Source organism: Pseudomonas sp. SH10-3B (genome assembly GCF_019891415.1).
GTDB lineage: Bacteria > Pseudomonadota > Gammaproteobacteria > Pseudomonadales > Pseudomonadaceae > Aquipseudomonas.
The window spans coordinates 1-48154 of sequence record NZ_JAFLXD010000049.1; the positions used below are offsets into that span (position 1 = coordinate 1).

Consider the following 48154-nt stretch of genomic DNA (forward strand, 5'->3'; position numbering starts at 1 on the left):
CTCGAATAAGATTTACGCATAACCAAACACCTCAGATTTGGGCGCTATCATAGCGCCCGATTGAAGTGTCCAAAATCATTAGGCCAGTTCACTTTTGCTCGTTATCTCAGCTGCCTATCTTATAAGGGGGTCTTCGGTTTTGTGGTAAACCCATTCACCCAGTCGCTATTCATCGGACTTATAGGACTAGCCCCCATCATTATTTGCATATTGTCGAGTTCCCATTGGCGCATGACTTCTACGAATTTCTGCGTGTACTCGCGAGCAGGGCAAGCGATGTTTGCCCACGGGTCGACAATCCATGCATCGGCCCACTCAGCGCCCGAGAAGTTGATAGTTCCTAGCGGCCTTACAGTAGGGCCGCCGACTACTGTAAATGCGTGATCCACTGACGCCCTCCATTGGTAAGCTCGGCCACCGCTTTTTTTAATGATGTCCTTCGACAGCAGGGCCATTTCTGAACAATTGCCAGCTCCGCTCTTCAAAATCAGGTTCGCGTGATTCAGGGCGCTCGTTGGGACGGTTTCACGTAACCATGCGATGGTTGTATACGCAGCGTCTGATCGTGCAATGTCTCCTGCTGAGCGAATCTGGTTAGATGGCCCAAGTCCGGTGGCCGTCATGGCATGGTTCACGCTGTCTTTTGCTCGGCGTGCGTAGAATTCGTTTTGCTGCCCTTGCGTCCAAGTGGCGAACCCGTCGGGTAGGGCCAACTGGGAAACTCGATTCGGCCGCAAAGCAATATTCGCTTCTCCGATCGCGTTGCTTCGTTGCAACTGATAGACAACCTCGCGCTGTTGTTCCTCGGTAAATGCTTTGCACGTTGCTTCTAGTGCATCGACATCCTCTTTCAGGTAGCCAGCGCGCTCCAGCTCTTTAAAAGCGGTGTTGAGCTTGGGCAAGGAAATGAGGTTGGCGTCAAGCGGCATTTTGGAGGCGCCCTGGCGAATGCTGAGTTTGCTCCGGTACTTCTGGACCAGTGGCAGCTCGTTAAGCGTACATTTATTGAAGGTCAGTGCGGTGGTGGGGGGGGGTACTCAGTTTGGCGTAGTAAAACTCGGCGGTATCAGCCTCTATTACCAAGACATTGTCGGCGCCGTCTTTGGCGATTACCCCTCGAAGTTCCCGTTTGTCATTGCAGGCATCGCTGATTGCGTCGAGCTTGACCACATGGGTTTCTTGCGCCAGCGATTCACCGCCTTCCGCGTGGAAAAAACCGAAGTTTGGATCATCTTTGAGGGTAGCGCTGATCTGCGATTTGTAGACGATGGGCTTGCCCTGAGGCTCCGGGATAAGTTCTTCGCCCATTTCGCCGTCAACTATTTTGTACCGACGACGCTCGAAGATGACAAATTGATCCCTGCTCAGAAGGTTCGGTTCCGAGGGAAACAGGCGCTGGTGTTCAAGTGCCTGGAGTTCCTGCCTCAACTCTCCGGGAACTTGCTCGATTATTCTGGAAAAGCACGTGTCGTTAGCCCCGCGCTTGACCCGTGTCGCCCCAATAGGCGGCGCATGGCAAATCGCCTCGAACCCCTCCAGGGGCTTGTAGTGGTCGGCGGACTCCAGGTCAGTCAGCACGCCCGGGTTGCGCGCGTCATAACGATACACCTTGCCCTCATTGACCAGATCAAAGCCATGGGTGCGAGGCAGGGTGTAGGCGTCGGCGGCCAAGGGTCGTGGTGTTACCAGCGCTTGAGTGCCGTCCGAAAACGTTTCTTGCCTCACTGCACATGAGGTGTCAGAGATGAAACCCTCCAGTGCCGGGCCATAAGCCGCTCCTGTCTTAGTGTCGTAGGCGTACCAATTACCGTCCTGATGCACCGCGGTGAGTTTGACCTGTGGCGTGCTGCCGGAGTGAATGATCGCACCATCGGCCCTGTCGGCTGCCGTGACAAGTTCTCCACTCGCCTTTTCTCCAACAGGACTGCCCTGCATGCGACTGACCGCACTGAGCGATTTCGAGCTGCTGGCGGCGGTGATGTCCTTGAGTTCAATGTCCGTGCCTTCTTCAGCCCCCACCTTCTCGATAAACTTTTCCGAGAGTTTAGCGGCCGCCCACTTCGCACCGGACTTAGCCACGGTAAAGAGTTTGCCGGCACCCTCCGTGGTAACGTAAATCGCAATATCAATGGCCAGATCCCTAGCGGCCTCCACGTATTTGCCTTCGGTAATATCTACAACGCTGTCGACTCCCGGCAGTGCGCCTAGAACGTTCAGGAGGAAGTTATCCGATTTCGAGCCATCCTCCAGGTTGTTCTCTCCGCGATGGATAGCATCAAGGTCGGGTTTGCGCAGGTATACCGAGTCAACCAGTATCTGCGACAGCGTGTCGAATCTAGCGCTGTCGTAGGGGGGGCGGAGGTCTGCGCTGCGCTCAGGAAGATCGACCCTTTCCCACATGGCTTTTTCAGGGGGATCGGAGGGAACCATGAGCAGATATTGGCTGCCTTCCTTCAAGACAACATCGGATTTGACGCCCGGTTTCGGTTCTGCACCCGTTTTGAAGGCTTCAGCATCGATGGCCAGGTTGACCTTCTGACCGAGCTCGATCGATGGGGCAATATCAGGAATACGGACGATATGCCCTGAGGCCGGGTAAACCGCGAAATTTCGGCTTACCCCTTGGTATAACGAATTCAACACGACGCCATTACCGGCGCCTTCCACTTTCAGGTACTCCACCGTGCCGAAGTTGAGGCTATTGCGTTCTTCCAACGGCAGCTTGCTGAACATGTCCTTGAGCTGGGTGATGGTGTGGCGCCGACGCAGGAGGAAGTCTTCTTCGAATTGCTTGTCGAATTCCGCAGTGATGTCAGGCAGATTGTGAGCTTGCGCAGACACCGCGTTGATGTCCAGCCCCCGCCGCCTCAGATCAAAATGTTCGGACAGGCGCCCCGCCTCATAGGCTTCTACGATGCTTGTCTGGATGTCGGAAAATATCCCCGCGCGAGTTGTCATGATGTCCCGGCTCTCGAAGTCGATGGCCGAACCATATTGTTTTCTCAGCGCGTCAAGGGCCATTGGCCTTCTGTTTGGCGGCTCAAAGGTACGCAGGTAGCGTTTGGCTTCAGAAACTTCGCCAAGTTGTTTGTCCAGCTTCTGCTGGCTGCTGAGGAGCTGTTCGAGGGTGTATGGGGCCTCTTCATTTCTGACGATGTGGTTGTTCATGACAGCCCAATCCAACACCGGGTTCATCTGGGCGACAGACTGCAGTTGGGCTTCACGGTCGTTGATGGGGCCGATGCGATGAAGATCCATGACCTGCTGGAAGGTCATGTCCGCAGCCGCCCCGGGAGCGTTCAGTTCGATTCGATTGACGGCGGTGGTAAAGCTCACCCATTCGGTCGAGCCCATGGTTATGGTCGATGGCACATCGTTAACCAGCAGATGGGGCGCAGCGCCCGTCATCAACAGGCGCGCGGCCACTGGCGCAAGGTTTGCCTGGATTTTTCGATTATCGATCAAGTGTTTATTGAGTCGCTCACGAATCTTGTCCGTGCCCAATCCCCAGTTATCCGACTGCATCAAGTCAAAGCCCGCCAGGCTAGTTCGGGAGGTCCCGGCTGCTGGGTCAAGCTCCAGCACCATGGCGGACAATAGCCATTGTTTAAGGCTGGTGACGGTTGCGGCGCCTTTCATCTCGGTTTGCAGGTGGGTGGCGAGTTCAAGGGCGCCATCGCTGGAGAGCAACTGGTCCACCGCTTGGAACGGGCTGCTGGTGTTGAGGTTGGGGACTTGAGCGCTCAGGTAGCTGAGGAGATCGGTGTGGGAACCAATGGCGTTTTTAACGAACGCGCTCATTTTGTCGCGTTGGGCGGGGCTCAGGGGCAGGTCGGTGGAGAGAAACCCCCAGTTGTTCCCCAGGGCCGGCGCCTGCGGTATCGGTGTTTGCAAGGCGCGTAACAGGTTATCGACCTGCGCTGCCGACTTCGCCTCGTACCAACCCTGATCCGCGAGGAATTTCTGCACGGTCGTCACGCCTTTAGGGCGGTGTGAGGAGCCCTGATCGACAATGAAGCGGGTGGTGTCGTCGTTGTCGATATTGCCGTGTTTGAGCTGACTGATCAGTGCATAGCGATCATTGCTATCCGCCAATGCGATTTTTTGCTGATTCAGCCAATTCACCATTCGTTGCGGGTCGTCGGGGCTCGCTGGGAACTTCTTCAGGCTGTCCAGCAACGTCATGCTACGTTCGAATACGCGGCTGCGCGGGTCTGTAGGGAGGCTATAAAAACGGCCCACCCATTCCAACGGCGCGTTGCTGCTGCTGGCGTGAGACAGCGTGATCGGCTTTCCAGGTGTCGCGAATACCGAGGCGGCGGTCAGTACCGGCGCCAGCACGTCGAAATGCTCGGGGTACTTTTTCGCAAAGTCAGCGGCAGTAAAACGCTGGTCAACACCGTTGACTTTGCCGATCAAGGCCTCGTCCCTGGAGTCAAAGCGCAGGGAAGTCAGATCAACGTTGTTTTTCTCGGCCCACTCGGTGAAGCCACGGGCCTTGATGGCTTTGTCCAGGTAACTGCGCCGTTGGCCGAACAGGCTGTTAGCCGGAATCGGCCCGACCATCTTTGTCGAGGCTTGGGTGGGGTTGTTTTCCAGCTCGCGCATTGCGTTGAGCGTAGTGGCGGCCAGTGCGCTTTCGGCGCTTGCCAAGGCGTCTTGCGGGGATATTGCACTGCCCGCTGTTGCGCTGGAGCGGGGCTCGACAGCCGCGGCCAGGGTTTCAAGTTTAGAGAGGGGCGCGGGCGCGTCGGCACGCTGTTGCCTGATGGCGTATTGGCGCTCACGTACACCTTTAGAGAGGTTGTCGCCCGTGCTGGGGTCAATGAGTGCCTTGAAACCATTGTTACGGGTCATCTCGGTACTTCGATCAAGCAGCAATACCAGCTCGCGTTGACGCCAGTCGCCTTGTTGACCGTTTTGCTGGGGAGGGATCTCTTCGTTGTAAAACCTCATGACCTCAGACAGCGATGCAGAGGGTGGGGAGGGGTATCGAACAGCGAGATCCGATCCAGCGGCCATCTGCTGGACGGCATCTTTTATCGCTACCCAGGCATCACTCCATCCCGAAAGATCGTTCACGCTAAAGCGCGCGTCGTTGCCGTTCGCCTTAGCCGTCAGCTCACCGGTGACGGGGTGGATAGCGATGCTGCCGGGCTCAACGGTGTTCTCTTGTACAAAGGTTGTAAAGGCACTGCCGGCCAGCGCATCCAGGAGGTTTTTGCGTACCTGGTTGAAGGTCGAATACTCCGGAATCTCTTTGAGCATTGGCGGGAATTCTTCGCCTTCGACTCGGGCTTGAGGGGCGAGTCTCATCACGGCCTGGCTGCATTGTTGCGCCAGGGTTCGATCGGCGTCCTGGACCTTTCGTGCCGCAGTTGAAGAGGTGAACCTATCAAGGCGTTGCGTCAACTGATCCGGCGGTAAACTCATAAGCCGCTGACTGGCTTCGCTTTGTCGCTGTTTGACCGGGGCGTAAACGTTCGCGTAGTGCGGGTCGGTGCTGCTGAGGGCGTGGAAGGTACCCTCGCGCAGCAGTTGTCCGATGCTGAACAGCGTGTCGTCGCTTCGTATACCGCCCAGTTGCAGGCCGTAGAACGAGGCGATGTTGTCAGCCGATGCGTGTTCGCGGTCGTGGAAAGTAATAACACCTTGCTTACCGTCGAGGACTTTTCTGGCGGCGCTGATGACCCCGGCCGATGCGGCTGCCCAGTCTGTGTCCCGATGCAGCGAGAGGTCGACCGGCACGTTGTTGCGCATTTCGGTCAGTTGTCCCCTGGAGTCGATCATCAATCCGCGAACATCGATCTTCCTGGCCTCGGCAAACGATTTAAAGGGTTCCGAGTGCAGCGCGTCGGCAAGTTCGGTCCAGGCCTGGCCGAAGGTTGAGTCCGCCGGCACAGCAACCTGGTCTTGCACAGCAATGGGCCGATTGGTTTCGGCTGCGAGCCGCTGTCGCATCAAACTATTGGCCACACCTATGGCCAACTGCCGGTCACCACTGTCGATCAAGGCATCGGTGAATTGGCGAACCGCCGCATTGCGCGTAGCGGAGGCCGGTTCAGAGGCTTGCAGATCTCGGCGTAAGCGCAACGGGGCAGGACGAGTGTTCGGAGTGTGGGATGCCGAACTGTCGAGTATTTCCTGAATAAATTGAGCGTAGGTTTTTTGCGAGTCAATGGCGCTTGGCTGGTTCAGGAGTTGTTCCACCTGATTGCGCAGCGCGGTGTCCGTCAGCGGCTCATGGCTGCTTTCAATCAACTGGCCGGTGCGCTCGGCTACGCTGGGTTGCTCCTTTGTCACGGCGAACCTGAGCAATTGCTCGATACGTTTGCCGGCTGGCGCCGGTTCATCACTCGATTGCGCGGACGCGGGGAACGTTTGAATATCCTTGAGGCGTTTATGAAAAAACTCGATGACTTGAGAGGTTACTGAACCTATGGGGGGCGTGGACCGATTCAGCGCGCTTGGAGTAGTGGTGCTGACAGTGTGTGACGGAGTAAAGCTGATCATGGGACTGCCCTTTTACCTACGTATTTATAAGTACGGCCTCTCAACTGATACAGAGAGGTACTTCAATACGTGGCCAAGGGGCTGATGGGCGTTCCTACGCCGAGGGGTGAGTAGGTTGCAGGATTTGTAAGCCGGTGTGCAGATTGGTCAGGGCAGGTTTTTTTCGGTGGACTGATGCTTTTTCACGGATAAGAAAGTGCTTAGAAGCGTTCGCGTGAAGCCTGGGGGATAGCGCCGTGATTCAGCCACAGCGCTTTCCCTGGCCTTGCGGTCTATCCGCCCGTATACCCATGGGAATAGGGGACCTTCGGTTTCTTGATAAGTTGTTCCATCCATTTTGCGTCCAGCGGGTTAATAGGATTGCCCCCATACACAATCTTCAGATTTTCGCGGCTCCATAGGGACATGACTTCGCTCAATTTCTGTGTGTACAGGTGGGCTGGGCAGGCGATATCTGCCCACGGATCGACAATCCAGGCGTCCCTCCAAGCGGCTTCGGAAAAGTCTGGCGTGCCTAGGGGAAGTGTGGAAGGACCTCCGACGACGGTGAACGAATGGGCGGACGAAGCCCCCCATTCGTAAGCCCTGCCGCCGCTTTTTTTAATTATGTCCTTGGACAGCAAGGCCATTTCTCCACAGTTGCCAGCGCCGGCTTTCAAGATCAGGTTCGGGCGGTTCACGGCATGTTCCGGCACGGTTTTGCGTAACCATTCATTGGTCATGTTTGCGGCATCTGCGCGTGCCTTGTCCGCTGTTGAACGGATGATATTGGCGGGTCCCAGCCCGGTTGCCTTCATGGCCCGATTCACGCTGTTTTTCGCTTGGACGGCATAGAACTCGTTTTTCCGTTCTGGCGTCCAACTGTTGAAGCCGTCGGGTTCGGTCAACTTGGACACTTGGTTCGGCCGCAACGCGATATTCGGTTTGCTTATCGCCTTGGTCTGCTGCAGCTGATAGATCACTTCGCGCTGTTGTTCGTGAGTAAAGTCTTTGCACGACGCTTTTAATGTATCGATGTCCTCTTTCAGGAAACCGGACCGCGCCAGCTCTTTGAAGGCTGAATCCAATTTGGGCAAGGCAATGAAGTTGGCATCAAACGGCATCTCAGTGACACCTTGCCGTGTACTGAATGCGTTGCGGTAACCCTCGACCAGAGAAAAGTCGCGGGGTGTGCATTTGTTGAAAGTCAGTTCGCCGGTGGGGGTGCCACTCAGTTTGGTGTAGTAGAACTCTGCGGTATCAGCCTCTACCACCAGGTAGTTGGTTTTACCGTCGGCTGCCTTCACCACCACCCCTCGAAGTTCACGTTTGTCATTACAGCCATCGCTGATTTTGTTGAGCTTGACCACACGGGTTTCGCTGGCCAGGGAACCACTCGCTTGTGCGCCGGAAAAGCCAAAATTGGGATCGTGTTTCAGGCTGCCAGTGATCTGCGATTTGTAGGCGATGGGCGTGTTCTGAGGCATCGGGACCAGTTGGGGACCCATGTCGCCATCGACCATTTTGTATCGACGGCGCTCGAAAATGACAAATTGATCCCGCCTCAACAGACCTGGCGCCGAGGGGAACAGCCGCTGGTGCTCAAGCGCCTGAAGTTCCTGGCGCGACGTGTCGGTAACGACCTCTATTTCTTTGGAAAAACATGTGTTACTGACTCCGCGCCTGACCCTGTCCTGTGCAACGGTAGGGGCTGGACAGGTCGCTTCAAAACCCTCCAGCGGCTTGTAGTGATCGGCTGATTCCAGATCACTCAGCACGCCAGGGTTGCGGGTGTCGTAACGGTAAACCTTGCCCTCATTGACCACATCAAAGCCATGGCGACGTGGCAGGGTGTAGGCGTCGGCGGCCAGTGGCTTTTCCGTGACCAGCGCTTGAGTGCCGTCTGAAAAGGTTTCTCGCCTTACAGCTGACGACGTATCAGAGATGAAGCCATCCAGGGCCGGCCCGTAAGCGGTCATTGTCTTGGCGTCGTAGGCGTACCATTCCCCCGCTTGACGCACCGCAGTGAGCCTGATCTGTTGCGCGCTGCCGGGTTGAATAAGCGCGCCATCGGCCCTGTCGGCCGCCATGTTCCATTCACCGTCCGCCTGTTCCACCAGAGTGCTGCCCTGCAGACGGCTGACTGCGTCGGACGACTTCGCAGTACTGGCGGCAGTCACGTCTGTAACCGCCATTGAGGCGACGGCTGCTTCGGCCGCGGATTGAACGATATTTTCTCCAAGCCTGACGGCTGCACGTTCGAAGGCACCCACCGCGACTGACCACACCTTTCCTAATGCACCGGGAAAGACAATGCTCAGCGCATCAAATAAGAGGTCCCGGCCCGCCTCGGCGTAGTTGCCTTCGTAAAGGTCTTCGACGCTGCTGACAACGGGGACCATGCGCGCCAGGACGTTGAGCCGTTCAAGAAAGGTGGGGCCTTTTGTTTCCAAGGGGTTGTAGCCATGGTTGATCGCCTTGTACTCGTCTTTGCGCAGGAAGTGCGAGTCGACGCTGGTTGTGGCAATTTTCTCCAGTTGCTCATTAAAGAACGCGGGCGCCGAGTTTGAGCGGGTGTCGCCGAATGTGGCCAGACCATCATTTATGAGCTTCCCATTTACCAGCGTGACCGGTGTGATGCGGTCGACGATCACGTTTGAGGTGATTGCGTCTCGTGGCGCCGCCGCTGAACTGAAGGCGGTGAAGTCCAACGGCAATGCATGGGGGCCTTCATCGGCGCCGTCATAAATCTTGCCGAAAGCCTTGTTTGTGCCGCCCAGGGGCATGGGGTTGGGTAAGTTCGAGAGTATTTTTACAGTGCCGGCATCGGGAAAGAGGGCGACATCGGTGATGCTTGCGTCTTGCCCGGTCGCACGAATCAGCAGGCCGTGGCTGCCTTTTTTACCGGTTTTGGCGCTGAGGTTTTGCCATGTGCTGGTGTCTGACTCCCGAACGCTGTAGTACTCAATCTTGCCGTTGGCCAGATGGTTGCGGACCTCTGCCGGGAGTCTGCACAGCAAGTCTTTGATGATCACAATCGAGTGAGCGCGACGAGGGACGAAGTCGCTTTCGATCGCCGCGTCGTACTGCGCATTGACGTCGGGCAATTGGCTCGCCTGATCATGCAGTTGCTGGATAGGGATACGCGTATCCCTGGCTTCCCAGGCAGGAGTATCCGCGCCACTTGTCAAACGATCGATCAGGTTTGTTGGCCTGTACGTATCCCCCAATTGTCCGGCTTCATAGGCTTCGACCACGCTCGCCATGGTGCCGTACAACTGATCGCTTTCTCTCCATAGACTTTGTTGTTCATAGGGCACCCCCTCACCAAATTTCTGTTTGAGGTTCTCAAGTGCCAGGGCGCGTCGGGTGGGTACAGGAAATTCGTTGATGTAGCGTTTGGCATCTGCCACGGCAGCGGTTTGCTCACCCAATGCCTTGACACACGCTTGCAGCAGCTCCGGCGTGTATTGGTCATTGGCAGTCCTGCTGATGACGCCATTGATGATCCCCCAATCAATCAGAGGGTTCATTTGCGCCCTGAGCAATTGCAGCTGTTCTTGGGGGGAGAGAGGCTTGATCTTGTGGAAGTCCATCACCTGCTTGAAGTTCATGTACCGCGTGGCCCCGGGCGCTGTTTGTTCGATCCGGTCTACGGCGGTATGAAACATTGCCCACTGGGGTGTGCCCTGAATAATGGACGGTGGCAGATCTTTGACCAGAAACTGCGGCGCAGCACCTGACATCAGCAAATGGGCCGCAATCATTGCCTGTTGAGACGGCACGTCGCTGGCGTTGGGCTGATCAAAGTGGCGTGCAAACTGTTGGCGTATTTCATGTGCCGGTCGCCCCCAGTTTTGCACCTGCATGAAGTCATAACCCGCGACACGATTGCGTTGCGTGCCGGCTGAGGGATCAAGTTCCAGTACCAGAGCGGTCAACAGCCACTGTTTGAGGCTGGTCGTAGTGAATGCACCCTTCATCTCGACTTGCAGATTCGTGGCCAGTTCCAGCGCGCCGTCACTGGAGAGCAGTTGGTCCAGCGCTTGTGCAGGGTCACTGCTGAGGCGGGGGACTTGGGCACTCAGGTAGTCGAAGAGGTTGGGATGGTTGCCGATGGAGCGTTTCACGAACCCACTAACGGCTTCGCGCTGGACCGTGCTCAGGGGGAGATCCGTGGCAAGAAAACCCCAATTATTGCCCAGTGCCGGCGCCTGCGGCGTAGGTGTCTGCAGAGCCTGTAACAGGTTATCGACCTGCGCCGCCGACTTCGCCTCGAACCACCCCTGATCCGCGAGGAATTTCTGTACCGTGGTCATGCCCTTAGGCTGATGGGATGAATCCTGATCGACCATGAAGCGGGTGGTGTCGTCGTTTGAGATATTGCCGTGTTTGAGCTGATCAATGAGTGCATGCCGATCATTGCTGTCGCCCACTTCACTTGTTTGCCGGTTCAGCCATCTGACGATTTGTTCTGGATGCCTGGGGCTGTTCAGAAAGCTCTTCGTACGACCCAGTTGCACCGAGCTGGCGTCGAATGAGGCGGTACTTGGGTTCGAGTTGATGCCATAAAAATTGCACACCCATTCCAATGGCGCGCTGTTATTGGCGTGAGCCAGCAGTATCGGGGTGTCCCGTGCGAATGTCTGGGCGGCGGTCACCACCGGCGTGAAGACATCCAAATAGTCGGGGTATGTTTTCGCAAAGTGGTCGACTGTAAAACGTTGGTCAACGCCGTTGACCTTGCCTATCAGCGCGCTGTCTTTAGGGTCGAATCGCAGAGAGGTCAGTTCAACGTTATGGGCTCCAGCCCATTGCGTAAAACCTCGTCCGTTGATGGCTTTGTTCAGGTAACTGTGCCATCGACCGAACAGGCTTTCAGTTGGAATCGATTCGATCATTTTCGACGAGGCTTGACCCATGCTCGTTTTCAAATCATGCATTGCCCGGTGCGTGGCGACAGCCAGCGCGCTGTCGGCAGTTGCCAGCGCTTCTTCCGCTGATATTACGCTGGCCGCTGTCGCGCTCGGATCGGCTTCTACCGCTGCCGCGAGCGTTTCAAGGTTTGAAAGAGGGGCGGGCATTTCGGCAAGCTGTCGCGTGACGGCGTACTGTCGTTCCCTTACAGCAATGGATTGGGCGTCGCGCGTGCGGGTGTCAGTGAGCGCTTGGAAACCGTTGTTATGGGTCATCGCGATGCTTCGATCCAGAAGCGAGATCAGCCCGGGTTGTTGGCCGTTGGGTTGGCGAGGAATCTCTTCGTTGTAAAAGCTCATGACCTCGTGCAGCGATGCAGAGGGTGACGACGGGTATCGAACAGCGAGATCTGCCCCAGCGGCCATCTGCTGGATGGCCTCTTTTATCTCTGTCCAGACATCACCCCATCCCGAAACATCGTTCACGCTAAAAGAGCGGTTGTTGCCATTCACCTTGCCCGTGAGCTCACCGGTGCCGGGGTGGATACGAACGCTGCCGGGCTCAAGGTTGTTCTCTTGTGCAAAGGCGTTAAAGGCGCTGCCGGCCAGCGCAGCCAGAAGGTTTTTGCGCACCTGGTAGAAGGTCGAATACTCAGGAATCGCGTTGAGCACCAGCGGGGGCTCGTCGCTTTGGGCTCGGGCTTGAGGTGCGAGTCGCATCAGGGCCTGGCTGCACTGCTGCGCCAGGGCTCGATCGGCTTCCTGGACCTTTTGCTCCACGGTTGACGGTGTGAACTGCTCAAGACGCTGCTTCAACTGATCAGGCGGCAAATCCATGATCCGTTGGCGGGCTTCTCCTTGTCGCTGTTTGACTGGAGCGTAAACGGTGGTGTAGTTCGGATCGGGCGTGCTGAAAGCGTGGAAGTTGCCTTCGCTTAGCAGTTGTCCGACGGCAAGCAGTGTGTGGTCGCTTTCGATTTGACCCAGTTGCAAACCGTAGAAAGCCGCGATGTTGTAGGCCGACGCCAGATGGCGTCCGTGGACATCAACGGCCAGCGAGGTGTTCCCGGCGACTTTTTTGACCGCGGCCAACACCGCCCCTGACGCGGCTGCCCAGTCCGCGTCGTTACCCAGGATGAAGTCGGCAGGAGGCTCCTTGCTTGTCTCGATCAGGCGGCCCTCGGGGGTAATTGTCAGTTGGGAGATATCGAGCTTCCGGGCCTCGGCAAACGATTTGAACGGTTCCGAGTGCAGGGCGTCAGCCAGTTCCGTCCAGGCCAGGCCGAAGGTTGAGTCGGCCGGGACGGTAACCCTGTCCTCGGCATCGCTGGGGTGATCTTTCTCGACGGCAAGCCGTTGGCGCATCAAGCTATTGGCGACACCTAACGCCAATTGCCGGTCCCCCCTGTCAACCAAGGCTTCGGCGAACTGGCGAATGGTTGCAGCGCGTGGGGTGGATGTCGATGAAATATCACGCAGCTTTCGGCTCAGGCGCGTCGGGGCAAGGTGAGTGTTTGGGGCGCTGGGCGATGCGCCATCCTGTATTTCCTGAGTAAGCTGGGCAATGCCTTGAGGTGTCGCTGAGTTTGCAGGTTTTGTGGGCGGATTCAGTTCGTTTTGAGTGAAGGCGTTTGGCGTGTGCGAGGGTCGAACATTGATCATGGAGCTACCTTATGCCGGCGTATAAATGAGTACCTCCTGTTGCTCACAGAGAGAGGCACTTCGCTAAGTGGCCTAGGGCTTGTTCTACGTTCCTGTTGGCGTGCGGGGGGGGCGACACACTTTGTAAGCACCTGTTTGAATGCCGTGTCAGGCCAGGTTCTGTTCGGTCAGCCGCTGCACCGCCAGGCGCCGGTAGTGGGAAGGCGTCATGCCCTTGAGCTGCTGAAAGCGTCGATTGAAGTTGGAAATGTTATTGAAGCCTGACTCGAAGCACACATCCGTCACGGCCTTATCGCCATCGGCCAGCAGCTCGCATGACTTGCTGATGCGCAGGCGATTGACGAATTCGATAAATGTGCGGCCGGTGGCCTGCTTGAACACCCGGGAAAAATACGTCGGCTTCATCCCCAGGTATTCGGCCACTTCTTCCAGGGGCAACTCCCGCGCGTAGTGGGCGAAGATGTAATCCACCGCGCGGTTGGTGCGATCGATGCTGTGTTCATCGGCCAGTTGCGGCGTGGTCACGCCGGAGAGCAGTTGGTAGTCCTCACACGCGCTCAATACTTCCAGCAGGATGAAAAAGTGCCCCAGGCGCGCAATGCCCCGGGCGTCCTCGATGCGTTGCATCAGGGTCATCGCCTGGGCGATGGTTTTCTTGCAGCGAAACTCGATGCCGTACTGCGCGCGCTCCAGTAACGGTGCAAGCATCTTCAGTTCGGTGAAAATGTGGCTGCCCTGCTCGAACAGCTCATCGGTAAAGTTCACCAGCATGTCGCGCTTGGGCACCACCTCGTCTTCCTCGACCTGGCTGATCCAGTTGTGGGGCAGGTTGGGGCCGGTGAGGAACAGGCTTTCCGGGTAGAAATTGCCGATGTAATCGCCAATGAACACCTTGCCGGAACTGGCGACGATAAGGTGCAGCTCGTATTCCTTGTGGAAATGCCAGCGCACCAGCGGGCAGGGGAAACCATGCTGGCGATAGATGATGGACAGACCGTTGTGATCGTCCATCAGCTCGTAGGAAGGGTCGGTGATACGCGTTGCTCGGGTCATGCTGCCGTCGCTTTATTGTGGGTGCTGCTGGGGATAATGCCCCCTCGCGCACGACCTCGCCAGCACCACGGTTTACACAGTACGGTTTTTTGCCTCGATCCATTGGGACATGTATTGCGTACTTTTATGCGCATGGTGGCGCAGCATGCTGCCGGTGAAGTTGTCACGGCGGTGGGCGGCGAGCTGGCTGCGACAGCGTTCCAGGCACGCTACCAGCGCAGGCCCATGGATGCCTTGGTCATAACGGCGCGCCAGGAGCTGGCGGCCGTGCTTCTGGGCTTGGGTCCAACGCTCGCGGTCCTGGTACAAGCTCACGGCGGCGGCGGCCAGGGCGGCGGCGCTCTGTGCGATCACGCCGGGCCATGGCTGTTCATCGCCCATGGCCTCGGCGCCCACCGGCGTGGTGATATTAGGAGTGCCGCAGAGCATCGCATCGGCCAGCTTGCCCTTGATGCCGGCGCCAAAGCGCAAGGGCGCCAGGCAGATACGCGCAGCGCTCATCACTTGCAGGGCATCCTCAGCCCAGTTCATCACATGAAAACCCTGCGCCGGGTTGTGCAGGGCGGTGGCCTTGGGTGGGGTGTAGGCGCCATAGATATGCAGTTGGGCGCCCGGCAATTGCTGGCGAATCAACGGCCAGAGGCTGTTCTTCATCCACAGCACGGCGTCCCAGTTCGGCGCATGGCGGAAGTTGCCGATGCTGAGGAAGTGCGCACGCTCTTCAAACGGGGCAAAGGCCTCGGTTGGCGGCGTCATCATCAACGGGCACCCGTGGAGCAGGGCGGCAGGCACCTTGAACTGTTCGGTGAGCAGGCGGATTTCCACCTCGGAGATCATCAAACTGATGTCGCAGCGGTAAATCGCGGCGATTTCGCGCTTGGCCAAGTCAGTGTCGGCCATCAGTTGGAATTCTTCCTCCAGGGCCGGGGCGAACAGTGCGGTGAAGTCATCGCTGTCCGGATGGGCCTTGAGATGCTCCTTGAGGCGCTGGTGACGGGCGTCGCGCAGGCTCTGCAGGTCGGAGGTTTCCAGCACGCGCAGGGCGTCGGGGCAGCATTTCTCCACGCGCCAGCCAAACTGTTCTTCCATCATGAAACGGTCGAACAACACGATATCGGGGGCCAATTCGCGGATAAAATCGTCAAAGCTGCTGTTATTGAGCTCAATCGCACATTCGGCGATGCCCAGTGCAAGCAAGTCGGCTTTGTGCTCGCCGAGGGTTGCGGGGCTGCTGAAGGTTATTTCCCAACCTTGTGTAAGGAATGCTTCCAAAATCTGCATCATGTGCCCGCCCGCGGCCGAGGAACGGGGCTCCGGCCAGACGTAACCAATGACCAGGACTTTGGTGGCGGGCTGATTCATCGGCAACGGTTTCCTTGAGGGGCAGGCGCAAAGCGCGCAATTAAACCACAACCGGGTGGCATGACAATTTGTGTCTGGCGGTAGGTAGCCACGGTACTTTGTGGTTAACTTCGGCCTCTCGAATTCGTTTAACCAAAACCCAGCATAAGGATTCTATTCATGGCTCAAGTCACCCTTCGTGGTAACCCTGTCCAGGTTGAAGGCGAATTGCCGCAAGTCGGCTCCAAAGCTGCAGACTTCACCCTGACCGCCGGCGATCTGTCGGACGCGACCCTGGCCACCTTCGCCGGCAAGCGCAAAGTACTGAACATCTTCCCAAGCGTTGACACCCCGACCTGCGCGACTTCGGTACGCAAGTTCAACGCCCAGGCCAACGAGCTGAACAACACTGTGGTGCTGTGCATTTCTTCGGACCTGCCGTTTGCCCAGGCGCGTTTCTGCGGTTCTGAAGGCCTGGAAAACGTGAAGAGCCTGTCGGACTTCCGCAGCGCCGCGTTCTCTCAGGACTACGGCGTGGACATCGTTGACGGCCCGCTGCGCAGCCTGACCGCACGCGCTGTCGTGGTACTGGACGAAAACGACACTGTGTTGCACAGCGAACTGGTTTCGGAAATCGGCCAAGAGCCGAACTACGAAGCCGCACTGGCTGTTTTGAAGTAACTGTTTAGGCGCATTACTGTCGTTTTGCAGTAACGCGTTTGCTACATGATTGCGGCCTGGCCTAGTCCAGGCCGTTTTCTTTTTCGGCTCAGACGTTTAGCGAAATAGCCAACGGACTAGGCCGCAGAAGTTAAAAGTTGTAAGCCCAAGGTAAATAGCCGGTAAAGGCGCTTTTCTTAACGCGCTCCAGTGCTTATCTTTCAGCCTCCCGAAGAAGAAGCTCTCGCGCCCAATGGTTGATCACTCCATGCAATCCTCCCCCCGCAACTCCCGCCGCTGGCTGTTCGGCCTGCTCGTGCTGCTGGTTATCGCCGGTCTGTGCTGGAAATTCTGGCCAAGCGGCGCCGCCCACAAAGACGCACCGGCCGGGCACACCGGTAAAACCGGCATGGCGCGCCCGGGCTTCGGCGGTTCCACCGGCCCGGTGCCGGTACGTGTGGCGCCGGCGGTGCTGGGGGAGTTCCCGGTGTACTACAAAGCCTTGGGCACGGTGACTGCGCTCAACACCATCAATGTGCGCAGCCGGGTGGGCGGCGAGCTGGTGAAGATCGCCTTTGAAGAGGGGCAGATGGTCAAGGCCGGCGACCTGCTGGCCGAGATCGACCCGCGCAGCTACCAGAACGCCTTGCTCCAGGCCCAGGGTACGCTGATGCAGAACCAGGCCCAGTTGAAAAACGCCCAGGTCGACGTGCAGCGTTATCGCGACCTGTACGCCCAGGACAGTATCGCCAAGCAGACCCTGGACACGGCCGAAGCGCTGGTCCTGCAATACCAGGGCACGGTCAAGACCAACCAGGGCGCGGTGGACGACGCCAAGCTCAATCTCGAATTCACCAAGATCCGCGCACCGATCAGTGGCCGTGTAGGCCTGCGCCAGGTCGACGTGGGCAACCTGGTGGCCGCCAACGACACCACCTTCCTCGCGGTGATCACCCAGACCCAACCGATCAGCGTGGCCTTCACCCTGCCGGAAAACACCCTCGAAACCGTACTCGCCCGTTATCACGCCGGTAACAAGCTGCCCGTGGAAGCCTGGGACCGTGGCGACGTGAAGCGCCAGGCCACCGGTGTGCTGCAAAGCCTGGACAACCAGATCGACGTCACCACCGGCACCCTGAAATTCAAGGCACGTTTCGATAACAAGGACCAGGCCCTGTTCCCCAACCAATTCGTCAACGTGCATTTACTCGCCGATACCCTGCACAACGTGGTGCTGGCGCCATCTGCGGCGATTCAGTTCGGCAATACCGGCACCTTTGTCTACAAGCTCGATGGCGACAAGAAGGTCAAGGTCCAGCCGCTGGTGGTGGGTGACACCGATGGCGAGAACACCGTGATCAAGGAAGGCCTGGTGGCCGGCGACCGCGTAGTGCTTGAAGGCACCGACCGCCTGAAGGAAGGCAGCGAGATCGAAGTGGTCAACGACAGCAGCGAAGTGCCGACCACCCCCACCGAACACCTGCAAGGCAAGCCTGCGGCTAAAGGGGAGACCGGCGCCAACGCCGGCAAGGCGCAAAAGGTCGGTTCATGAACCTGTCGCGGCTGTTTATCCTTCGCCCGGTCGCCACCACGCTGAGCATGCTGGCCATTGTCCTGGCCGGCATCATCGCGTATCGCTTGCTGCCGGTATCGGCCTTGCCCCAGGTGGACTACCCGACGATCCGGGTGATGACCCTGTACCCAGGCGCCAGCCCCGATGTGATGACCAGCGCGGTCACCGCGCCGCTTGAACGCCAGTTCGGGCAGATGCCCGGCCTGACCCAGATGGCGTCCACCAGTTCCGGCGGTGCTTCGGTACTGACCCTGCGTTTCAACCTCGACATCAATATGGATGTCGCCGAGCAACAGGTGCAGGCCGCGATCAACGCCGCCACCAACCTGCTGCCCAAGGATTTGCCGGCGCCGCCGGTGTACAACAAGGTCAACCCGGCGGATACCCCGGTGCTGACCCTGGCCATCACCTCCAAGACCATGCTGCTGCCCAAGCTTAATGACCTGGTCGACACGCGCATGGCGCAGAAAATCGCCCAGATCAGCGGCGTCGGCATGGTCAGCATCGCCGGTGGCCAGCGTCAGGCCGTGCGCATCAAGGTCAACCCCGAAGCCCTGGCGGCCAACGGCTTGAACCTGTCCGACGTGCGCACCCTGATCGCCGCGTCCAACGTCAACCAGCCCAAGGGCAACTTCGATGGCCCCACGCGGGTGTCGATGCTCGATGCCAACGACCAGTTGGTGTCGCCCCAGCAATACGCCGAGCTGATCCTGGCCTACAACAATGGCGCGCCTTTGCGTCTTAAAGACGTGGCACAGATCGTCGACGGCGCGGAAAACGAACGCCTTGCCGCCTGGGCCAACGAAAACCAGGCCGTGCTGTTGAATATCCAGCGCCAACCGGGCGCCAACGTGATCGAGGTGGTCGACCGCATCAAGGCGCTGCTGCCGAGCATCACCGACAACCTGCCGGCCGGCCTCGATGTCACGGTGCTGACCGACCGCACCCAGACCATCCGCGCCTCGGTCACCGACGTGCAGCACGAATTGCTGATCGCCATCGCCCTGGTGGTGATGGTGACGTTCCTGTTCCTGCGGCGCGTCAGCGCCACGATCATTCCGTCGATTGCCGTGCCGCTGTCGTTGGTGGGCACCTTTGGCGTCATGTACCTGGCCGGGTTCTCCATCAACAACCTGACGCTGATGGCCCTGACCATCGCCACCGGGTTTGTGGTGGACGATGCCATCGTGATGCTGGAGAACATCTCCCGCTATATCGAGGAAGGGGAGACGCCGCTGGCCGCCGCGCTCAAGGGCGCCAAGCAGATCGGCTTTACCCTGATTTCCCTGACCCTGTCGCTGATTGCCGTCTTGATCCCGCTGCTGTTCATGGCTGACGTGGTGGGGCGGCTGTTCCGCGAATTCGCCATCACCCTGGCGGTGGCGATCCTGATTTCCCTGGTGGTGTCCCTGACGCTCACGCCGATGATGTGCGCGCGTTTGCTCAAGCGCGAACCCAAGGAAGAAGAACAGAGCCGTTTCTACAAGGCCAGCGGCGCCTGGATCGACTGGCTGATCGAAGCCTACGGGCGTAAGTTGCAATGGGTGCTCAGGCATCAGCCACTGACCCTGCTGGTGGCCATCGCGACCCTGGGCCTGACCGTGGTGCTGTACCTGGTGGTGCCCAAGGGCTTCTTCCCGGTGCAGGACACCGGGGTGATCCAGGGGATCTCCGAGGCGCCGCAGTCGATTTCCTTTGCCGCCATGAGCCAGCGCCAGCAGGAATTGGCGAAGATCATCCTCACCGACCCGGCGGTGCAAAGCCTGTCGTCCTATATCGGTGTGGATGGCGATAACGCCACCCTCAACAGCGGCCGTTTGCTGATCAACCTCAAGCCCCACGGTCAGCGCGACTTGAGCGCGGCCCAGGTGATCACCCGCCTGCAACCGCAAATCGACAAGCTGGTGGGCATCCGCCTGTTCATGCAGCCGGTGCAGGACCTGACCATCGAAGACCGTGTCAGCCGCACCCAGTATCAATTCAGTATGTCCTCGCCGGACGCCGACCTGTTGGCCCTGTGGAGCGGCAAGCTGGTGCACACACTGAGCCAGATGCCGGAGCTCACAGACGTCGCCAGCGACCTGCAGGACAAAGGCCTGCAGGTGTACCTGGTGATCGACCGCGACGCGGCCTCGCGCCTGGGCGTCAGTGTGTCAACCATCACCGATGCCCTGTATGACGCGTTCGGCCAGCGGCAGATTTCCACCATCTATACCCAGGCCAGCCAGTACCGCGTGGTCTTGCAGGCCCAATCGGGAGAAACTCTGGGCCCGGCGGCGCTGAACCAGATCCATGTGAAAACCACGGACGGCGGGCAGGTGCGCTTGTCCAGCCTGGCCCATGTGGAGCAGCGCCAGGCGCAGTTGGCGATTGCGCATATCGGCCAGTTCCCGGCGGTGATGATGTCGTTCAACCTGGCCCCTGGCGTTGCGCTGGGCAAAGGCGTGGAACTGATCAACCAGGCGCAGAAGGACATCGGCATGCCGGTGGGCGTGCAGACCCAGTTCCAGGGCGCGGCCCAGGCGTTCGAAGCGTCGCTGTCGAGCACCTTGCTGCTGATCCTGGCGGCAGTGGTCACCATGTACATCGTGCTGGGTGTGCTCTATGAGAGCTATATCCACCCGATCACCATTCTCTCGACCTTGCCGTCGGCAGCGGTAGGGGCCTTGCTGGCCTTGCTGCTCAGTGGCAATGACCTGGGCATGATCGCGATCATCGGCATCATCCTGCTGATCGGCATCGTGAAAAAGAACGCGATCATGATGATCGACTTCGCCCTCGACGCCGAACGCAATCAGGGCCTGGACCCGCAGACCGCGATCTACCAGGCGGCGCTGCTGCGCTTCCGGCCGATCCTGATGACCACCCTGGCCGCGCTGTTCGGTGCGGTGCCGTTGATGCTCGCCACCGGCTCCGGCGCGGAATTGCGCCAGCCCCTGGGCCTGGTGATGGTCGGCGGCTTGCTGGTGAGCCAGGTGTTGACCTTGTTCACCACGCCGGTGATCTACCTGTACTTCGATCGCCTCGGCCGCCGCTGGCGCAAAGAGCCGCAAAGCCTGGAGCCGGTTGAGTCATGAACCTGTCCGGACCTTTCATCCGTCGGCCGGTCGCCACCCTGCTGCTGAGCCTGGCGATCATGTTGCTGGGCGGTGTCAGCTTCAACCTGCTGCCGGTGTCGCCGCTGCCACAGATCGATTTCCCGGTGATCGTGGTCTCGGCCAGCCTGCCGGGCGCCAGTCCCGAGGTGATGGCATCCACAGTGGCCACGCCGCTGGAGCGTTCCTTCGGCACGATTGCCGGCATCACCACCATGAGCAGCAATTCAAGCCAGGGCTCCACCCGGGTGATCCTGGCGTTCGACTCCGACCGGGACATCAACGGCGCCGCGCGGGAAGTGCAGGCCGCGATCAATGCTTCGCGCAACCTGCTGCCCAGCGGCATGCGCAGCATGCCCACCTACAAGAAGATCAACCCGTCCCAGGCACCGATCATGGTGCTGTCGCTGACCTCGGACGTGTTGCAGAAGGGCCAGTTGTACGACCTGGCCTCGACCATCCTCTCGCAAAGCCTGTCCCAGGTGCCGGGGGTGGGCGAGGTGCAGATCGGCGGCAGCTCCCTGCCTGCGGTGCGTATCGAACTCGAGCCCAAGGCCCTCGACCAGTACGGCGTGGCCCTGGACGACGTGCGCAACACCATCGCCAATGCCAACCAGCGCCGGCCTAAAGGCTCCCTGGAAGACAGCGAGCGCAACTGGCAGATCCAGGCCAACGACCAGCTGGAAAAGGCCAAGGACTACGAGCCGCTGCTGATCCGCTACCAGGACGGCGCCGCCCTGCGCCTGAAAGACGTGGCAAAGATCAGCGACGGCGTCGAAGACCGCTACAACAGTGGCTTCTTCAACAACGATTCGGCGGTGCTGCTGGTGATCAACCGCCAGTCTGGCGCCAACATCATCGAGACCGTCAGGCAGATCAAGGCACAGCTGCCGGCCTTGCAGGCGGTGCTGCCGTCCAGCGTCAAGCTCAGCCTGGCGATGGACCGTTCGCCGGTGATCACCGCCACCTTGCATGAAGCCGAGATGACCTTGCTGATTGCCGTGGGGCTGGTGATCCTGGTGGTGTACCTGTTCCTCGGCAACTTCCGCGCTTCGCTGATTCCAACCCTGGCGGTGCCGGTGTCGTTGGTGGGCACGTTCGCGATCATGTACCTGTACGGTTTCTCGCTGAACAACTTCTCGCTGATGGCGTTGATCCTGGCCACCGGCCTGGTGGTGGACGATGCCATTGTGGTGCTGGAGAACATTTCCCGGCATATCGACGCCGGCGTGCCGCCGATGAAAGCGGCGTACCTGGGGGCCGAGGAAGTCGGCTTTACCTTGCTGTCGATGAACGTGTCGTTGGTGGCGGTATTCCTTTCGATCCTGTTCATGGGCGGGATCGTCACCAACCTGTTCCGCGAGTTTTCCATCACCTTGTCGGCGGCCATCATCGTGTCGCTGATCGTGTCGCTGACGTTGACGCCGATGCTCTGCGCCCGTTGGCTCAAGCCCCATGTGAAAGGGCAGATGACCGGCCTGCAGCGCTGGAGCCAGAAGATCAACGACCGCATGGTCGCCGGCTATGCCACCAGCCTGGACTGGGTGCTGCGCCACCGCCGCCTGACCTTGCTCAGCCTGTTGCTGACCATTGGCGTGAACGTGGCGCTGTACGTGGTAGTCCCCAAAACCTTTATGCCGCAACAGGACACCGGCCAATTGATCGGTTTTGTGCGCGGCGATGACGGCCTGTCGTTCAGCGTGATGCAGCCGAAGATGGAAACCTTCCGCAAGGCGGTGCTCAACGACCCGGCGGTGCTCAGCGTGGCCGGCTTTATCGGCGGCAACAACGGCACCAACAACGCCGTGATGCTGGTCCGCCTCAAGCCCATCAGCGAACGCAAGGTGTCCGCCCAGGCGGTGATCGAGCGCCTGCGCAAGGATGTACCGCTGGTGCCGGGCGGGCGCCTGTTCCTGATGGCCGACCAGGACCTGCAATTTGGCGGCAGCCGTGACCAGACCAGCGCGCAGTATTCCTACATCCTGCAAAGTGGCGACCTCGCCGCGCTGCGCCTGTGGTACCCGAAAGTCGTGGCTGCGCTGCGCGAGCTGCCGGAACTGACCGCCATCGACGCCCGTGAAGGGCGCGGCGCGGCCCAGGTCACGCTGATTGTCGACCGCGACCAGGCCAAGCGCCTGGGCATCGATATGGACATGGTCACCGCCGTACTCAATAACGCCTACAGCCAGCGGCAGATCTCCACCATCTACGACAGCCTCAACCAGTACCAGGTGGTGATGGAGGTCAACCCCAAATACGCCCAGGACCCGATCACCCTCAACCAGATGCAGGTGATCACCTCTACCGGCGCACGGGTGCCGTTGTCGACCATTGCCCATTACGAAAACAGCCTGGCGGATGATCGCGTCAGCCATGAAGGCCAGTTCGCCTCGGAAAACATCGCCTTCGACATGGCCCCCGGGGTTACGGTGGAGCAGGGCACGGCCGCTATCGAGCGGGCGATTGCCAAGGTCGGCCTGCCGGAAGATGTGATCGCGAAGATGGCCGGCACCGCCGATGCCTTTGCCGCAACCCAGAAGGGCCAGCCGTTCATGATCCTCGGCGCGCTGGTGGCGGTGTACCTGGTGCTGGGCATTCTGTATGAGAGCTATATTCATCCGTTGACGATCCTCTCGACCCTGCCGTCGGCCGGCGTCGGCGCCATGCTCGCCATCTACCTGACGGGGGGCGAATTCAGCCTGATTTCCTTGCTGGGCTTGTTCCTGCTGATCGGCGTGGTGAAGAAGAACGCGATCCTGATGATCGACCTGGCCCTGCAGCTGGAACGTAACGACGGCATGGGGCCGCTGGAATCGATTCGCAGCGCCTGCCTGTTGCGTCTGCGGCCGATCCTGATGACCACCCTGGCGGCCATCCTCGGCGCCTTGCCCTTGCTGCTGGGTACCGGCGATGGCGCGGAAATGCGCCATCCCCTGGGCCTGACCATCATTGGCGGGCTGATCTTCAGCCAGGTCCTGACCCTCTACACCACCCCGGTGGTTTACCTCTATCTCGACCGCGCGCGCCACCGCTTCAACGCCTGGCGCGGCGTGCGTACCGATGCTGCCCTGGACACTGCGCTATGACCGATTCAACTAACGCCAATGCACTGCGGTCTTCCGACACGGCACCCATCCCTGTAGGAGCGAGCTTGCTCGCGAAAAAACGGCAGGCCCCGCGTTCATTCAGGCTCGGCGCGTTATCGTTAGCGACCTTCGCGAGCAAGCTCGCTCCTACCGTGGGGTTGGCGTTATTGCTCAGCGCCTGCGCCGTCGGCCCCGACTACCATCGCCCGGAAGTCACCGAGCCTGCGCAATTCAAGGAAGCCCAGGGCTGGCGCCAGGCCACACCTAGCGATTCCCTGGCCCGTGGCGCCTGGTGGGAGTTGTATGGCGACCGCCAACTCAATGACCTGGTACTGCGCCTGAACAATTCCAACCAGACCGTGGCCCAGGCCGAAGCGCGTTTTCGCCAGGCCCAGGCCCTGGTGCGCAGCTCACGCGGGGCGTTTTACCCCACCGTCGACCTGAGCGCCGGTAAAACCCGTGCCAGCCAGGGCACCGGCAGCAGCAGCGCCAGCCTCAGCAGTTCCAGCAGCGGCATCCGCGACACCCTCAATGCGCAGCTTGGCGTGAGCTGGGAAGCCGATATCTGGGGCAAGTTGCGCCGTGGCCTGGAGGCCAACGAGGCCAGCGCCGAAGCCAGCTCGGCAGACTTGGCGGCGATGCGCCTGAGCCAACAGTCGGAACTGGTGCAAAGCTACCTGCAACTGCGGGTGATGGATGAACAGACCCGCCTGCTGCAAGCCACGCTGGACACCTACCAGCGCTCCCTGCAAATGACTGAAAACCAGTACCGCGCCGGGGTTTCCGGCAAGGACGCGGTGGCCCAGGCGCAAACCCAGCTCAAGACCACCCAGGCCAGCCTGATCGACTTGATCTGGCAGCGCGCCCAGTTGGAAAACGCCATCGCCGTATTGATTGGCGAAGCGCCCGCCAACTTCAACCTGGCGGTGAGCAATGACATCCCGACACTGCCGCAGATTCCCGTAGGCCTGCCGTCGCAATTGCTCGAACGTCGCCCGGATATCGCCTCGGCCGAGCGCTCGGTGATAGCCGCCAACGCCAATATCGGCGTGGCCAAGGCCGCCTATTATCCGGACCTGACGCTGAGCCTGGCCGGCGGCTACTCCAGCAGCACCTATGCCGACTGGATCAGCCTGCCGAACCGCTTCTGGTCGGTAGGACCGAAACTGGCCATGACCCTGTTCGACGGCGGCCAGCGCTCGGCGGAAGTCGACCGCACCGTGGCGTCCTACGACGAAACCGTGGCCAAGTACCGCCAGACCGTGCTCGACGGCTTCCGTGAAGTGGAAAACTACATGGTCCAGCTCAAGGTGCTGGAAGACGAGGCGGTGGTCAGCAACGAAGCGCTTGAGGCCGCGCGTGAATCGCTGCGGTTGACCCAGAACCAGTACAAGGCCGGGCTGATTGCCTACCTGGATGTGGTGACAGTCCAGGCCACGGCGCTGAGTAATGAGCGCACCGTGTTGACCTTGCTGCAAACGCGGTTGGTGGCCAGCGTGCAACTGATTGCCGCACTGGGCGGTGGCTGGGATGGGCAGACGCCGATTGCCGACAAAGATTAACGGCGCAATGCCGACCGCCGGTCAATGGCGGCCCGGCGGTCTTTAGTTGGGAGTTTGACGTCAAATTGCCACTAATGGCCCTCTGATAATTAATCAACTGTCCAAGAATTATTCTCGCTACAATTGCCCGCTTTGCCACTTGGTACGGGCGTTTCAGGTCCGTTGCCCACGAGAAGTCCCATGCTCATCGGTAGCTATTCACCCTCGCTGGTCGTTATTTCCCTGTTTGTCGCGATCCTTGCTTCCTACACCGCGCTGGACCTCAGCGGCCGCATTGCAACGGCCAGGGGCCGTGCTGTCTATTTGTGGATAGCCGGCGGGGCCATGGCGATGGGTGTGGGGGTGTGGTCCATGCACTTTATCGGCATGCTGGCGTTGCGCTTGCCATTCGCGCTGGGCTTTGACGTGGGTATCACCGCTCTGTCGTTGTTGATTGCGGTGCTGTCCAGCGGCTTCGCGTTATGGCTGGTCAACCAACCCCGTCTGCCAGCCTGGCAACTGGCGTTTGGCGCGCTGGTCATGGGCAGCGGTATCGCCAGCATGCACTACACCGGCATGGCCGCGATGCGCATGACGCCGGGCATCGACTACGACCCCACGCTGTTCGGTGCTTCTTTACTGATCGCAGTGGTCGCTTCCGGCGCCGCGCTGTGGATCGCGTTCAATCTGCGCCGTAATACCCCGTTCGTGCGCCTGGCCCGAGGGGGGGCGGCGGTGGTGATGGGGTTTGCCATCGTCGGCATGCACTACACCGGTATGGCGGCGGCCCGTTTTGCCGATGAAAGCTTCTGTGGTGCGGCATTGGACGGTTTGAGCGGCAATGGCCTGGATAACCTGGTATTGGTCACCACCCTGGCGGTGCTGGCGATTGCATTGCTCACTTCGTTGCTCGATGCCCGTCTGGAAGCACGCACCGCGGTGCTCGCCGACTCGCTGACCCTGGCCAACCAGGAACTGACTCACCTGGCCCTGCACGACATGCTCACAGGCCTGCCCAACCGCACGTTGTTGGCGGATCGCATTCAACAGGCCATTGAAGCGGTAAAAGAGCAGGGTGGTTGCTTCGCCTTGATGTTTATCGACCTGGACGGCTTCAAGCCGGTCAACGATGCCTTTGGTCATCACATGGGCGACCAGTTGTTGCGCGAAGTCGGCCTGCGCCTGCGCGAAGACCTGCGCAGCCATGACACCCTGGCGCGTATCGGCGGTGACGAGTTTGTCTTGCTGGTGCAGTTGACGCAGCCCGACGATGCCCTTGGCCTCGCCGAACGCCAGGTGATGTTGATCAACCGGGCGTTTCAGGTGGCCGAGCATGAGTTGAAAATTTCCGCCAGCCTCGGCATCGCGATGTTCCCGGGCAACGGTAACAACCCCCAGGAACTGTTGATGAACGCCGACGCCGCGATGTACCACGCCAAAGGCATGGGCAAGAACGGCTACAGCTTCTTTGATGTGTCGATGAACACCAATGCGCGCAAGCAATTGCAGTTGCTGCAAGACCTGCGCAATGCCCTTGAGCAAGAGCAATTTCGTCTGTATTACCAGCCCAAGTTTGATGCAATCAGTGGCATCCCGGTAGGGGCCGAAGCGCTGGTGCGCTGGGAGCATCCGCAACAAGGCTTGTTGTTGCCGGCGACCTTTATCGAACTGGCGGAAAAAACCGGCTTGATCATCCCCATCGGCGAATGGGTGCTCAATGAAGCCTGCCGCCAAATGAGCGTGTGGTACGCCCAGGGTTATGAGCACTGGCGCATCGCGGTGAACTTGTCGGCGTTGCAGTTCTGCCACGCCGGGCTGGTCAACAGCGTGGCCGGCGCACTTGCCCGGCACCGATTACCGGCCAACAGCCTGACCCTGGAGATCACCGAGACCACCGCCATGAGCGATGCCGATGCGAGCATGACGGTGTTGCAGCAGCTGTCGGACATGGGGGTGGACCTGTCCATCGACGATTTCGGCACCGGCTATTCCAGCCTGATGTACCTCAAGCGTCTGCCGGCCAACGAGCTGAAGATCGACCGTGGTTTTGTGCGGGACCTGGAGCACGACAGCGACGACGCGGCCATCGTTTCGGCCATCGTCGCGCTCGGCCAGGCGCTGGGGCTGCGGATTGTCGCTGAAGGGGTGGAGACCGATGTGCAACAGAGCTTCCTCACACGGCTGGGCTGCAACTCCCTGCAAGGCTATCTGCTTGGCCATCCGCTGCCGGCAGACAGCTTCATGGCCGATATCCAGCGCGCCGAAGACGCAGCAATGCCTGACAAAAGCCGTGCATGACGGTTAGTATCGGATCCAACCCTTACACCGGCTTGGATCAGGAGACCGCACGCATGGACAAAGTTGTCATCATCACCGGGGGGAGTCGCGGTATTGGCGCCGAAACAGCATTGCTGGCGGCGCGCGAAGGTTATCGTATCTGCATCAACTACCACTCAGACGAAAAAGCCGCCCATAGCGTGCTGGAACAGGTGCGCGCCCTCGGTGCCCAGGCGATTGTCGTGCGGGCTGATGTCAGTATCGAAGATGAAGTGATCGCGCTGTTTCATCGTGTCGACGTCGAGTTGGGCCGCGTGACCGCGCTGGTCAACAACGCCGGCACTGTGGCGCACAAGGCGCGGGTCGATGAGATGTCTGAATTCCGCATCCTGAACATCATGAAAACCAACGTGCTCGGTCCGATCCTGTGCGCCAAGCAAGCGGTGCTGCGCATGTCGCCCAAGCACGGCGGGCAGGGCGGCAGTATCGTCAACGTGTCTTCGGTCGCCTCGCGCCTCGGCTCGCCGGGTGAATACGTCGACTATGCGGCCTCTAAGGGCGCGCTCGATACCTTCACCATCGGCCTGTCTAAAGAAGTGGCGGGCGAGGGCATTCGCGTCAACGCGGTGCGCCCTGGCTACATCTTCACCGACTTCCACGCCCTCAGCGGCGACCCGGACCGGGTCAGCAAGCTGGAGTCCGGGATTCCCATGGCGCGTGGGGGGCGGCCGGATGAAGTGGCGGAAGCGATTATCTGGTTGCTGTCAGACAAGGCTTCGTATGCCACGGGGACGTTTGTCGATTTAGGTGGCGGTCGCTAGCTTATGCAGTGCCTGCACCGGCACCATCGGGAGCAAGCCCCCTCCCACACTTAAGCGTATTCACCGCTCAACATGTGGGAGGGGGCTTGCCCCCGATGGCGTCAGAACGCTCACCACCATCACTCAGAACGACCGCACAATCCGCCCCAACGTCTCCATCGCCTTTTCCGAGGCCTCGGTCCACGGGCTGCCGTAGTTCAGGCGAATACAGTTGCGAAATCGCTGGGTCGCCGAGAAGATCGGCCCCGGCGCAATGCTGATGCCTTGCGCCAGGGCCATCTGGAACAACTTCAACGAATCGGTTTGCTCCGGCAATTCCAACCACAGGAAATACCCGCCGGCCGGCTGGCTGACGCGCGTCTGTGCCGGGAAATAGCGGGCGATGGCGGCGAGCATGGCACTTTGTTGCTCCTCCAGGGCGTAGCGCAATTTACGCAGGTGCCGGTCATAGCCGCCATGTTGCAGATAATCGGCAATTGCTGCCTGGGCCGGCATTGAGGGGCACAGTGAGGTCATCAGCTTCAAGCGTTCGACTTTCTGCGCATAGCGCCCGGCAGCCACCCAGCCGACGCGATACCCAGGCGCCAGACTCTTGGCGAAGGAGCCGCAGTGCATCACCAAGCCTTCGGTGTCGAAGGCCTTGGCCGGCTTCGGTGCCTGTTGCCCGTAATACAATTCGGCGTACACATCGTCCTCGATCAACGGCACCTGATGGCTGCGCAACAGCTCGACCAGCGCCTGCTTCTTGGCTTCCGGCAGCGTGGCGCCCATGGGGTTCTGGAAGCTGGTCATGGTCCAGCAGGCCTTGATCGGGTAGCGCTCCAGGGTTTGCCCCAGGGCGGCCAAGTCGATGCCATCGCGTGGGTGCACGGGGATTTCCACCGCCTTGAGCTTAAGGCGTTCCAGCACTTGCAGGCAGGCGTAGAACGCCGGGGCCTCGATGGCGACCAGGTCGCCCGGCTCGGTAACGGCTTGCAGGCACAGGTTCAACGCTTCCAGGGCGCCGTTGGTGATCAGCAACTCTTCCATGGGCAGCATCAGGCCGCCGACCATATAGCGCAGGGCTATTTGTCGGCGCAGTTGTGGGTTGCCCGGCGACATGTCGGTGACCACCAGGCGCGGGTCCATCTCGCGGCTGGCACTGGCCAGGGAGCGGGCCAGGCGTGGCAGCGGAAACAGCATGGGGCTGGGGAACGCCGAGCCGAAGGGCACGGTATTGGGGTCTTTGATCGAATCGAGTACCGAGAACACCAACTCGCTGACATCGACTTCGGTGGACTCATGCACCTGCTCGCTCACCACCGGCTCGGAGAACGGGCTGGGTGCATGGGTGTTGACGAAGTAGCCGGAGCGCGGCCGTGCGCGGATCAGGCCACGGCGTTCCAGCAGGTAGTAGGCCTGGAACACCGTGGACGGGCTGACGCCATACGTCTGGCTGGCGTAGCGCACCGACGGCACACGCTGGCCGGGGCCGAGTACGCCAGAGCGGATCAGTTCTGCGATGTCGTCGGCGAATTTTTCGTAGCGTTTCATTTTGGCCTTGAACAAATGTTTTATATGAGTGGAGATCCCAATGTGGGAGGGGCTGGCCCACCCCCACATTTGATCTTCATCATTTTTGATACCCCGGTATCAGCGGTTTAACGGCGCCACGAAGCGGCTGTCGGCTGCGGTAGAGATCCACGGTTGATCAACGTCCGTCACCTTGAACCGCAGGGTCTGCGAACTGCTCGCCGGGGTATCTGCCAGCAGTGCCACCGACACCGGCATATCGACGATTTCCCCCGGCGCCAGGCTGATCTCGGTCTTGCCCTGCAACTGGAAGCCTTTGGCGTCCAGCAGTTCCAGGCGGTACTCCTGGCGCTGCTGGGTCTTGTTGATGACCTTGAGACTGTAGATATTTTCGATCTGGCCCTGGGCGTTCTCGCGGAACATGCCACGGTCCTTGGTCACGTCGAGCGACACCATTGGCCGCTGCACCAGCGCCACCACCAGCGCGGCAATCATCACCAGCAGCACCGCACTGTAGCCGATCAGGCGTGGCCTGAGCAGATGGGTCTTGCCGCCTTGCAATTGATGCTCGGAGGTATAGCTCACCAGGCCCCGCGCATAGCCCATCTTGTCCATGATCGAATCACAGGCGTCGATGCACGCCGCACAGCCGATGCATTCCATCTGCAGGCCGTCGCGGATATCGATGCCGGTGGGGCAGACCTGCACGCACAGTTGACAGTCAATGCAGTCGCCGAGGCCGACATCCGCCGGTTTGACCTCGCGTTTACGCGGGCCGCGATGCTCGCCCCGAGCGGTATCGTAGGAGATAGTCAGCGTGTCTTTATCGAACATCACGCTCTGGAATCGCGCATACGGACACATGTGCATGCACACCGCTTCGCGCAGCCAACCGGCGTTGATGTAGGTGGCGCCGGTGAAAAACAGCACCCAGAACAGGCTCACGCCACCCATTTGCCAGGTCAGCAATTCGGCGGCCAACGGACGAATCGGCGTGAAGTAGCCAACAAACGTCAGTCCCGTCAGCACGCTGATGCCCAGCCACAAGGTGTGTTTGGCCGAGCGCCGCGCGAGTTTGTCCAGGCTCCAAGGGGCGGCGTGCAGCTTGATGCGTTGGTTGCGCTCGCCCTCGGTGATTTTTTCACACCACATGAACAGCCAGGTAAACGAGCTTTGCGGGCAGGTGTAGCCACACCACACGCGACCGGCGAACACGGTGATCGCAAACAGGCCGAAGGCGCAGATGATCAGCAGCGCCGACAACAGGATGAAATCCTGGGGCCAGAAGGTCGCGCCGAAAATATGGAATTTGCTTTCGGCCAAGTCCCACAGCACCGCTTGCCGCCCACCCCAGTTCAGCCACACCGTGCCGAAAAATGCCAGGAACAGAAAGCCAGCGCCGGCCACGCGCAAGGTGCGGAACAGGCCGGTGAAGCTACGGGTATGGATCAGGTTGTCGCTGGATTTGGCCTTCACCTTCTTTGGGTGTATGGGCTCAAAGGTTTCCACGGTTGGGATTCGTTCGCTCATGGTCGTTCGCTCATCAGCCTCCATCAGGCCAATCAACTATGAGCGCCAGTCTGTTTGCATAACAGACTCAGATGGGTCGATAAAAAGCGGATCAGATGGGTTTTCTGTGCGTCCCTGCGGCAATGTGCTGCACCCCACGGTTAAAGGGGTACAGCCTTGTCCAGCAAGAGCTGATACAGATCAATTAAATCAGCGAACCAGGTTCGTCAGCCTTTACGTGCTGTCGTCCATCGTGGGCGCCTGCCACCGTCAGGGCGTCCGCCTCGGCTTCGGTGATGTAGATCCGCTCGGCCGCCAATTCCACATACGACATGGATTTTTCGGTGTCGGTCACGATATTGACGCGGGTGGCTGGCACGCTCTGTTCCTGGCCATTGTCGTCGAGCATGAAGTAGCACAGCTGGTTTTCGATACGTAGGGTCATGCCGATCTCCTTTTTCATGGGCTATAGGGGTTAGGGCTGCGCAATCGGCGTGGGTTCAAGGCAACTGACTGGCGGTCGCCGCTGTCCATCCTTTACCAACAAAGACAACGGACGGCATCCATGAACGCCTGGTGGCACGAAGTGTGGCAAACCCTGCAAGCCGAATTCGCCGATATCGGCGATGCGAAGCAAGTGACACAAATCACCGTGCGCCTGCTGATCGCAGCGGTCCTTGGCGGCATCCTTGGCTTTGAGCGCGAGAGCAAGGGCAAGGCGGCGGGTGTGCGCACCCACATGCTGGTGGCCTTGGGCGCGGCGCTGTTTGTGCTGGTGCCGCAGATGTCCGGCAATCAGGCGGATGCCATGAGCCGCGTGGTGCAGGGCGTGATTGCCGGGATTGGGTTCCTGGGGGCCGGTACCATCATCAAAGGCAAGGATGATGAAGAAGGGCATGTGAAAGGCCTGACCACCGCGGCGGGTTTGTGGATGACCGCTGCGATTGGGGTCTCGGCCGGGTTGGGTCGGGAATCGACAGCGGTGCTGAGTACCTTGCTTGCATTGGCGGTGTTCAGTGTGATGCCAAAAATCGTCAAGCGGTTCGAGAAGGACTAACGATCACCGGCGGCATGGTCGTCGGCGGTTCTTCCACCGGTGGCGGCTCATTTTCCGGCGGTTCCTTCTCGGGAATCGGTGGCGGCTCGGTGGGCGGCAGGGTCGGGTTGTCGATATTCGGGTCCGGGGTTTCTGCAGGGATCGGGATATTCATCGGTGTGGCCTCCTTTGTGCTTTGCTCTACCGGTGGACATCCGCCGATGCGAATTGATTCCCCGCCCAATGGCGGTACATCCACCTGAACTTTTAACCTCGGCCCAAGCTCGGACCTATAGCGGCCCTGCTCAGGGAGAGCGCTGCCGTATCAGAATTCGGATCAAGCAAAGAGCGTCCACAGGGCGTAAGGGGAAGATGCTCGATGACTGCTGAAACACTGGCTCCAGAAGATTCCATATTGCCGCTGTCCCAGGCGCTGTTGTTGCCCAGGATCGCGATAGAAAGCACCTCACCCGTGATCGACGGCGGCGAATTTGCCGTCAAGGCTGTGGTTGGCCAGCGGGTCAATGTCACCAGTAAGGTATTCGCCGACGGCCACGACAAGCTCGCGGTCCTGATCCGCTGGCGTGCGCGGCATGAAGAAAGCTGGCACAGCGTGGTCATGAACGACGTGGGCAACAATGGCTGGGAAGGCGCCTTTACCGTCAGCGTCCAAGGCCCCCACGAATACTGCATCGAGGCCTGGATCGATACCTTCGCCAGCTTCTGCTACGAATTGCGCAAGAAACATGAGGCCGGTGTGCCGGTTAGCCTGGAGTTGCAGGAAGGGCGCAGCCTGGTGTTGCAGGCCGCCGAGCGCAGCGACAATGAACTGCGCGACCGCCTGATGCTGCTGCACCACGAACTCTCCGGCCTGCTGGAAACCGAGCAGGTCGCGCTGTTTTTGCACGAAGACAGTGCACACCTGATGACCCAGGCCGACCACCGCGCCTACTTGAGCATCAGCGCCGTGTACCCCATTGATGTGGAACGCGAAGCGGCGCAATTTGCCAGCTGGTACGAGCTGTTTCCCCGTTCGATCACCGACGATCCCGCACGCCACGGTACGTTTAATGACGTGCACGCGCGTTTGCCGATGATTCATGACATGGGTTTCGACGTGCTGTACTTCCCGCCGATCCATCCGATCGGGCGCAGCCACCGTAAAGGCAAGAATAATTCCCTGACCGCCGGCCCCGATGATCCGGGCAGCCCGTATGCCATCGGCAGCGAGGAGGGTGGCCACGAGGCGATCCACCCGCAATTGGGCAGCCGTGACGATTTCCGTCGCCTGGTCCAGGCCGCCGCCGAGCATGGCCTGGAAATCGCGCTGGATTTCGCCATCCAGTGTTCCCAGGACCACCCATGGCTCAAGCAGCACCCGGGCTGGTTCAACTGGCGCCCGGACGGCACGATCAAATACGCCGAGAACCCGCCGAAGAAGTACCAGGACATCGTCAACGTCGACTTCTACGCGGCGGATGCGATCCCGGGCCTGTGGACCGAACTGCGCGACGTCGTGGTGGGCTGGGTGGAAGAGGGCGTGAAGACCTTTCGGGTCGACAACCCCCACACCAAGCCGCTGCCCTTTTGGCAATGGCTGATCAGCGATGTGCGAGCCAAGTACCCCGAGGTGATCTTCCTCGCCGAAGCGTTCACCACCCCGGCGATGATGGCGCGCCTGGGCAAGGTTGGTTACTCCCAGAGCTACACCTATTTCACCTGGCGCAATACCAAGGCCGAGCTGGCCGAGTACCTGACGCAATTGAACGAGTCGCCGTGGCGCGAATGCTACCGGCCGAACTTTTTCGTCAATACGCCGGACATCAACCCAGGCTTCCTGCACCAATCAGGACGTCCGGGTTTCCTCATCCGCGCGGCGCTCGCCACCATGGGCTCAGGCCTGTGGGGCATGTATTCGGGCTTTGAGCTGTGTGAAGCGGCACCCGTGCCGGGCAAAGAGGAATACCTGGACTCGGAGAAATACGAGATCCGCCCAAGGGATTTCACCGCCCCCGGCAATATCATCGCCGAGATCGCCCAGCTCAATCGCATCCGCCGCCAAAACCCGGCATTGCAGACCCACCTGGGCCTGAAGCTCTACAACGCCTGGAACGACAACATCCTGTACTTCGGCAAGCGCAGCGAGGATGGCAGCAACTTCATCCTGGTGGCGGTCAACCTCGACCCGTTCAATGCCCAGGAAGCCCACTTTGAGCTGCCGCTATGGGAATTGGGCCTGCCGGACGATGCCCAGACCCAAGGCGAAGACCTGATGAACGGTCATCGCTGGACCTGGTACGGCAAGACCCAGTGGATGCGGCTTGAGCCGCACATGCCGTTCGGGATCTGGCGCATCACTGTTTCCTAAGTCTTGCGCAGATCAACTGTGGGAGGGGGCAAGCCCCTCCCACATTGACCCGGTTCAGTCTGCAAGATTTTTCGAGTATTTCAGGAGTTTCCAATGGCGAAGAAACCCAAGGCTGCCACCTTTATCAAAGACCCGCTCTGGTACAAGGACGCGGTGATCTACCAGGTTCACGTCAAATCCTATTTCGACTCCAACAATGACGGTATCGGTGACTTTCCCGGCCTGATCGCCAAGCTCGACTACATCGCCGACCTGGGTGTGAACACCATCTGGCTGCTGCCGTTCTACCCCTCGCCACGCCGTGATGACGGTTATGACATCGCCGAATACCGTGGCGTGCACAGCGACTACGGGACCATGGCCGATGCCAAGCGCTTTATCGCCGAGGCCCACAAGCGCGGGCTGCGGGTGATCACGGAACTGGTGATCAACCACACCTCCGACCAGCACCCCTGGTTCCAGCGCGCGCGCAAGGCCAAGCCGGGCTCGGCGGCGCGGGACTTCTACGTGTGGTCCGATGACGACCAGAAATACGACGGCACCCGCATCATTTTCCTCGACACCGAAAAGTCCAACTGGACCTGGGACCCGGTCGCCGGCCAGTACTTCTGGCACCGCTTCTATTCCCACCAGCCGGACCTCAACTTCGACAACCCTCAGGTGATGAAGGCGGTGCTGTCGGTGATGCGTTACTGGCTGGACATGGGCATCGACGGCCTGCGCCTGGACGCCATCCCCTACCTGATCGAGCGTGATGGCACCAACAACGAAAACCTGCCGGAAACCCACGACGTTCTCAAGCAGATCCGCGCCGAGATCGACGCCCACTACCCCGATCGCATGCTGCTCGCCGAAGCCAACCAGTGGCCGGAAGACACGCAGCTGTATTTCGGTGACCGCAAGGGCGATGACGGCGACGAATGCCACATGGCCTTCCACTTCCCGCTGATGCCGCGCATGTACATGGCGCTGGCCCAGGAAGATCGCTTCCCCATCACCGATATTTTGCGCCAGACCCCGGAGATTCCCGCCAATTGCCAGTGGGCGATCTTCCTGCGCAACCACGATGAACTGACCCTGGAAATGGTCACCGACAAAGAGCGTGACTACCTGTGGAACTACTACGCCGCTGATCGTCGCGCACGTATCAACCTGGGCATTCGCCGGCGCCTGGCGCCCTTGATGGAGCGCGACCGCCGCCGTGTGGAGTTGCTCAACAGCCTGCTGCTGTCGATGCCTGGCACGCCGACCCTGTATTACGGTGATGAAATCGGCATGGGCGACAACATTTACCTCGGCGACCGCGATGGGGTACGCACGCCGATGCAATGGTCCATCGACCGCAATGGCGGTTTCTCCCGCGCCGACCCGGCCAGCCTGGTGCTGCCGCCGATCATGGACCCGCAATACGGCTACCTGTCGGTCAACGTCGAAACCCAGGCCCAGGACCCGCACTCGTTGCTGAACTGGACCCGACGCATGCTCGCGGTGCGCAAGCAGTCCAAGGCGTTTGGGCGTGGCAGCCTGAAGATGCTCTCGCCGAGCAACCGTCGGATCCTGGCGTATACCCGCGAATTCACCGGCGAAGACGGGCGTACCGAAATCATCCTGTGCGTGGCCAACGTCTCGCGCAGTGCCCAGGCGGCCGAACTGGACCTGTCGGCCTTTGCCGGCATGGTTCCGGTCGAAATGCTTGGCGGCAATGCGTTCCCACCCATCGGCCAGCTGAATTTCCTGCTGACCCTGGCGCCTTACGGCTTCTATTGGTTCGTGCTGGCGGCGGAAAACCAGATGCCCAGCTGGCATGTGGAACCGGCGCAAAGCATGCCTGACTTCACCACCCTGGTTTTGAAGAAACGCATGGAAGAGCTGCTCGACGAGCCGTGCCGCACTACCCTGGAACAGACCTCGCTGCCGGCCTGGCTGCCGAAACGCCGCTGGTTCGCCGGCAAGGACACCGCGATCGACAGCGTGCGCATCGCCTATGGCGTGCGGTTCGGCGACGCCGAGCACCCTGTGCTGCTCAGTGAAATTGACGTGACCAGCGCCGGCCAGGTCAGCCGGTATCAACTGCCGTTCGGCTTCCTCGGTGAGGACCAGTTCACCAGCGCCTTGCCGCAGCAGTTAGCCCTGGCCCGCGTCCGACGCGTGCGCCAGGTGGGATTGGTGACGGATGCCTTCAGCCTGGAGCACTTTATCCGCGCGGTGATCCAGGGCCTGCAGGCCGGCACGGTATTGAATACCAGCGAAGGCGATCTGCGCTTTGAGGCCACGCCCCACCTGGCCACGCTGCAACTGACGGACGAGTCCCAGGTGCGCTACTTGTCGGCCGAGCAGTCCAACAGCTCGGTGGTGGTCGGCGAGAGCCTGGTGCTCAAGCTGATCCGCAAAGTCAGCGCCGGGGTGCACCCGGAGCTGGAGATGAGCGCCTACCTGACGGCAGCGGGTTACCCGAATATTTCGCCGCTGTTGGGCTCGATGGTTCGCCACGATGCCGCAGGCCAGGACAACCTGCTGATGATTGCCCAGGGTTACTTGAGCAATCAGGGCGACGCGTGGGCCTGGACCCAGAACAACCTGGAACGTGCCATTCGCGATGAACTGGCCGAAGCCATCTCTGAACAGGAACAGCATTACAACGCACTGGGCGAACTGGCCGACTTCGCCGGTCTGCTCGGCCAGCGCCTGGGTGAAATGCACGGGGTGCTGGGGGCCAAGACCACCAACAAAGACTTCAAGCCCGAGCTGACCACCGCCAAGGACACCCAGACCTGGGCCAAGGACGTCGGGGCACAGATCGACCGTGCGCTGCAATTGCTCAAGCTTCACAAAAGCCAATTGAACCCCGCCGATCAGACACTGGTCAGTGAATTGCTGGACCAGAAAAAAGCCATCGGCGCGCAGGTTCAGGCGCTGGCGAAGGCCACGTTGGGCGGACTGCGCATTCGGGTCCACGGTGACTTGCACCTGGGTCAGGTGCTGGTGGTGAAGGGCGATGCTTATCTGATCGACTTTGAAGGTGAACCGGCGCGGCCCCTGCATGAACGACGCGGCAAGCACAGCCCGTATAAAGATGTGAGCGGCGTATTGCGCTCCTTCGACTATGCGGCGGCGATGGCCTTGAATGTACAAGGGGTGGACCACTCGCCCGAAGCGGACCAGGCGCGCAGACGCGTGACGGATCGCTACCTGAAAGAAGCACGCCAGGCATTTATCCAGGCTTATCAGGCCGCTGCGTCTACACTGGCGCATGACTGGCAGGATGCCAAGGGCCAGGACGCCGCGCTGACGTTGTTCAGCCTGGAGAAGGCCGCGTATGAAGTGGCGTACGAAGCGGAAAACCGTCCGACCTGGTTGCCGGTGCCTCTACAGGGCTTGCACGGGTTGTTGAGCGGGATTACATCTAAATCGAACACTGCACGCGGTGGGGAGACGTCATGAGCTTTACGAATAAAGAACCGCTGCAACCGAAGTTGACAGCCATGCCGGCGTCCAAGGACGTCGAAGCGCTGGTGCGCGCCGAGCACCACGACCCGTTTTCCATTCTCGGGCCACACGATGACGAGCAGGGCGGGCAATTTATCCGCGCGTTCCTGCCGGAAGCCTTGAGTGTCCAGGTGCTGAGCCGCGATGGCGGCGAGCAGATCGGCAGCCTGGAGGCGACCCAAGTGCCGGGTTTGTTCGTCGGGCAGTTCCATACCCGCCAGGCGTACGTGCTGAAAATCCAGTGGGCCGGCGGTGAGCAGATCACCGAAGACCCCTACAGCTTCCAGCAATTGTTGCTGGGTGAGATGGACCTGTATCTGTTTGCCGAAGGCAATCACCGTGACCTCAGCAGTTGCCTGGGCGCCCAGGTGACCAGCGTCGATGGCGTAGACGGCGTGCGTTTTGCCGTGTGGGCACCGAATGCGCGGCGGGTCTCGGTGGTGGGGGACTTCAATATCTGGGACGGTCGCCGCCACCCGATGCGCCTGCGGCACCCGTCGGGCGTGTGGGAAATCTTCATTCCGCGCCTGCAACCTGGCGCCGCCTACAAGTACGAAATCCTTGGCGCCAACGGCATTCTGCCGCTCAAGGCCGACCCGATGGCGCTGGCGACCCAGTTGCCGCCCGACACCGCCTCGAAGGTCGCCGCGCCGTTGCAGGTGGACTGGCAGGACCACGAGTGGATGCAATCGCGGGTCGAGCGGCAGAAGACCACCGCACCGCTGTCGATCTACGAGCTGCACGTGGGCTCTTGGCAGTGCGAGTTGGACGAGGCCGGCGAAGTGGCGCGCCAGTACAACTGGCGCGAGCTGGCGGAGCGGTTGGTGCCGTATGTGCAGCAATTGGGCTTCACGCACGTTGAGCTGATGCCGATCATGGAACATCCGTTCGGCGGTTCGTGGGGTTACCAGGCGCTGTCACAGTTCGCCCCGACGGCGCGTTTTGGTTCGCCGGAAGATTTCGCCTATTTCATTAACGCACTGCATCGCGCCGATATCGGTGTGATCCTCGACTGGGTGCCGGCGCATTTCCCCACCGATACCCACGGCCTGGCGCAATTCGACGGCACCGCGCTGTACGAATATGCCAACCCGCTGGAAGGCTTCCATCAGGACTGGGACACGCTGATCTACAACCTGGGGCGTACTGAGGTCCACGGCTTCATGCTGGCCTCGGCGTTGCATTGGCTCAAACACTTCCATATCGATGGGCTGCGCGTGGATGCCGTGGCGTCGATGCTGTACCGCGACTATTCGCGCAAGGCCGGCGAATGGGTGCCCAACCGCCATGGCGGGCGCGAGAACCTGGAAGCCATCGACTTCCTGCGCCACTTGAACGACGTGGTGGCGCTGGAAGCCCCAGGCGCGCTGGTGATCGCCGAAGAGTCCACCGCCTGGCCCGGCGTCAGCCAGCCCACCCAACAGGGCGGCCTGGGCTTCAACTACAAATGGAACATGGGCTGGATGCACGATTCGCTGCATTACATCCAGCAGGATCCGGTGTACCGCGCCCATCACCATAACGAGCTGAGCTTCGGCCTGGTGTATGCGTGGTCCGAGCGTTTCATCCTGCCGATTTCCCACGATGAAGTGGTGCACGGCAAACACTCGCTGATCGACAAGATGCCCGGCGACCGCTGGCAGAAGTTCGCCAACCTGCGCGCCTACCTGGCGTTCATGTGGATGCATCCGGGCAAGAAACTGCTGTTCATGGGCTGCGAATTCGGCCAGTGGCGCGAGTGGAACCATGACCAGCAACTGGACTGGTACTTGCTGCAGTACGCCGAACACAAAGGCGTGCAAAAGCTGGTCGGTGACTTGAACCGCCTGTACCGCGAGGAACCGGCCCTTCACGAGCAGGATGACGCGCCCCAGGGCTTCCAATGGCTGATTGGCGATGACGCGATCAACAGCGTCTATGCCTGGCTGCGCTGGAGCAAGGACGGCAGGCCGGTGTTGGTGGTGGCCAACTTCACCCCGGTGCCGCGTGAGGCCTATAAGGTTGGCGTACCGTTCGCCGGGCGTTGGAGCGAGGTGATCAACAGTGATGCCGATACCTATGCCGGCTCCAATTTCGGTAACGGCGGTGCGGTATTTACCCAGGATGAACCGCGCCATGGACAGCCCGTATCACTGTCGCTGAATTTGCCGCCGCTGGGGGTCCTGATTTTGCGGCCCGAAACCAGTTAAAGGCTCTACCGTGCTGGATTCAGTTGTCCACGCTGCTGGCAGGGTGCCACAATGGCGCCTTTGTCATGGCAGTCGAATCGGGCGAACTTCATGAATGGCCTTGGGCGTGGGCAGGACCAGGATTGCTTTATAGAGGAGCAGGTGCGAACAGACCGCTTGCACCAGTTGTTTCGCCAGTCATTTGCGGCCATTTTCGGCAGTTATATGGCGGCAGCGATGCTTTGCTGGTTGTGCTGGGAACGCTTCGACCACACGTTCATGCTGGTATGGCTGGCGCTGCTGGGCGCCTCGTCGCTGCTGCGGATCAAGATGTTCCTGGACTGGTTCCGCTGTCCCAACAGCGAACGCACGCCAGACCGCTGGGAGCGCCGCTACTGGTTGACCCTGGCACTCTCCGCCGGCATCTGGGGGGCTGGGGCATTGGCGCTGATGCCCACCGATGATCGACTGTCCCAGGTGTTGGTGATGCTGTTTACCGTGGGCATGTCGGTCAGCGCCGTGTCGTGTTATTCGGCCTATCGCTACATGACCCTGGTGTCCATGGGCCTGGTGTTGTTGCCTTGCACCCTATGGCTGCTGTTTCAGCCGTCACCCATGCAAGTCGGCGTCGCGATTGCGGTGCTGGTGTTTTCCACGTTTGTGGTCAGCGCCACGCGCAAGTTGTCCGATGCTCTGGAAAAAGCCTTTCGCCTGACCCGGCAAATGGAACGCGCCCATAACCTTTCGACCCGTGCCGCACAGACCGATGAGCTGACCGGCCTGATGAACCGTCGGGCGTTTTTCGAACATGCTCAGGTGCTGTACGCGCAATGCCGTCACAAGCAGCAGCCGCTGTGCGTGCTGATGATGGACATGGACCACTTCAAGCAGATCAACGACACCTACGGCCACCAGGCCGGCGACCAGGTCTTGCGCCAGATTGGCGGGGTGATCAGTGCGTCGTTCCGTAAGGCCGACGTGTACGGCCGTTTGGGCGGCGAAGAGTTTGCAGTGTTGTTGCCCAATACGTCATTGGAAGCTGCACGGGACATTGCCGAGCAACTGGTCAAGTCGATATCCGGCCTGGTGGCCGAGCCGGTCAAAGGGCTTTCAGCCAGCCTTGGGGTGGCGTTCACCGATGCCGTGGATGAGGACCTGCACGGCCTTATGAATACCGCCGACAAAGCGCTGTACCGGGCCAAGGCGTTAGGACGCAACCAGGTGGCGGTGGCGGAGTAGGGCGCGGCTCAATCCTTGCGCATGGCCTTGATCAATACCCGCGAAACCTGCTCGGCCGAGTAAGGCTTGGGCAGGAACTCGAAACCGTCATAGCCGTTGTCTGCCAGCTCTTCGCTGTAGCCCGAGGTCAGTACCACCGGCAGGTCCGCCCGGCGCTGGCGCAGTTGCTTGGCCATGGCGACGCCGGTGATACCGGGCATGACCACGTCCGAGAAAATCACATCGAAGGCCCTCGCATCCGGTCCCGCCAAGGTCAAGGCTTGTTCGGCATCGGTCACCCAAGTGGCCTGGTAGCCCAGGTCTTGAAGAATCTGGCTGGCAAACCGTCCAACCTCCAGGTTGTCCTCCACAATCAGCACCCGGCACTGCGCGGTGTCGTGGGACGCGGCCAGCCTTTCCTGGGGACTGTTTGGCAGCGCCGCCTTCGCTTCGACCTGGGGCAGGTACAAGGTGAACACGCTGCCTTGGCCGGGCGTGCTGGCCACATCGATATTGCCCCCCGACTGCTTGGCGAACCCGAAGACTTGCGACAGGCCCAGGCCAGTGCCTTTACCCACTGCCTTGGTGGTGAAGAACGGTTCGAAAATCCGCTCGACGGTGTCCTCGGGAATACCGGGGCCGGTGTCGGCGAGCGCGATGGCGATGTACCCGTGACCTGACCCCGCGTCGCCGCGAATGTGTGGCAACGGTTGATCGCCGGCCACCCGCAGGGTGAGGGTGCCTTGGCCGTCCATCGCGTCCCGTGCATTGAGGGCGATGTTGATCAAGGCGGTTTCAAATTGGCTGGCATCGATACGCGCGAAACAGGGCTTCGACGGCATCTCAACGCGCACATGAATGCGCGCGCCGGTCACGCTTTCCAGCATCTCGCCAATGTTCTGTACCCGCTGACCGACGTCGAAGACTTCGGGGTTCAGCGGTTGGCGACGGGCAAAGGCGAGCAATTGGCTGGTCAGCTTGCTGGCCCGCTCTACGGTATCCGCCACCGCGCCCATGTAGCGCTGGCGGCGCTGCTCCGACAGGTCGGGCTGGCGCAAAAAGTCCACCGACGAACGAATGATCGTCAGCAGGTTGTTGAAGTCGTGGGCCACGCCGCCGGTCAATTGGCCGATGGCTTCGAGTTTCTGCGACTGGCGCAGCGCGGCTTCGGCCTGGGCCAGCGCCAGGGTGCGTTCTTCGACGCGTTGTTCCAGGGTGGTATTCAGTTCGGCGTAGGCCGCCAGGCCTTGGCGCACCTCGGCATCGGCGCGCACGCGCTCGATATGGGCCCAGGAGCGCTCGGTGACTTCGCGCAGCAAGGCCAGGTCGTAAGGGGACCAGGGGCGTGGTTTTTTGTCGTGTATGGCCATCAGCGCGGTCAGGCGCCCGTTCTTGATCAGCGGCATGCAGATCGTCGCGGTCACTCCCAGGGCCTGGAAGCTGGCGGACTCTTCGGGCGGCAACTCGCGCAGGTTGTCCTGGATCACCAGGGGCTCGCCGTTGTGCAGGCATTTGACCGCCTTCTCGCCGAACGCCGCCAGGCTGTAGCGGCCGATGATGCTGGGCGAGCCGGGCGCGGTCCAGTTGTCACGAATGGTAAAGCCGTCTTCATCGGCGTCCATGTCCGCGTAGGCGCAATTGCTCACTTGCAGGTGCTCGGCCAGCAGCCGGGTGGTGCTGGTCATGATGGCCTCGGCATCGGCGGCATTGACCACCGCGTTGGCGATGGCGTCCAGTACCGCCATGCGGCGCGCCAGGAACACCGTGGCGGTGGTCTCGGTGACGGTGTCGAGCATCCCGACCACATTGCCTTCGGGGTCGCGAATCGGGCTGTAGCAGAAGGTGAAGTAGGCCTGCTCCCGGCTCGGGCCGCGCTCGATCACCAAGGGGAAGTTTTCGATATAGGTGGCGTGGCCCTTGAAGGCGGCATCGGCGATAGGGCTGACGTCATCCCACACCTCGGCCCACACTTCGCTGAATGGGCGTCCCAGCGCATCGGGTTTGCTGCCCAGAATGGGGATAAACGCGTCGTTGTAGAGCGTGATCAACTGCGGGCCCCAGACAATCGCCTGGGGAAAGCTCGACGCAAAACACAGCGCGACCGTGGTCTTCAAAACGTCTGGCCACTGCTCCAGTGGGCCGAGCGGTGTATTGGCCCAATCATGCAGGCGCACCCGTTCAGCCATGTCGCCGCTGCTTTGCAGCCAATTCATCATTGGGGGAACACCTTGTTTTTCAGAGTCTTCGGCGCGCCGTTGAGGATGCGGCGCACAGCTACAGACCCGCTTCAACGCTGCCAGTTCAGCGCAATTATCGGTTAGATGGCAATTTGATGCTTCATTCGTTTGATCAGCTGAAGCTCGGCTGGGTTGGGCGATTGCCCAACCTTATTGCGCGCCGAATAAACCGGTCCAGTAAATGCCCGCATCGCTCTTCGGGTCCATGGCATACGCCGCGCCCAATTCGCGAAACTGCGGGTTCATCAGGTTGGCGCAATGGCCGGGGCTGGCGAGCCAGCCGTCGACCACCTTGCGCGGGGTGTCCAGGCCGGCGGCGATGTTTTCGCCGATGTTCTTCGCGATGTATCCCGCCAGTTCGGCGCGGTCGCCAGGGGTGCGGCCGTCGTGGTCCAGATGGTCGAAGAAATTGCCGTTGGCCATGTTGCGCGTGTGGCTGTTGGCGGCACCGGCCAGCTCGTCGTTCCACGACAACGGTGTGGTCGCGGTAAAGTCCTGGGTACCGCATTGGCGCGGTTGCGCGCGCGCGGTATTGATCAGGTCCAGCAGTTTGCGGCCTTCGGTTTGCCAGTCGCCCAGGCCGCTGGACAGCAACGGGCGGGCCAGCACGATGCGCCAGTCCTGGCCGCTGTTGCTCACGCCGATGTCGACGAATTGCGGGTCCAGCACCACCCGGCAGAAACTCTCGCGCACGGCTTTCATGGCGGCCTGGGCGTCCTTGGGGCCGGACAGGCTGATGGCCTGGACGTTGACCATCGGATACGCCGCCCGGGCCAGCGCCTGCTGCAGGTCGCCGACGTTATTGGCAGGCAGCACCAGCCGTGTGTCGCTGGCCAGGGGTGGCAGTTCCTGGGAGCCCTGGTCGCCGCAGCGTTGCACCTGGCTGCGGTATTGGTTGATCTGTTGCACCAGTTGACTTTCTTCATTCGCCATCGCGCTGGCGCAGAACACCGTACTGGCGGCCAGCGTCGTGAGACCCATCATCAATGACAGAACGCGCATGGACGTTACCCTTGAGCTTGAAAGTGCCCATGATGCGCGATGTAACCCCGTCTGGCGCAACGCCTTTTTTGTTTTTTTGCCTCAACGGGTATTCTGCGGGGCATTCACGGCGCGGATGCGGCCCGTTGCCATCGCGATGGCCAGCAGGATCAGACCGACGGCTACGGCGAACGTGGCATGCAGGCCGCCCGCCACGGATTGCGCGGTGGCGTGGGTGACATCCGGGGTTGCCCAGGCGAACACCGCCCCCAGGGCCGAGGTACCGAAGATCAGCCCTATATTGCGTGACAGGTTGAGCAAGCCTGCGACCGTGCCTCGGCGCGCACTGTCTACATCGCACATCACCGCCGTGTTGTTGGCGGCCTGGAACAAGCTATAGCCCGCCGTCAGAATCACCAGCCCCGCCAGGTAGGCGATCAATCCCGAGGCCAACGACAACAGCATGGCGGCGCAAAACAGCAGGCCCAGCCCGGCAAACGTCATCGGTCGCCAGCCGTGGCGGTCGGTGAGGCGACCCGCCGGTACACCGCCGAGCGCCGCGACACAGGGCCCAACGGCCATGGCCAGGCCCATCCATTGCGGGTCAAGCCCCAGTCCCTGGGACAGGTAGAACGGGCCGACCACAAAGGTCGCCATGATCACCGCCGCCACCAAGGCACTCATCGCGAGACTCGTGCGCAAGGGAGCTTCCTTCAACGGTGACCAGACACTAAAAGGTGCGCCTGCCCGGCGTTGATCAACCGGCAAGTAGCGCCACGCGAGGCAGGCCGTGAGTAACCCCAAGGGCATGCCCACCAGAAACAGCGCGCGCCAGCCCCACACACTGAGCAATAACCCGCCAGCGGCGGGGCCCATGGCGGTGCCGACGGCTGACATCGTGCCCAGCAGGCCCATCACCCGGCCGGTGCGTTCCTTGGTCACCGTGTCGCCGACCATCCCCAGCGCCATTGCCATCATGCTCGCCGCACCCAGGCCCTGCAGAAGGCGGGCAGCAATCAGCCAGCCCAGCGAGGGCGCACCCGCACACAGCCCACTGCCCAGCGCAAACAACAGCAGCCCGCCGAGCAGCAGCCGGCGACGGCCCAGGCGATCGCCTAATCGGCCTGCCATGACAATCACCGCTGTGATCGCCACCAGATAAGCGAGCACCACCCATTGCACGGCGTGGAACGACACATCGAAGCCCTGCGCCAGGTTGGGCAGGCCGACATTCGCGATGCTGGTGCCGAGGGAGGCGAGCAACATGGACAGCGACAGGCTGGCAAGGCCGCCGCGTGAAGAGGTGTGCATGGGAGATTCCTTGGGTGGACGCAACTGTCACAAATCTACGACGTCGCCTAACATGGCGGAAGACGCAGGGTTTGCAGTTAATACCTGCATCAAACGCCTGATGAGGAGCGCCGATGCCCGATCTCAATTTGCTGATCACCCTGGATGTCTTGCTGGCCGAAGGCAGTGTCGCCCGAGCGGCCAAGCGCTTGCAGTTGAGCCCTTCGGCCATGAGCCGTGCGCTGGCGCGCCTGCGCGAAACCACCGGCGACCCGCTGTTGGTGCGCGCGGGACGCGGGCTGGTGCCGACGCCCCGCGCGCTGGCGTTGCGTGAACAGGTCAGCCGCCTGGTGCAAGACGCCCACGCGGTGTTGCGCCCGGCACAATCCCTGGACCTGGCCCAGGTGGAGCGCACCTTCACCTTGCGCACCAGCGAAGAGTTCGTCGAAAACTTCGGTCCCGCGTTGCTGGCGCGCATCGCACAGGAAGCACCCGGTGTACGCCTGCGTTTCGTCAGCAAGACCGACAAGGACAGCACGCTGCTGCGCGAGGGCAGCGTCGACCTGGAAACCGGCGTGGTCGATCCCACCGCCAGCCCCGAAGTGCTGACCCAGGCGCTGTTCCGCGACCGCCTGGTGGGTGTGGTGCGCAGCGGCCATCCGCTCAGCCAGGGCGAGGTCAACGCCCAGCGTTTCGCCGAAGGTCGGCATGTCTATGTGTCCCGTCGTGGACAGGCGCGCGGCCAGGTCGACGATGCCTTGCAAGCGTTGGGCCTCACCCGGCAGATCAGCACCATCGTCGCCGGGTTCGCCACGGCCATCGCCCTGGCCCGCGACACCGACCTGATTGCCAGCGTGCCCGAACGCTACACCGCCCATCAGCGCGAAGGCCTGCACAGTTTTGCGTTGCCGCTGGCACTGGCGCCCTTCACCGTGGCGATGCTCTGGCATCCGCGGCTGGATGCCGACCTGGCCCACCGCTGGTTACGCGGGTGTGTGCGTGAGGTGTGCGGGCAATGAACGGCCTGCAACAGGTACAATCGCCACTGCCTTGACGCGAAACCCCAGGAATCTGCATGTTCAGCCTTACCCGCTACACCACACCGTGCCCCGAGCCCATCAATGCGCAGATCCTGCAGATGGTGGTGGATAACCTCACCGACATCAGCAGCGTCGCGCTGCCGCCGAGCAACTTGCTTTACAACATCTACCAATACGCCATCGGCTTTGAGGTGCACCTGTACCTGGAGGCATTGGACGGGTCGAAGGGGATTGCCGTTGAGTTGATCGTGGCGACTATTGAGGAACAGGTGATTGGCTTTTGCCTGTATCTGCCGGTGAAAGACGATCCTGAAGCCTGTGGCATCGCCTTTATGGCGGTGCAGGCTGGCTTCAGGCGCCAAGGTGTGGCGCGTGGGATGGTGGCGGACGTGCTGGCGCGCTATCCCCATGCCGAGTTGGCGTGTGCTGTGGAGAAGGTCCCGGCGTTTGAGGCCATGGGCTTTCAGGTGCGCGGCGCGCGCGGCACCCAGGTGCTGATGAACACCCGTGACTACGGCACCGATGGCTTGATGGGCGTGCTGGACGTGGCGCCGATCTACGGCTCCCTGGAAGTGCGGCAGATCCATACCTACCTGCTGCAAAAACACGGCAAGCGGGCAATGGTGGATGCCGAGAAACAGCGGGATCGGCATTTGGATCAACTGGTGCGCAAGGTCCAGTTGTTTGTGGCAGGGCGTTAGCCTGGGCCTGGTTGGCTTTTTTGTGGCGAGCGGGCTTGCCCCGCGTTGGAGTGCGCAGCGCTCCCGTTTTTTTGGGGCCGCTACGCAGCCC

General features: G+C 60.7%; 26 protein-coding genes. 14 read left to right on the top strand and 12 right to left on the bottom strand.

Going from position 1 to position 48154, the window contains the following annotated elements; all coding sequences use genetic code 11:
* Positions 1-119: 119 nt before the first annotated feature.
* The 5 genes from J1G35_RS26040 to J1G35_RS26060 all read right to left on the bottom strand — a co-directional run bounded on the left by J1G35_RS26040 (position 120) and on the right by J1G35_RS26060 (position 15485).
* Positions 120-929, bottom strand: coding sequence for a hypothetical protein (locus J1G35_RS26040; RefSeq protein WP_223016399.1), 810 nt, complete (start codon positions 927-929; stop codon positions 120-122).
* 73 nt (positions 930-1002) lie between these two features.
* Positions 1003-6513 carry a hypothetical protein gene (locus tag J1G35_RS26045; RefSeq protein WP_223016400.1) on the bottom strand — a complete coding sequence of 1837 codons (5511 nt, stop codon included), beginning with the start codon at positions 6511-6513 and terminating at the stop codon, positions 1003-1005.
* A gap of 272 nt (positions 6514-6785) precedes the next feature.
* Positions 6786-13070 (bottom strand): hypothetical protein, encoded by a 6285-nt coding sequence (locus tag J1G35_RS26050; protein ID WP_223016401.1) that lies wholly within the window; start codon positions 13068-13070, stop codon positions 6786-6788.
* A gap of 147 nt (positions 13071-13217) precedes the next feature.
* Positions 13218-14123, bottom strand: a complete 906-nt coding sequence (locus tag J1G35_RS26055; RefSeq protein WP_223016402.1) for an AraC family transcriptional regulator — start codon at positions 14121-14123, stop codon at positions 13218-13220.
* 72 nt (positions 14124-14195) lie between these two features.
* Positions 14196-15485, bottom strand: coding sequence for a glycosyltransferase (locus J1G35_RS26060; RefSeq protein WP_223016403.1), 1290 nt, complete (start codon positions 15483-15485; stop codon positions 14196-14198).
* Between the two features lie 159 nt (positions 15486-15644).
* Between J1G35_RS26060 and tpx the strand changes: the two genes are divergently transcribed.
* The 7 genes from tpx to J1G35_RS26095 all read left to right on the top strand — a co-directional run bounded on the left by tpx (position 15645) and on the right by J1G35_RS26095 (position 28517).
* On the top strand, positions 15645-16145 hold the full coding sequence (tpx, locus tag J1G35_RS26065; protein ID WP_053135232.1) for a thiol peroxidase: 501 nt from the start codon (positions 15645-15647) through the stop codon (positions 16143-16145).
* A gap of 232 nt (positions 16146-16377) precedes the next feature.
* Positions 16378-17676 (top strand): MdtA/MuxA family multidrug efflux RND transporter periplasmic adaptor subunit, encoded by a 1299-nt coding sequence (locus J1G35_RS26070; RefSeq protein WP_053135235.1) that lies wholly within the window; start codon positions 16378-16380, stop codon positions 17674-17676.
* Entirely contained in the window at positions 17673-20774 is a 3102-nt protein-coding gene (locus J1G35_RS26075; protein ID WP_053135238.1) for an MdtB/MuxB family multidrug efflux RND transporter permease subunit, read from the top strand. Before J1G35_RS26070 ends, J1G35_RS26075 begins: the two co-directional genes overlap by 4 nt.
* Positions 20771-23878 (top strand): efflux RND transporter permease subunit, encoded by a 3108-nt coding sequence (locus J1G35_RS26080; RefSeq protein WP_223016404.1) that lies wholly within the window; start codon positions 20771-20773, stop codon positions 23876-23878. Before J1G35_RS26075 ends, J1G35_RS26080 begins: the two co-directional genes overlap by 4 nt.
* Positions 23875-25440: an efflux transporter outer membrane subunit gene (locus tag J1G35_RS26085; RefSeq protein WP_223016405.1), complete on the top strand. Its 1566-nt coding sequence runs from the start codon at positions 23875-23877 to the stop codon at positions 25438-25440. Before J1G35_RS26080 ends, J1G35_RS26085 begins: the two co-directional genes overlap by 4 nt.
* Positions 25441-25620: 180 nt before the next feature.
* Positions 25621-27717, top strand: a complete 2097-nt coding sequence (locus tag J1G35_RS26090) for an EAL domain-containing protein (RefSeq protein WP_053135253.1) — start codon at positions 25621-25623, stop codon at positions 27715-27717.
* Between the two features lie 53 nt (positions 27718-27770).
* A complete protein-coding gene (locus tag J1G35_RS26095; RefSeq protein ID WP_053135255.1) occupies positions 27771-28517 on the top strand; it encodes an SDR family oxidoreductase in 747 nt (248 codons plus the stop codon).
* Between the two features lie 123 nt (positions 28518-28640).
* Here the strand turns inward: J1G35_RS26095 and mapR are convergent, their stop codons facing one another.
* The 3 genes from mapR to J1G35_RS26110 all read right to left on the bottom strand — a co-directional run bounded on the left by mapR (position 28641) and on the right by J1G35_RS26110 (position 31983).
* Positions 28641-30050 (bottom strand): GntR family transcriptional regulator MpaR, encoded by a 1410-nt coding sequence (mapR, locus tag J1G35_RS26100; RefSeq protein ID WP_053135258.1) that lies wholly within the window; start codon positions 30048-30050, stop codon positions 28641-28643.
* A 99-nt stretch (positions 30051-30149) separates the two neighbouring features.
* Entirely contained in the window at positions 30150-31559 is a 1410-nt protein-coding gene (ccoG, locus tag J1G35_RS26105) for a cytochrome c oxidase accessory protein CcoG (RefSeq protein WP_223016406.1), read from the bottom strand.
* A 184-nt stretch (positions 31560-31743) separates the two neighbouring features.
* Positions 31744-31983: a DUF3203 family protein gene (locus J1G35_RS26110; protein WP_053135264.1), complete on the bottom strand. Its 240-nt coding sequence runs from the start codon at positions 31981-31983 to the stop codon at positions 31744-31746.
* 120 nt (positions 31984-32103) lie between these two features.
* On the opposite strand from J1G35_RS26110, the gene J1G35_RS26115 reads away from it, so the two are divergent.
* Positions 32104-32595 (top strand): MgtC/SapB family protein, encoded by a 492-nt coding sequence (locus J1G35_RS26115; RefSeq protein ID WP_223016407.1) that lies wholly within the window; start codon positions 32104-32106, stop codon positions 32593-32595.
* Here J1G35_RS26115 and J1G35_RS26120 read toward each other — a convergent pair.
* Positions 32573-32749 (bottom strand): hypothetical protein, encoded by a 177-nt coding sequence (locus tag J1G35_RS26120; RefSeq protein WP_223016408.1) that lies wholly within the window; start codon positions 32747-32749, stop codon positions 32573-32575. The genes J1G35_RS26115 and J1G35_RS26120 overlap by 23 nt on opposite strands.
* Before the next feature lie 204 nt (positions 32750-32953).
* Here J1G35_RS26120 and J1G35_RS26125 point away from each other — a divergent pair, with 204 nt between their 5' ends.
* The 4 genes from J1G35_RS26125 (at position 32954) to J1G35_RS26140 (ending at position 41835) form a co-directional block, all read left to right on the top strand.
* Positions 32954-34942 (top strand): alpha-1,4-glucan--maltose-1-phosphate maltosyltransferase, encoded by a 1989-nt coding sequence (locus J1G35_RS26125; protein ID WP_223016409.1) that lies wholly within the window; start codon positions 32954-32956, stop codon positions 34940-34942.
* Between the two features lie 93 nt (positions 34943-35035).
* Positions 35036-38383: a maltose alpha-D-glucosyltransferase gene (treS, locus tag J1G35_RS26130; RefSeq protein ID WP_223016410.1), complete on the top strand. Its 3348-nt coding sequence runs from the start codon at positions 35036-35038 to the stop codon at positions 38381-38383.
* Positions 38380-40617 (top strand): 1,4-alpha-glucan branching protein GlgB, encoded by a 2238-nt coding sequence (gene glgB, locus J1G35_RS26135; protein WP_053135276.1) that lies wholly within the window; start codon positions 38380-38382, stop codon positions 40615-40617. Before treS ends, glgB begins: the two co-directional genes overlap by 4 nt.
* 51 nt (positions 40618-40668) lie before the next feature.
* Positions 40669-41835, top strand: coding sequence for a GGDEF domain-containing protein (locus J1G35_RS26140; RefSeq protein ID WP_223016411.1), 1167 nt, complete (start codon positions 40669-40671; stop codon positions 41833-41835).
* An 8-nt stretch (positions 41836-41843) separates the two neighbouring features.
* On the opposite strand, the gene J1G35_RS26145 is transcribed toward J1G35_RS26140, so the two are convergent.
* The 3 genes from J1G35_RS26145 to J1G35_RS26155 form a co-directional block, all read right to left on the bottom strand.
* Complete coding sequence (locus J1G35_RS26145) at positions 41844-44030, bottom strand: GAF domain-containing protein (RefSeq protein ID WP_223016412.1); 2187 nt, start codon at positions 44028-44030, stop codon at positions 41844-41846.
* 171 nt (positions 44031-44201) lie between these two features.
* On the bottom strand, positions 44202-45053 hold the full coding sequence (locus J1G35_RS26150) for a CAP domain-containing protein (protein WP_223016413.1): 852 nt from the start codon (positions 45051-45053) through the stop codon (positions 44202-44204).
* 81 nt (positions 45054-45134) lie between these two features.
* On the bottom strand, positions 45135-46343 hold the full coding sequence (locus J1G35_RS26155) for an MFS transporter (RefSeq protein ID WP_223016414.1): 1209 nt from the start codon (positions 46341-46343) through the stop codon (positions 45135-45137).
* 113 nt (positions 46344-46456) lie between these two features.
* Between J1G35_RS26155 and J1G35_RS26160 the strand changes: the two genes are divergently transcribed.
* Complete coding sequence (locus J1G35_RS26160) at positions 46457-47341, top strand: LysR family transcriptional regulator (protein ID WP_223016415.1); 885 nt, start codon at positions 46457-46459, stop codon at positions 47339-47341.
* Positions 47342-47397: 56 nt separating this feature from the next.
* Positions 47398-48063: a GNAT family N-acetyltransferase gene (locus tag J1G35_RS26165; protein WP_223016416.1), complete on the top strand. Its 666-nt coding sequence runs from the start codon at positions 47398-47400 to the stop codon at positions 48061-48063.
* Positions 48064-48154 lie beyond the last annotated feature (91 nt).

Coding starts and splice junctions, on each gene's coding strand:
- J1G35_RS26150 (WP_223016413.1), bottom strand. CDS start 45,053: ATGCGCGTTCTGTCATTGATGATGGGTCTCACGACGCTGGCCGCCAGT.
- ccoG (WP_223016406.1), bottom strand. CDS start 31,559: ATGAGCGAACGAATCCCAACCGTGGAAACCTTTGAGCCCATACACCCA.
- J1G35_RS26075 (WP_053135238.1), top strand. CDS start 17,673: ATGAACCTGTCGCGGCTGTTTATCCTTCGCCCGGTCGCCACCACGCTG.
- J1G35_RS26160 (WP_223016415.1), top strand. CDS start 46,457: ATGCCCGATCTCAATTTGCTGATCACCCTGGATGTCTTGCTGGCCGAA.
- glgB (WP_053135276.1), top strand. CDS start 38,380: ATGAGCTTTACGAATAAAGAACCGCTGCAACCGAAGTTGACAGCCATG.
- J1G35_RS26045 (WP_223016400.1), bottom strand. CDS start 6,513: ATGATCAGCTTTACTCCGTCACACACTGTCAGCACCACTACTCCAAGC.
- J1G35_RS26115 (WP_223016407.1), top strand. CDS start 32,104: ATGAACGCCTGGTGGCACGAAGTGTGGCAAACCCTGCAAGCCGAATTC.
- J1G35_RS26085 (WP_223016405.1), top strand. CDS start 23,875: ATGACCGATTCAACTAACGCCAATGCACTGCGGTCTTCCGACACGGCA.
- J1G35_RS26120 (WP_223016408.1), bottom strand. CDS start 32,749: ATGAATATCCCGATCCCTGCAGAAACCCCGGACCCGAATATCGACAAC.
- J1G35_RS26060 (WP_223016403.1), bottom strand. CDS start 15,485: ATGAATCAGCCCGCCACCAAAGTCCTGGTCATTGGTTACGTCTGGCCG.
- J1G35_RS26155 (WP_223016414.1), bottom strand. CDS start 46,343: ATGCACACCTCTTCACGCGGCGGCCTTGCCAGCCTGTCGCTGTCCATG.
- J1G35_RS26125 (WP_223016409.1), top strand. CDS start 32,954: ATGACTGCTGAAACACTGGCTCCAGAAGATTCCATATTGCCGCTGTCC.
- tpx (WP_053135232.1), top strand. CDS start 15,645: ATGGCTCAAGTCACCCTTCGTGGTAACCCTGTCCAGGTTGAAGGCGAA.
- treS (WP_223016410.1), top strand. CDS start 35,036: ATGGCGAAGAAACCCAAGGCTGCCACCTTTATCAAAGACCCGCTCTGG.
- J1G35_RS26055 (WP_223016402.1), bottom strand. CDS start 14,123: ATGACCCGAGCAACGCGTATCACCGACCCTTCCTACGAGCTGATGGAC.
- J1G35_RS26090 (WP_053135253.1), top strand. CDS start 25,621: ATGCTCATCGGTAGCTATTCACCCTCGCTGGTCGTTATTTCCCTGTTT.
- J1G35_RS26140 (WP_223016411.1), top strand. CDS start 40,669: ATGGCGCCTTTGTCATGGCAGTCGAATCGGGCGAACTTCATGAATGGC.
- J1G35_RS26145 (WP_223016412.1), bottom strand. CDS start 44,030: ATGATGAATTGGCTGCAAAGCAGCGGCGACATGGCTGAACGGGTGCGC.
- J1G35_RS26070 (WP_053135235.1), top strand. CDS start 16,378: ATGGTTGATCACTCCATGCAATCCTCCCCCCGCAACTCCCGCCGCTGG.
- J1G35_RS26110 (WP_053135264.1), bottom strand. CDS start 31,983: ATGACCCTACGTATCGAAAACCAGCTGTGCTACTTCATGCTCGACGAC.
- J1G35_RS26080 (WP_223016404.1), top strand. CDS start 20,771: ATGAACCTGTCCGGACCTTTCATCCGTCGGCCGGTCGCCACCCTGCTG.
- J1G35_RS26040 (WP_223016399.1), bottom strand. CDS start 929: ATGCCGCTTGACGCCAACCTCATTTCCTTGCCCAAGCTCAACACCGCT.
- J1G35_RS26165 (WP_223016416.1), top strand. CDS start 47,398: ATGTTCAGCCTTACCCGCTACACCACACCGTGCCCCGAGCCCATCAAT.
- J1G35_RS26095 (WP_053135255.1), top strand. CDS start 27,771: ATGGACAAAGTTGTCATCATCACCGGGGGGAGTCGCGGTATTGGCGCC.
- mapR (WP_053135258.1), bottom strand. CDS start 30,050: ATGAAACGCTACGAAAAATTCGCCGACGACATCGCAGAACTGATCCGC.
- J1G35_RS26050 (WP_223016401.1), bottom strand. CDS start 13,070: ATGATCAATGTTCGACCCTCGCACACGCCAAACGCCTTCACTCAAAAC.